The sequence below is a fragment of the Anaerovibrio lipolyticus LB2005 genome (assembly GCF_000621545.1).
Classification (GTDB): domain Bacteria; phylum Bacillota; class Negativicutes; order Selenomonadales; family Selenomonadaceae; genus Anaerovibrio; species Anaerovibrio lipolyticus_A.
The window spans coordinates 1-57,671 of the sequence record NZ_JHYA01000004.1; the positions used below are offsets into that span (position 1 = coordinate 1).

51 protein-coding genes and 1 rRNA gene (1 of these 52 running past the window's edge) are annotated in these 57,671 nt (G+C 43.0%); 15 read left to right on the forward strand and 37 right to left on the reverse strand.

The window, feature by feature from the left end:
- The 11 genes from T355_RS0104385 to T355_RS0104435 form a co-directional block, all read right to left on the reverse strand.
- Positions 1-144: ribosomal RNA gene (locus T355_RS0104385) — 16S ribosomal RNA — on the reverse strand; the annotation flags it as partial.
- 427 nt (positions 145-571) lie between these two features.
- A complete protein-coding gene (gene alr / locus T355_RS0104390) occupies positions 572-1,681 on the reverse strand; it encodes an alanine racemase (RefSeq protein WP_027396688.1) in 1,110 nt (369 codons plus the stop codon).
- A gap of 63 nt (positions 1,682-1,744) precedes the next feature.
- The gene (serS, locus tag T355_RS0104395; RefSeq protein ID WP_027396689.1) at positions 1,745-3,028 is read right to left on the reverse strand and encodes a serine--tRNA ligase; all 1,284 of its coding nucleotides are present in this window, start codon (positions 3,026-3,028) and stop codon (positions 1,745-1,747) included.
- A 104-nt stretch (positions 3,029-3,132) separates the two neighbouring features.
- The gene (locus tag T355_RS0104400) at positions 3,133-3,750 is read right to left on the reverse strand and encodes a hypothetical protein (protein WP_027396690.1); all 618 of its coding nucleotides are present in this window, start codon (positions 3,748-3,750) and stop codon (positions 3,133-3,135) included.
- Between the two features lie 73 nt (positions 3,751-3,823).
- The gene (locus tag T355_RS0104405) at positions 3,824-4,129 is read right to left on the reverse strand and encodes an Ada metal-binding domain-containing protein (protein ID WP_027396691.1); all 306 of its coding nucleotides are present in this window, start codon (positions 4,127-4,129) and stop codon (positions 3,824-3,826) included.
- Between the two features lie 147 nt (positions 4,130-4,276).
- Positions 4,277-5,005 (reverse strand): MIP/aquaporin family protein, encoded by a 729-nt coding sequence (locus tag T355_RS0104410; RefSeq protein ID WP_027396692.1) that lies wholly within the window; start codon positions 5,003-5,005, stop codon positions 4,277-4,279.
- A gap of 137 nt (positions 5,006-5,142) precedes the next feature.
- Positions 5,143-6,642: a glycerol kinase GlpK gene (gene glpK, locus T355_RS0104415; protein ID WP_027396693.1), complete on the reverse strand. Its 1,500-nt coding sequence runs from the start codon at positions 6,640-6,642 to the stop codon at positions 5,143-5,145.
- 170 nt (positions 6,643-6,812) lie between these two features.
- Positions 6,813-8,033: an anaerobic glycerol-3-phosphate dehydrogenase subunit C gene (locus T355_RS0104420; protein ID WP_037329852.1), complete on the reverse strand. Its 1,221-nt coding sequence runs from the start codon at positions 8,031-8,033 to the stop codon at positions 6,813-6,815.
- 19 nt (positions 8,034-8,052) lie between these two features.
- Positions 8,053-9,294, reverse strand: a complete 1,242-nt coding sequence (gene glpB / locus T355_RS0104425; RefSeq protein WP_027396695.1) for an anaerobic glycerol-3-phosphate dehydrogenase subunit GlpB — start codon at positions 9,292-9,294, stop codon at positions 8,053-8,055.
- The gene (gene glpA, locus T355_RS0104430) at positions 9,294-10,916 is read right to left on the reverse strand and encodes an anaerobic glycerol-3-phosphate dehydrogenase subunit GlpA (protein WP_027396696.1); all 1,623 of its coding nucleotides are present in this window, start codon (positions 10,914-10,916) and stop codon (positions 9,294-9,296) included. The genes glpB and glpA overlap by 1 nt, the downstream gene beginning before the upstream one ends.
- A 283-nt stretch (positions 10,917-11,199) precedes the next feature.
- A complete protein-coding gene (locus T355_RS0104435) occupies positions 11,200-11,646 on the reverse strand; it encodes an RrF2 family transcriptional regulator (protein ID WP_027396697.1) in 447 nt (148 codons plus the stop codon).
- Between the two features lie 327 nt (positions 11,647-11,973).
- On the opposite strand from T355_RS0104435, the gene T355_RS0104440 reads away from it, so the two are divergent.
- From T355_RS0104440 to T355_RS0104450, 3 genes are all read left to right on the forward strand, one after another.
- On the forward strand, positions 11,974-13,032 hold the full coding sequence (locus T355_RS0104440; protein ID WP_027396698.1) for a methionine ABC transporter ATP-binding protein: 1,059 nt from the start codon (positions 11,974-11,976) through the stop codon (positions 13,030-13,032).
- Positions 13,001-13,654 carry a methionine ABC transporter permease gene (locus T355_RS0104445; RefSeq protein WP_027396699.1) on the forward strand — a complete coding sequence of 218 codons (654 nt, stop codon included), beginning with the start codon at positions 13,001-13,003 and terminating at the stop codon, positions 13,652-13,654. Before T355_RS0104440 ends, T355_RS0104445 begins: the two co-directional genes overlap by 32 nt.
- Positions 13,655-13,723: 69 nt before the next feature.
- The gene (locus tag T355_RS0104450) at positions 13,724-14,539 is read left to right on the forward strand and encodes a MetQ/NlpA family ABC transporter substrate-binding protein (RefSeq protein ID WP_027396700.1); all 816 of its coding nucleotides are present in this window, start codon (positions 13,724-13,726) and stop codon (positions 14,537-14,539) included.
- Positions 14,540-14,681: 142 nt separating this feature from the next.
- On the opposite strand, the gene T355_RS0104455 is transcribed toward T355_RS0104450, so the two are convergent.
- The 6 genes from T355_RS0104455 to T355_RS0104490 form a co-directional block, all read right to left on the reverse strand.
- Positions 14,682-15,044, reverse strand: coding sequence for an MmcQ/YjbR family DNA-binding protein (locus T355_RS0104455; protein WP_027396701.1), 363 nt, complete (start codon positions 15,042-15,044; stop codon positions 14,682-14,684).
- A gap of 4 nt (positions 15,045-15,048) precedes the next feature.
- Complete coding sequence (locus tag T355_RS0104460) at positions 15,049-18,096, reverse strand: efflux RND transporter permease subunit (RefSeq protein WP_027396702.1); 3,048 nt, start codon at positions 18,094-18,096, stop codon at positions 15,049-15,051.
- Position 18,097: 1 nt separating this feature from the next.
- Complete coding sequence (locus tag T355_RS0104465; RefSeq protein ID WP_027396703.1) at positions 18,098-19,177, reverse strand: efflux RND transporter periplasmic adaptor subunit; 1,080 nt, start codon at positions 19,175-19,177, stop codon at positions 18,098-18,100.
- Positions 19,174-19,638, reverse strand: a complete 465-nt coding sequence (locus T355_RS0104470) for a MarR family transcriptional regulator (protein ID WP_027396704.1) — start codon at positions 19,636-19,638, stop codon at positions 19,174-19,176. The genes T355_RS0104465 and T355_RS0104470 overlap by 4 nt, the downstream gene beginning before the upstream one ends.
- 908 nt (positions 19,639-20,546) lie before the next feature.
- Entirely contained in the window at positions 20,547-21,848 is a 1,302-nt protein-coding gene (locus T355_RS0104485; RefSeq protein ID WP_027396705.1) for a M18 family aminopeptidase, read from the reverse strand.
- Between the two features lie 39 nt (positions 21,849-21,887).
- On the reverse strand, positions 21,888-23,084 hold the full coding sequence (locus T355_RS0104490; protein WP_027396706.1) for a multidrug effflux MFS transporter: 1,197 nt from the start codon (positions 23,082-23,084) through the stop codon (positions 21,888-21,890).
- Positions 23,085-23,448: 364 nt separating this feature from the next.
- On the opposite strand from T355_RS0104490, the gene T355_RS0104495 reads away from it, so the two are divergent.
- Positions 23,449-24,222 carry a DeoR/GlpR family DNA-binding transcription regulator gene (locus tag T355_RS0104495; RefSeq protein ID WP_027396707.1) on the forward strand — a complete coding sequence of 258 codons (774 nt, stop codon included), beginning with the start codon at positions 23,449-23,451 and terminating at the stop codon, positions 24,220-24,222.
- Between the two features lie 206 nt (positions 24,223-24,428).
- Here the strand turns inward: T355_RS0104495 and T355_RS0104500 are convergent, their stop codons facing one another.
- The 9 genes from T355_RS0104500 to T355_RS0104540 all read right to left on the reverse strand — a co-directional run bounded on the left by T355_RS0104500 (position 24,429) and on the right by T355_RS0104540 (position 34,321).
- The gene (locus T355_RS0104500) at positions 24,429-26,768 is read right to left on the reverse strand and encodes an FAD-dependent oxidoreductase (protein ID WP_027396708.1); all 2,340 of its coding nucleotides are present in this window, start codon (positions 26,766-26,768) and stop codon (positions 24,429-24,431) included.
- A gap of 17 nt (positions 26,769-26,785) precedes the next feature.
- Positions 26,786-28,417 carry a glutamate synthase-related protein gene (locus tag T355_RS0104505; RefSeq protein WP_027396709.1) on the reverse strand — a complete coding sequence of 544 codons (1,632 nt, stop codon included), beginning with the start codon at positions 28,415-28,417 and terminating at the stop codon, positions 26,786-26,788.
- Positions 28,405-29,511, reverse strand: a complete 1,107-nt coding sequence (locus T355_RS0104510; RefSeq protein ID WP_027396710.1) for a glutamate synthase — start codon at positions 29,509-29,511, stop codon at positions 28,405-28,407. The genes T355_RS0104505 and T355_RS0104510 overlap by 13 nt, the downstream gene beginning before the upstream one ends.
- A 549-nt stretch (positions 29,512-30,060) precedes the next feature.
- Positions 30,061-30,465, reverse strand: coding sequence for a thioesterase family protein (locus T355_RS0104515; RefSeq protein ID WP_027396711.1), 405 nt, complete (start codon positions 30,463-30,465; stop codon positions 30,061-30,063).
- An 87-nt stretch (positions 30,466-30,552) separates the two neighbouring features.
- Entirely contained in the window at positions 30,553-30,939 is a 387-nt protein-coding gene (locus T355_RS0104520) for a bactofilin family protein (protein ID WP_027396712.1), read from the reverse strand.
- 24 nt (positions 30,940-30,963) lie between these two features.
- On the reverse strand, positions 30,964-31,899 hold the full coding sequence (locus T355_RS0104525; RefSeq protein ID WP_027396713.1) for a M23 family metallopeptidase: 936 nt from the start codon (positions 31,897-31,899) through the stop codon (positions 30,964-30,966).
- Between the two features lie 110 nt (positions 31,900-32,009).
- Positions 32,010-32,516 carry a DUF4446 family protein gene (locus T355_RS0104530; RefSeq protein WP_027396714.1) on the reverse strand — a complete coding sequence of 169 codons (507 nt, stop codon included), beginning with the start codon at positions 32,514-32,516 and terminating at the stop codon, positions 32,010-32,012.
- 22 nt (positions 32,517-32,538) lie between these two features.
- Positions 32,539-33,570 (reverse strand): ParB/RepB/Spo0J family partition protein, encoded by a 1,032-nt coding sequence (locus tag T355_RS0104535; protein WP_037329853.1) that lies wholly within the window; start codon positions 33,568-33,570, stop codon positions 32,539-32,541.
- Positions 33,563-34,321, reverse strand: coding sequence for a ParA family protein (locus T355_RS0104540; RefSeq protein ID WP_027396716.1), 759 nt, complete (start codon positions 34,319-34,321; stop codon positions 33,563-33,565). Before T355_RS0104540 ends, T355_RS0104535 begins: the two co-directional genes overlap by 8 nt.
- Positions 34,322-34,496: 175 nt before the next feature.
- On the opposite strand from T355_RS0104540, the gene T355_RS0104545 reads away from it, so the two are divergent.
- Both T355_RS0104545 and T355_RS0104550 read left to right on the forward strand, forming a co-directional pair.
- The gene (locus T355_RS0104545; protein ID WP_027396717.1) at positions 34,497-35,165 is read left to right on the forward strand and encodes a methionine synthase; all 669 of its coding nucleotides are present in this window, start codon (positions 34,497-34,499) and stop codon (positions 35,163-35,165) included.
- A gap of 144 nt (positions 35,166-35,309) precedes the next feature.
- Positions 35,310-37,685, forward strand: coding sequence for a homocysteine S-methyltransferase family protein (locus T355_RS0104550; protein ID WP_027396718.1), 2,376 nt, complete (start codon positions 35,310-35,312; stop codon positions 37,683-37,685).
- Between the two features lie 480 nt (positions 37,686-38,165).
- Here the strand turns inward: T355_RS0104550 and T355_RS0104555 are convergent, their stop codons facing one another.
- On the reverse strand, positions 38,166-39,338 hold the full coding sequence (locus T355_RS0104555; protein WP_027396719.1) for a phosphoribosylaminoimidazolecarboxamide formyltransferase: 1,173 nt from the start codon (positions 39,336-39,338) through the stop codon (positions 38,166-38,168).
- A 318-nt stretch (positions 39,339-39,656) separates the two neighbouring features.
- On the opposite strand from T355_RS0104555, the gene pfkA reads away from it, so the two are divergent.
- Positions 39,657-40,619, forward strand: a complete 963-nt coding sequence (gene pfkA, locus T355_RS0104560) for a 6-phosphofructokinase (RefSeq protein ID WP_027396720.1) — start codon at positions 39,657-39,659, stop codon at positions 40,617-40,619.
- Positions 40,620-40,844: 225 nt separating this feature from the next.
- Here the strand turns inward: pfkA and T355_RS14670 are convergent, their stop codons facing one another.
- From T355_RS14670 to rpmH, 9 genes are all read right to left on the reverse strand, one after another.
- Positions 40,845-41,453: a hypothetical protein gene (locus T355_RS14670; protein WP_051555373.1), complete on the reverse strand. Its 609-nt coding sequence runs from the start codon at positions 41,451-41,453 to the stop codon at positions 40,845-40,847.
- A 75-nt stretch (positions 41,454-41,528) separates the two neighbouring features.
- Positions 41,529-42,245 carry a 16S rRNA (guanine(527)-N(7))-methyltransferase RsmG gene (rsmG, locus tag T355_RS0104570; RefSeq protein WP_027396721.1) on the reverse strand — a complete coding sequence of 239 codons (717 nt, stop codon included), beginning with the start codon at positions 42,243-42,245 and terminating at the stop codon, positions 41,529-41,531.
- Entirely contained in the window at positions 42,235-44,124 is a 1,890-nt protein-coding gene (gene mnmG / locus T355_RS0104575; protein WP_027396722.1) for a tRNA uridine-5-carboxymethylaminomethyl(34) synthesis enzyme MnmG, read from the reverse strand. Before mnmG ends, rsmG begins: the two co-directional genes overlap by 11 nt.
- A gap of 112 nt (positions 44,125-44,236) precedes the next feature.
- A complete protein-coding gene (gene mnmE / locus T355_RS0104580) occupies positions 44,237-45,655 on the reverse strand; it encodes a tRNA uridine-5-carboxymethylaminomethyl(34) synthesis GTPase MnmE (RefSeq protein ID WP_027396723.1) in 1,419 nt (472 codons plus the stop codon).
- A gap of 89 nt (positions 45,656-45,744) precedes the next feature.
- Complete coding sequence (jag, locus tag T355_RS0104585) at positions 45,745-46,416, reverse strand: RNA-binding cell elongation regulator Jag/EloR (RefSeq protein ID WP_027396724.1); 672 nt, start codon at positions 46,414-46,416, stop codon at positions 45,745-45,747.
- A gap of 4 nt (positions 46,417-46,420) precedes the next feature.
- A complete protein-coding gene (locus tag T355_RS0104590; RefSeq protein WP_027396725.1) occupies positions 46,421-47,089 on the reverse strand; it encodes a YidC/Oxa1 family membrane protein insertase in 669 nt (222 codons plus the stop codon).
- A 56-nt stretch (positions 47,090-47,145) separates the two neighbouring features.
- On the reverse strand, positions 47,146-47,343 hold the full coding sequence (gene yidD / locus T355_RS14945) for a membrane protein insertion efficiency factor YidD (protein ID WP_419670094.1): 198 nt from the start codon (positions 47,341-47,343) through the stop codon (positions 47,146-47,148).
- 21 nt (positions 47,344-47,364) lie between these two features.
- The gene (rnpA, locus tag T355_RS0104595) at positions 47,365-47,712 is read right to left on the reverse strand and encodes a ribonuclease P protein component (RefSeq protein ID WP_027396726.1); all 348 of its coding nucleotides are present in this window, start codon (positions 47,710-47,712) and stop codon (positions 47,365-47,367) included.
- 112 nt (positions 47,713-47,824) lie between these two features.
- A complete protein-coding gene (gene rpmH / locus T355_RS0104600; RefSeq protein WP_027396727.1) occupies positions 47,825-47,959 on the reverse strand; it encodes a 50S ribosomal protein L34 in 135 nt (44 codons plus the stop codon).
- Between the two features lie 411 nt (positions 47,960-48,370).
- On the opposite strand from rpmH, the gene dnaA reads away from it, so the two are divergent.
- The 7 genes from dnaA to htpX all read left to right on the forward strand — a co-directional run bounded on the left by dnaA (position 48,371) and on the right by htpX (position 56,349).
- On the forward strand, positions 48,371-49,762 hold the full coding sequence (dnaA, locus tag T355_RS0104605) for a chromosomal replication initiator protein DnaA (RefSeq protein ID WP_027396728.1): 1,392 nt from the start codon (positions 48,371-48,373) through the stop codon (positions 49,760-49,762).
- Positions 49,763-50,012: 250 nt separating this feature from the next.
- Positions 50,013-51,128, forward strand: a complete 1,116-nt coding sequence (gene dnaN, locus T355_RS0104610) for a DNA polymerase III subunit beta (RefSeq protein ID WP_027396729.1) — start codon at positions 50,013-50,015, stop codon at positions 51,126-51,128.
- Positions 51,129-51,152: 24 nt separating this feature from the next.
- Positions 51,153-51,374 carry an RNA-binding S4 domain-containing protein gene (locus T355_RS0104615; protein WP_027396730.1) on the forward strand — a complete coding sequence of 74 codons (222 nt, stop codon included), beginning with the start codon at positions 51,153-51,155 and terminating at the stop codon, positions 51,372-51,374.
- A gap of 6 nt (positions 51,375-51,380) precedes the next feature.
- A complete protein-coding gene (recF, locus tag T355_RS0104620; protein ID WP_027396731.1) occupies positions 51,381-52,502 on the forward strand; it encodes a DNA replication/repair protein RecF in 1,122 nt (373 codons plus the stop codon).
- Between the two features lie 4 nt (positions 52,503-52,506).
- The gene (locus T355_RS0104625) at positions 52,507-53,421 is read left to right on the forward strand and encodes a DUF721 domain-containing protein (protein WP_027396732.1); all 915 of its coding nucleotides are present in this window, start codon (positions 52,507-52,509) and stop codon (positions 53,419-53,421) included.
- A gap of 19 nt (positions 53,422-53,440) precedes the next feature.
- Positions 53,441-55,414, forward strand: a complete 1,974-nt coding sequence (gyrB, locus tag T355_RS0104630; protein ID WP_027396733.1) for a DNA topoisomerase (ATP-hydrolyzing) subunit B — start codon at positions 53,441-53,443, stop codon at positions 55,412-55,414.
- 71 nt (positions 55,415-55,485) lie between these two features.
- Positions 55,486-56,349: a zinc metalloprotease HtpX gene (gene htpX / locus T355_RS0104635; RefSeq protein WP_027396734.1), complete on the forward strand. Its 864-nt coding sequence runs from the start codon at positions 55,486-55,488 to the stop codon at positions 56,347-56,349.
- A 66-nt stretch (positions 56,350-56,415) separates the two neighbouring features.
- Here the strand turns inward: htpX and T355_RS0104640 are convergent, their stop codons facing one another.
- Positions 56,416-56,985: a guanylate kinase gene (locus T355_RS0104640; protein ID WP_027396735.1), complete on the reverse strand. Its 570-nt coding sequence runs from the start codon at positions 56,983-56,985 to the stop codon at positions 56,416-56,418.
- Positions 56,986-57,287: 302 nt separating this feature from the next.
- On the opposite strand from T355_RS0104640, the gene T355_RS0104645 reads away from it, so the two are divergent.
- Positions 57,288-57,671, forward strand: partial view of an exopolyphosphatase gene (locus T355_RS0104645; RefSeq protein ID WP_027396736.1) — the 5' end (the start) only. Its footprint extends 522 nt past the window's final position; 384 of the gene's 906 nt are visible here — the first part of the coding sequence; it begins with the start codon at positions 57,288-57,290; its stop codon lies off the right edge, out of view.

Here is a 57,671-nt window from a genome sequence, read left to right on the forward strand (position 1 = left end):
CATCTGAAGGGCAGGTTGCCTACGCGTTACTCACCCGTTTGCCACTAGGCTAGGAAGAGCAAGCTCCTCTTCGCCCCGTTCGACTTGCATGTGTTAAGCACGCCGCCAGCGTTCGTCCTGAGCCAGGATCAAACTCTCCAAAAAATTATTTTGAAGAACCTGAATGGCTCTTAAAGTTTCTAGAATTACCTTTTAATAAAGGAATTTCATAGTTTTGCACAAACTATTATGTATGTTTACTGTTTATATAAACAGTACCATCATCTGGCTTGAATCATGTGTGCATGATTCTTGTTGCATTGTTTAGTTTTCAAAGAACACTCTGCTTCCTCAGAAGCATTTGCTTCGTGAGTCAGCTTCTATATAATATCTCAAAGAAGCTATTATGTCAAGCATCTTTTTGAATTATTTTTGTTGTCAAATTTCATACTAAAATGAATTGCAGTGACAACGTTGATAATATTACTACCATTTCAAGATATTGTCAATATAAAATATTAATTTTTCGTTTTATTTAATAAAATTAGGACACCGATTTAAAACCGATGTCCTTGATTTTTACAATATCATTCTATCCCTTATATACTCTTGGCACTCTAGGACTAAGCATACATGGAAGCTCGTAATTAATGGTTCCCAGCCAACTAGCTACTTCGTCCATGGTAAGGTCATCAGAGCCATACAATACAACTGTATCCCCTTCCTTTATACCCTTTATTTCCGTTAAATCTACCATACACTGGTCCATGCAAATTCGCCCTGCTATCGGAGCCCTCTTGCCCTTATACTCCACTTCTGCCTTACCACTGAGCATTCTGGTATATCCATCGGCATACCCAACTGGCAATGTTCCAATTAAGCTTTTGCGTTCAGCTGTCCAGGTACAGCCATAGCTTACAGAATCACCCGCTTCCAGTTCCTTCAAAAAAGCCACCTTGGCACACAGTTTCATCAATGGCTTTAATTCAATACTTCTATTTACTTCCTCAGAGGGCCATAGACCATATAAAATAATTCCGGCACGAACCATATCAAAATGGGTTTCCGGCATCTCTAAAATGGCTGCAGAATTAGCAATATGCTTTAATTCGATATTAATTCCTGCTGCTTCTACCTGATCAATAGCCCTTTTAAAGCTATCAAGCTGCTTATAGGAATAGGTTTTGTCTTCATTGTCTGCCAAAGCAAAATGGGAGAACATTCCCTCCAGCTTTATACCTGGCAACGCTGCTATTTTTTTTGCCATTTCCCCTGCATCCTCTGGCTTAATTCCAATACGGTGCATCCCAGTATCAATTTTTAAATGTATCTTGGCTGTTTTGTTTCGTAATACGGCTTGTTCCGATATTGCTTTAGCCTGTTCATATTCAAAAACGGCCTGGGTTATATCGTAATCTACCAACATACCAGATGTATCCATAGGAGATGCCCCCAGAATAATGATTGGCGTAGTAAATCCTGCTTTACGCAAAGCAATAGCTTCGCTTAGAACTGCCACTGCCAAATAGGAGGCTCCCATCTCCACACATTTTCTCGCTATTGCCAACGCCCCATGACCATAAGCATCAGCCTTCACTACAGCACACCATTTAGTATTACCATTAATACAAGTTTTTATATTCTTTATATTGGACTCCAGAGCATTTAAATCTATTTCAGCCCATACTGCTCTCATTGGCATGTATTATCCCCCTCAAAAAAATATAGCCCACCAACAAGGGTAGGCTATATAGTGATGAAAAAATTACAGTTCTTCCTTTTTGATAACCTCTACGCCACCCATATAAGGAATCAATGCCTTTGGAATACGGATAGAACCATCCTCATTCTGATAATTCTCCAAAATAGCTGCAAAGGTACGTCCCACTGCAAGGCCGGAGCCATTCAGAGTATGGACAAACTCTGGCTTACTCTTGGCATCGCGACGGAACTTAATATTGGCACGACGGGCCTGGAAATCAAGACAATTGGAGCATGAAGATATTTCACGATAACAATTCTGAGCAGGCATCCAAACCTCCAAGTCGTAGGTCTTGGCAGAGGTAAAGCCCATATCACCAGTGCAAAGGAGAACAACATGATATGGAAGCTCAAGAATGCGCAATACATCCTCAGCATCATCAGTCATCTTCTCCAACTCATCCCAAGAGTCCTCTGGCTTACAGAACTTAATAAGCTCAACCTTGTTGAACTGATGCTGTCTGATAAGACCACGGGTATCACGTCCGGCACTGCCAGCCTCGGCTCTATAGCAAGCGGTATATGCACAATACTTCTCAGTAAGGGTGGAACCATCAAGGATTTCCTCGCGATGATAGTTGGTAGTTGGAACCTCTGCAGTTGGAACCATGTAATAGTCCAGCCCCTCCAGCTTAAACATATCCTCGGCAAACTTAGGAAGCTGACCAGTACCAATCATGCTATCTGTGTTTACAATGCATGGAGCCAGCATCTCCTTATAACCATGTTTGGTGGCATGCAGGTCCATCATAAAGTTTATAAGAGCGCGCTCCAAGCGGGCACCCAATCCCTTATAGAAGGTAAAACGAGCACCTGTAACCTTCGCGGCACGTTCAGCATCAATAATATCCAGATCAGCACCCAAATCCCAGTGAGCCTTTGGTTCAAAATCAAACTTAGTAGGCTCCATGAATTTTCTTACTTCAGGGTTATCGGTATCGTCAACACCATAAGGAACATCATCCTTTGGCATATTAGGAATATGCAGCATAATATCCTTAAGGCTTTCCTCCACAGTTTTCAACTGGGCATCCAGCTTGGAGATTTCTTCACCAACAGACTGCATTTCTGCTACTATGGAATCTGTATTTTCTCCTGCCTTCTTCATGGCACCAATCTGCTTGGATACAGTGTTACGCTTTGCCTTAAGGGTTTCTACCTCAGCCAGGATCTCACGACGGGTCTTCTCCAGGTCAGTGAATCCATCCAAAGACAAACTATTATTTCTCTTTTTCAGCATCTCCTTAACAGCTTCCAGATTCTCTCTGACAAATTTGATATCTAACACCTTAATGACCTCCATTATATCCAAAATATGTATAGGGAGCGAACTCCCATGATTTATCTCATCTTATTAATTCTACTATAAATTAAATGCTTTGTAAAAGAAGTTTAAATTCTTATTTCAAAATGTTTATGTGTATCATCATCCTTGTCATTGGCAGATGATTTAGCTGCATTTGCACTATGGGATTCTCTCTGGCTAAACTCAGCTTTATCTTTTTCTTTATTAGCTTCCTTAATATTTGTTGGCGTCACAGGTTCATGTTCTTTCTTCTTCAAATAGTTAAGCACGGTAAAACCAATAAATGCCGTCACAAATACCAACACAAAGGGCCATATACTTATCCCACCAAAGCTGGAATTATTGTTTATATGCAAGGCATCGTTGCCGGGATCCTTAGTTTCTGTTTGGAGGATCTTATCTGAGGGCATATCGCCTGTAAGTACAGCTTGAGGCTCCGGAAGCTGATCCCTTTCCTTTGTATTCACTTCCTTTTGCACCTTACCGTCTCCAGAAGTATTGGTATTATGTTGTTGATTTTGGTTCTGATTTTTATTGGTCTTGTCCTCGGGAGAGGAAATATTGATATGAATCCCAAAATCCTTGCCAGGTGCTTCCGCTCCTGTATTTGAATCATTATTATGCCCTACATCGCCACTGTCCTGTCCCTTAGGAGAAACTGGTGGTGTAGGTGGTGTTGGTGCAGTAGGTACTTTGATGGCCATAACCGATCCTTTCAACTGAAACCGTCAAAAATAAGAAAAGGCCTTTGACTATACCATCAAGGGCCTTCCATAATTATTTCACCTGTTCAGGATGACAACGCTTGCAAGGAGTATAGCCTTCAGCCTTTGCCTGCTTGTTGTTTTCCTCAGCTGTCTTTCCTTCATCAAAGATTATTGGCTGTAAAATTGTCTTTACCTTTGGGCAGCCTGGACGATGGTATACGCCGGTATAAGACTCTGCCACTCTTTCAATCTCAACCGTAGAAATGTTATTAAAATCATTTTCCAGGGAATCTGAATAAAGCTTATATCCCCCAATCAATAAAAGTACAATAATAACAAGTGCAATGCCTAATTTTGTGTATGCCTTTTTATCCATTTGGATTCCTCCTAATATATGCTTCCTTGATTATACCACTATCAACCCATTAAGTATATATCTATTAGGATTCATATTAAAGAAATACCCCTGCCCAAGGGAGGCAGGGGTAAAACTTTTTAGATAATTTTTCCTGTTATCGGATTATCAGATGATACCGAGAGCGCTGGATACTACATAGGCAGCAACACCACCGCAGAGTGGAGCAACTACTGGAACCCAAGCATAACCCCAGTTACTGTCACCCTTGTCAGGGATTGGAAGAATTGCATGAGCAATTCTTGGACCAAGGTCACGAGCAGCGTTCATTGCATAACCAGTGCAGCCGCCAAGGGAAAGACCAAGAGCCCAGATCAAGCAACCTACGAGATAAGGGCCAAAGCCAGGAGCAAGGCCGATGGAGCCCTGAACACCCTTGGAGAAGATGCACCAAATACCGAACATCAGGAAGAAGGTAGCGATAAACTCGCCGAGGAAACCAGTCATCTGGTTACCGCAAGCATTTGCAGTAGAGAATACACCAAGCTTGCTGCCTTCAGTCTCTGCCCAATGTGGGAGATATGCCAGGTAAACAATGATTGCACCGAGGATACCACCGAGAATCTGAACGATGGAAGTAGCAGCGAACTGATCCCAAGTGTAAACACCAGCCAAAGTCTTAGCGATAGTAACGGAAGGGTTGATATCTGCCTGAGGAGCACCGAGAGCAACGGAAGTGTAAACACCCATTACTACTGCGAAACACCATCCAGTAGTTGTGCAGATCCAGCCGCCACCGCGACCATAGCACTTGGCCAAAGTCATGTTTGCATTAACACCGCAACCAAATACCATCAGTACCATAGTACCGACGAACTCGCCTAACAAATTATCCATTTTTACATCCCTCTTTCATTAAAATAAATATGAATGAATACTATAATCCATATCTGACACCGGCACCCCTTACGAGCCGGTGCCAGATAATGAATCCACACTTAATCAGCAATTAAGCTGATACTTTGGAGTAAATATTACTCCTCATCCAGCCAATGCATGGAGTGCTTAACAGCCTTCTGCCAGCCCTTGTAGAGCTTGTCTGCCTCAGCCTTGTCCATTACAGGCTCGAAGCGAACATCAAGCTTCCAAGCGGACTTCAGGTCTTCCTTGTTTGCCCATACGCCTTCAGCAAGACCAGCAAGATAAGCTGCACCAAGTGCAGTAGTCTCGATGATCTGAGGACGATCAACAGGAACACCAAGGATATCAGCCTGGAACTGCATCATCAGATTGTTGGCAACAGCACCGCCATCAACCTTCAGGGAAGCCAACTTAATGTTGGAATCAGCTTCCATAGCACCCAGTACATCCTTAGTCTGATAAGCCAGGGACTCAAGAGTTGCACGAACGATATGAGCCTTGGTAGTACCACGGGTAATACCGATAATCATACCACGAGCATTCTGATCCCAGTATGGAGCACCAAGACCTACAAATGCAGGAACGAGGTATACACCAGCAGTGTCACGAACCTTCTTGGCAACCCACTCAGAATCTGGAGCGGAATCAACCATGCGAACACCATCACGGAGCCACTGAATAGCAGAACCTGCTACGAAGATGGAGCCCTCAAGAGCATACTCAACCTTGCCATCAAGACCCCAAGCGATGGTAGTAACCAGACCGTTCTTGGAATCATAGATATCAGTACCAGTGTTCATAAGCATGAAGCAGCCAGTACCATAGGTGTTCTTAGCCATACCTGGCTCGAAGCAGTTCTGGCCGAACAGTGCGGACTGCTGGTCACCTGCTGCACCGGATACAGGAACGGAAGCACCAAGGATGGATGGCTCAGTGAAGCCATAACGGCAAGAGGAAGGCTTAACCTCTGGCAGCATCTTAGCTGGAACCTTGAGGTAAGACAGGAGCTGCTCATCCCACTTCAGCTCTTTGATGTTGTACATCAAAGTACGGGAAGCGTTGGAATAGTCAGTAACATGTACTTTGCCACCAGTCAACTTCCAAATTAACCAAGTGTCAATAGTACCGAAGAGTAAGTCGCCTGCTTCTGCGCGAGCACGAGTGCCCTCAACATGCTCGAGAATCCAAGTAATCTTGGTACCAGAGAAGTAAGCATCAATGGTCAAGCCAGTCTTGTTCTTGAATTCCTCAGTCAGGCCCTTCTTCTTCAGATCCTCAGCGATGCTGGCAGTCTGACGGGACTGCCAAACAATTGCATTGTATACAGGACGGCCAGTGTTCTTGTCCCATACAACAGTGGTCTCACGCTGATTAGTGATACCAATGGCAGAAATGTCGTTAGCGGAAAGGCCACTCTCTTCCAGAGCTTCCTTCATAACGGTAGTCATTGTGCTCCAGATTTCATCAGCATCATGCTCAACCCAACCTGGCTGTGGGAAAATCTGAGTGAATTCCTTCTGGGAAACGCCTACAATCTTGGAGTTTTCATCAAAGATGATAGCTCTGTTACTAGTAGTACCTGCGTCTAACGCCATTACATACTTCTTTGCCATTTTAAAAATCCCCCTTAAAAATATAAAACTATTGCTAGATCAATGAGGCCTCTCTCAAACCTCATGATCCATATATGAAATGATTCAGGCGGCAAGGGGATTCAAAAGAATCCCCGATTATTATCTCCCTAAATAATAACTGCCCAAATCTTTTCACCAAATTTAGTGACTTACTGCTCGTAAGCCTTTGCCAGTACCTGAATTGGGTGAGTTGTCTTGGCATTTGTGCCATGCTTGATCTGCTCACGGCAAGTACCGCAATCGCAGACAACCTTATGAGCACCACTTGCATTAATCTTGTCAAACAGCTCAGAACCAATCTTCATGGAAGTCTCATAGTTTTCCTTATGGAAACCATAAGAACCGGACATACCGCAGCAGCCTGCATCAGCACTGTCGATATTTACTCCAATCTCCTTTAAGAGATCAACAGCTGGCATGCCCATACCCTGCGCACGCAGATGACATGGTGCATGATAGATGAACTTCTTGTCAGAAGAAACATGAACCTTCTTCAGCTCACCCTTCTCAGCAAGAATAGTAAGGAACTCGAATGCATCGTAAACGTTCTTTGCAGCCTGAGCCATTTCCTCCTGAGCAAAGAGCTCAGTGTACTCAGCCTTCAGCATCAAGGAGCAGGAAGTGCAGCATGCAATTACTGGAATATTCTTTGCAGCATACTCATTGATAATTGCAACATTATTGTCTGCATGGCTTCTTGCTTCATCCAGATAACCGCCTACAACCAATGGGGAACCACAGCACTTGAAGCGGTCATCCATCAATACCTTGTAGCCGTTAGCATTCATAACCTTAACGAAAGCAACGCCAACCTCTGGATCATTTACATCGATAAAGCAGCCAGGGAAGAACAGAACTTCCTTGGTAAGACCCTCAGGCTGCTTGATTTCTTTGTACAGCTCGCGGAAATACTTGGTAGCAAATCTTGGAGACTTACGCTGAGGTGCAATACCCATGGCACCCATCATGCCCATAGCTTCACCAATGGACATACCGATGTTTGCACAGGTTCTACCAAATGGAATGCTCTTAAGCATATCAGCCATCTGGAAGTTATGGCTCAGCATCTGGTCAGCCTGAGTATGCTTCTCAGGATGAGCCTTGTAATACTTAGCACGCTCCAGCATGTTAAGAGTTGCAACAGATACGCCGTTAGGGCAAGTAATGTCGCAGTTCTTACAGTTGGAACATAACTTTAAAGAATCCTCATAATCGCTCTCATCAGAGAAGTGCATACGGTTATGAGCAGGACCTACGAGTTTTGGTCCTCTATAGTCTGGATTAGCCTTGGTAACTGGGCACACTGCAATACAAGATGTGCAGGCAATACAATTATCGGCTGAATCTCTTGCTCTTTCTTCTAACTCCATAATATAATACCCCTTTCAATCAAGCCTTGGCTGCCTTATAAGCAGAAGCTAAAGCCACACCATTGCCGGAATGCTCAAAGCAGAAATCATAGCCACTGAGGTTACGGCCTGCAACATAAACGTTCTCGAGAACTACATTGCCGGACTCATTAACACCGCGGAGAGTTGCATCTACTCTTACGCCAGTCTTTGCGAAGGTCTGCTTCTTGTCGGAGAAGAGCTGCTTGTTAACCCAACGCTCCTCGACGCAGTCGCACTCAACAGGAAGACCGAATACAACTTCCTTAGCCTCACCAAAATCACGCATGGTGATACCACCGCTGTAGAAACCACCGGTAGCAACAATGAACTTGTCAGCATTGTAAGTCTGGAGACGAACCTCGCCACCAGCCTTAACAGCTACAGCCTTGCTGCCTTCGATAACAGCTTCTTCAGCCTTGGCATTCTCAATAACAGTGATACCCTTCTTCTTTAATGCACTCAGGAGTACATCACGGAGACGGAGACCATTTACAGAAGGTGGCATTGCAGTAGTCTCAACTACTGGGCAGCCTAACTCTGCAACAATTTTCTTATAAACTACATTGCCCTTCAGACCGAGAATCTGAGGAACAAGAATTACCTTGCCAGCGCCAGCGTTGCCCTTAACCTGGGAAACGAAATCAGCATAACCAGCTTCAGTATCCATCCAAGAAGCAACGTCCTTGGTGGTTAAGTCACGAGCACCCTGATAATGAGGATCTACAGTAACAACAGTGTACTTCTTGTCATTACCAAGCTCCTTTGCAAGGTTCTCTGCAACCATGTCTACATAATAATCCTTCAAGCCCTTAATGCCTACGAGAACGATCTCGGAAGCCTCAAAGCACTTGGAGCCCTGCATGGACTCTGGAACCAGGCAGGATGGCTTTAAAGTACCCACACCAGTAACAAGCCACTGCTGCTCATTGAGGGAACCTACATAAGGAAAGCCCTCAGCTGCAACCACATCCTGGAAGAACTTTACGGACTCTTCCAAAGCCTGGGTGCCAATCTTTTTATATGGATGCTCATCAGCAACTGCGCTAACAGCCTGAGCAGGGTTAGCTACAGCCTTGCCGGAGTCATCATAACCTAATACGTCGATAACGCCACTGTTAAGAGGGAAAGTACCCGCACCATAGGACAGCAGTGTTACCTTTTTGCCCTGGTCTGCGCTAACAAGAGCGGACATCAGGCCAGCAAAACCATTACCGATAACAACTACATCTGACTTGCTCATTAACGTCTACCCCCATTTACATTGAACAATACTTCATACATGCCTCTGGTCATTTCAGCCTCGCGGAGAGTCTTACCCGCCATAACAGGAGTAATACCCTTCCATCTAGCCTGCAGGAAGTTCTTCATATCGCTGAGGGAATCACCGCAACCCTCAAGCTTGTTCTTGAACAGCTTGTTTGCAATTGCAGCACTGCGGATTGCGCAGTAGTTACCCTGGCAAGTACCCATTCCAAGACGGGTTCTTCTTCTAACATCTGCTACACTATGGCTGGTAGGCTCCTGAGCAATACGCATAACCTCTGCCATAGTTACGTTCTCACACTCGCAGAGAACTTCGCGAGTCTCTGGGTTCTCCTTCAAGGTCTTAACAACCTCTGGGAACTTCTCAGTACCCAGACGGGTAGCAGCCAGATTTACGCCGTAGGATGGGAAGTACTGACGTGCAGCCTTCTTGTCAGCCTCGGAAACAGCCGGAACGAGATCCTCTTCTGCAGTACGGCACTTAGCAGTATTGCCAAGTTTTGGAGCCAAAACATCGCAGAACTTCTCAGCCATGAGACGGTAGGTAGTAAACTTACCACCGCAAATGGTCATCATACCCTTCAGACCATCTTCCTTCTCGTGGTCGAGAGTTACGAAGCCACGGGATGCATTACGGCCACCATCAGCTCCCTTAGGAACATACAGAGGACGGGAACCAGCGAATACACGGAGGATACGGTAGTCGCGCAGATGCTCGAATACGCCCTCACCAGTCTTCATGAGCTCCTCAACCTCATCCCAGGAAGTAGAAGTATCCTCAGGATCTGGGATAGTAATAGAAGAAGTACCAAGAATGGTAATGGAACCATGTGGTACGAAAATATCACCATTGGATGGCTTACGCAGACGGTTTACAACGCGGTTGGAAATTCTCTGGTTGAATGCAATCAGAGTACCCTTGGAAGGACTTACGGAGCAGTCCAAACCAGCCATCTGTGCCACCTTGCCAGCCCAAGGACCAGCAGCGTTTACCAGAATCTCGCACTCAATATCATATTCTTCTTTGGTAACATTGTCGCGAACGGTAATGCTCTTTACAGCACCGCTCTCAACATTAATCTTTATAAGTTCAGTATAAGTCTTGTAACGGCCACCATAACGTGCAGCAGACTGTACATTCTGCCAGGACATACGGAAACCATCGATGGCACCATCTGGAACCTCAAAAGCGCGAACCAGCTTGCGAGAAAGATTTGGCTCTAAGCTCCAAGCCTCTTCCTTGCTCAGCTCACGGGTCTTGATACCACTTTCAGCACAACCCTTTACCCAAGGATCTACGAAATCTGGATCATCACCCTCCACCTGTACGAACATACCGGAAATAGCCTCTACGCAAGACTTACCGATACGACGCAGAATGGTGTTTTCCTCGATACACTCTTTTGCTGCTTCCTGGTCTCTTACTGCATAGCGGGCACCACTGTGCAGAAGGCCATGATAGCGGGAGCTGGCACCATTAACCATATCAAGCTTCTCAATCAGCAGGGCATCAATGCCACGCATAGAGAGGTCACGCAGGATACCAACGCCTGTAGCTCCGCCGCCTACAACGACAACCGTAGCTTTGTCCTTTACCATAACAATCCCCCATTTTCATTAATACACATATAAGATTCGGGCACCCCCGAACCATTGAATTTTTGTACAATTGCACATCGATTCAAGTGTAATAGTCACAAAATTTCAATTACCTCGTACAGTTTATACCATAGTCCTTGATTTTGTCAATAAAAAAAGGACATTATAAGATAGCAATAAATAATAGTTGCAACGAAAATAAAGTATTTGTCAGACCAAATTCCCCTTAAAAATAGTAATGATTAGCCTTGAATTTGATAAATCTTGCTTATGCTAAATAGTTTTAAATAAAATACATAAGGTTATCCGGTTCTTTTTGTTTTTCTACATTATTTAGAATATCTTCCAAAGTAATTTCTTCCAAGCAGGATTTTACCGCATCATCAAGCTGTGAGAAAACTATTTCCTGCATGGCCTTGTCCAATAAAGGTTGCTTTTCTTCTACTGTAGAATCTGTTTTTTCAACCATGGCGATTTCAATAGCAGTCAACACATCATAAGCAGTTATACTATTTGGCTCCCGATTTAGAAAATATCCGCCCTGGGAACCCTTAATTGATATAACAAGTCCCGCTCGCTTCAACAAGGAAAAAACCTGCTCAAGATAAATTTTTGAAATGCCCATGGTCTCCGAAATGTGCAGCACGGTAATTGCCATTCCGTTTTTATAATTAGACGCCAAATATGACATGGCAGCAAGACCGTAACGACCCTTTGCAGAAATACGCATATAATCATCATCCTTCCTATTAATAATATACCAAATATATAATTTACTTCTCCGCAAAACTCATATTAATTATATATGTTTTCCATATTTTTTCAAATACCTATTGCTTTAGTAGGTATAATAAAGTATAATTCATAACTATAAAATATATTTGTATATTACCCACGCACTACATTAATCACGTACCTGGCTTAATATTATCCGTACTTTGCATTTACAATGAAAACAGGTATAATATTTTAGTGTATTATTAGATTTACAACTATACACATGGATTGAATATAGTATATATTTTTATCCATATAATAATGACAGGATGTGAGTAAGTTGATTGATTTATCTCATATTGAGAAAATCTATGACAGTGCCGCCGGTCCGGTTCATGCCCTAAAAGATATAAGCCTTCATATTAATAAAGGCGAGATTTATGGCATTATCGGCTTAAGTGGCGCCGGCAAGTCTACCCTGGTTCGCTGCATTAATCTTTTGGAGCGTCCTACCAAGGGAACAGTTACAATAGAAGGAAAAGATATCACTGCCATGAACAACAGTGAGCTTAGGGAAGCCCGCAAAGGAATTGGTATGATATTTCAGCATTTTAATTTGCTGTCAACTTCCACAGTATTTGATAATGTAGCATTTCCGTTACAGCTATCAAATACCCCAAAGGATAAAATAAATAGCCGTGTAACTGAACTGTTGGATATGGTGGGCCTTGCTGACAAGGCTGATCAGTATCCATCCCAGCTTTCTGGTGGTCAAAAGCAACGCGTTGGTATTGCCAGGGCACTGGCCAGCAATCCCCAGATTCTCCTCTGTGATGAAGCTACCTCTGCCCTTGACCCGCAAACCACAAAATCTATCCTACAATTAATTAAGGATATAAATAGGAAATTAAAGCTTACCGTGGTGGTAATCACACATGAAATGCAGGTTATCAAAGAGATCTGTGACAAGGTTGCAGTAATTGACAAGGGTGTGATTGCCGAGCAGGGGGATGTGCTGGATGTATTTATCACCCCTCAAAAGCCAATTACTAAGGAGTTCATCAGCGTATTGCTCAGCAACGAGCTGCCTGTTGACTTTAGACATATTGAGATTAAAGATGAGCCATTTGAAGACAGTATTCTTCTTATGAGACTTACCTTTATTGGCGAAACAGCCAATGATCCTATTATTTCATCATTGGTGAAGAAATATGATGTAAGTGCAGACCTGTTCTTTGGAAGCCTTGACGACATTAAGGGGGCTCCTTTTGGCAGACTTATCATAGGTCTGGATGGCAGTCAGAATGACATTCACGCTGCCATGGATTATCTTCGTGAACAAAAAGTAAAGATGGAGGTGATTGGTTATGTCAGCAGACATGCTTCCTCTCATCACTAAGGCTTTGGGCGAAACGGTTTACATGGTGGTTGTTTCCATGATTATTTCTTCCATTCTGGGCATTCCTTTAGGGGTTCTACTTCATACCACCTCCAAGGGACAAATTTTGGAATGTCTTCCTATTAATAGAGTTGTAGGCGCTATTGTAAACGCCATCCGCTCCATTCCCTTCATTATATTAATGGTAGCAATTATTCCGCTGACCCGCCTTATTGTGGGCAGTGCTATTGGTACAACAGCCGCCATGGTACCTTTGGTTCTGGCCTCTGTACCATTTATCGGCCGTCAGGTGGAAACCTCCCTTAGGGAAATACCATACGGTATAGTGGAAGCCGCCCAGTCCATGGGTGCTACTCCGCTGCAGATTATCCGCAAGGTTTTCCTGCCCGAGGCCATGCCAAATATCGTGGCACAGCTTACCACAGTTATCATCAGTCTCATAGGTGAATCTGCCATGGCCGGTGCCATAGGTGGCGGTGGTCTGGGTGATTTGGCAATCCGCTACGGTTATCAGCGTTTCCGTCCTGATATTATGATTGCCACCGTAATCGTCCTTATTATTATGGTTCAGATAGTGCAGTTTGCCGGCAACAAGCTGGCCAAGCATCTGGATAAGCGCTAAAACGGATGTGGCTCTCTTTATACTTTATAATGAGAGAAATATAAACACTGACTTTAAGGAGGTCTTTTAATGAAAAAGGTATTACTTATTTTATCAGCACTTGTATTTGCCATTGTGGCCCTGGCAGGCTGCGGGGCTGACAACAAGCAGGCATCCAACGACAGCAAAACACTGAAGGTTGGTGCAACTTCCGTTCCTCATGCTGAAATTCTTGAGCAGATTAAGGATGATCTGGCCAAGGACGGCATTAAGCTGGAAATTGTTGAGTACAGCGATTATGTACAGCCAAACCTGAATCTGAACGACAAGGAGCTGGACGCAAATTATTTCCAGCACATTCCTTATCTTGAGGATTTTGTAAAGCAGCACCCTGAGGTTAAGCTGGTAAGTGCCGGCGGTATCCACATTGAGCCAATGGGCGTATACTCCAAGAAGGTAAAGAGCCTTAAGGAGCTCAAGGATGGTGCCTCCATTTCTATTCCTAACGATCCTACCAATGGTGGCCGTGCTTTAGCCCTCCTTGCCAAGGCTGGTGTTATCACCCTTAAGGATGGCGTAGGTGTAACCGCTACTATTCAGGATATTACTTCCAACCCTAAGAACATTAAGTTCCAGGAGCTGGAGCCAGCACAGGTGCCTCGTACCTTGGATGATGTTGATGCAGCTGTTATCAACAGCAACTTTGCAATGCAGGTTCAGCTGAACCCAGTTAAGGACAACATCTTCATCGAGGATTCCACCTCTCCTTATGTAAACATCGTTGCAGTTCGTACCGGTGACGAAAACCGCCCTGAGATTCAGGCTCTCATGAAGGCCCTGAAGTCCGAGAAGGTTAAGAAGTTCATCGCTGAAAAGTACAACGGTGCTGTAGTAGCCGCATTCTAATTGAAAATGTAAACAAGGCCGCCAGCTCAAGGGATAACTCCCAAGGGCCAGCGGCCTTTATTTATGCTTTAGGTTTAAATGAAGTATTACTTAATGGTCAGTGGTTTAATATTTATTTTATCAACATTTAACACTATTTTAATCATAAATCTTTTTTCATGGCTGTGGCCTTAAAACTCATATCTATTAATACTTCCAGCATTTTCTTATTGGCTTTCCGTAAATCAAGACTAATCCAATGCTGCTTGCTCATATGATAAGCAGGATAAATACCATCCTCTCTGAGTAAATCCTCCCGCATGGATACAGGGGCCTTCATATTAATCACTGTAATAATATGGTCGTCATCTATACCCAAATAACTGGCGGAAATATCCATAAACAGACAAAACCATTTTTTGCTGACCCGATGGCGGAAAACAAAAGCATCCGAGTCATCCCATGGATAGTCTTCCTCTACGCCATATGTGCTTCGTATATATTCTATAGCCTGTTTCTTGGTCATAATATCACTGCTTTTCCTTTTCCACGTGGTACATAGCTGCATACATGGTAGGTAACACCAAAAGTGTCAGCACTGTTGCCACAAACAGGCCACTGGCAATAGCTACTGCCATTGGTCCCCAGAAGGTACTGAACATCAATGGTATCATACCGAGAATTGCAGCTGCCGCTGTAAGCATTATCGGTCTGAAGCGCATTACCGCCGAATCCACTACTGCATCCCAAGGAGTTTCACCATCCTCCAAATGCTTTTGTATCTGGTCAATCAAAATAACCGAGTTACGTATTATCATACCGCTGAGGGCCAGAACACCCAGAATGGCAACAAAGCCCATGGCCTTGTTAAACAGCAGCATTCCAGCCGCTACACCAATAAGTCCCAACGGCGCAGTAAGTACGGTTAGAATCATCAGCTTAGCGTTTTTAAGCTGGAACATAAGCAAAGTCATAATTGCAAATATCATAGCTGGAACAGGCTTCGTAATATTCCCCATGGATTTTTGGCTGTCTTTTAAAGCACCGGCAGCCTCAATCCTATAACCTGGAGGCAGATTATCTGAAATGTCCTTAACAGCTTCCAACGCCTTTTTAGTTGCGTCATTAGCAGTGCCGGAAAGAATATTGCCCTGAACAATTACGCATGGGACTAATCTCTCGCGACCAATAACACCATTTTCAGTTCTAAGGGAAATATCCGCCAGCTGCTCCAATGGCACATAGCCACGACCAGTATAAACAGGCAATTCTTTCACCTTGGATATATCAGTGCGATCTATCTCTGACATCTCCAGAACTATATCCACCGTACGGTCCCCCTTATAGAACTGGGCTACCGTGGCACCGGTGAGCTCAGTATATACCATCTTGGAAACAGCTTGGGCTGTCAACCCCATGGACTTCAACTTATCTTGATCATATTCAAGATGAAGGACCTTGCTTTTTTCGTGCCAATTAAGGTGAATTTCTGTGTTATTTTCATCCTGGGCTACACGATCAGCCACCTGTTCACCAATTTCCCGAACCTTCTCCTTATCACTGCCGTAAACCTTCAGCATAATAGGATAATCTGAAGGCGGACCAGTCTGAATGAACTTTATATCATGACGAGCCTCAGGGAAGTTATTTTCAAGCTCCTCCCTGATTTTCCTGGTCAGTTCTGCTCGATGTTCAGCGTCCTTGGATACCACAATAAACTGGGAATAATTGTCGATTGGAGGCTCTGGAGTGAAAGGAAGCACAAATCGTGGAGCTCCTTCTCCCACATAGTAGCTGTAGTTTTCAATTTCATCAGCGTGTTGATCCAGAAAATCAGCAAAGCGTTTGGACACTTCCTCGGATTTTTTTAGGGAGGCACCATCATTTAGACGCATGGAAATAATTATTTCCGGCCTGGTGGATGGAGGGAAAAATTCATTACGAACCAACTGCATTCCCACAATTGAAATGGCAAATATTCCCACAGTGGCCGTAAGAACCAGCTTTTTGTGAGTCAGGAACCATGTTAAAACATTGCGGAATAATGTATAGAATTTGCTCTGATACTGAACCGTCTCCCCCTCATCATTGCGCTTAACATCTACCTTAATAAGATGATAGCCATATAAAGGTGCTACCATGACAGACACAATCCAGGAAATAAGCAATGCCATAGAAATAACTGGGAACAAGGCACTACAGAATTCTGATGCCAACCCTGCAGAAAATCCGACGGGAATAAAGCCGGCACATGTAATAAGGGTACCTGTAAGCATTGGCTTGGCCGTAGCCTTAAAAGCATAGCAGGCCGCCTCGAAACGGTCCAGCCCGGCTTCCAGCTTTACGCTCATCATCTCTACGGCTATTATGGCATCATCAACCAATAAACCTAAGGCGATAATCAAGGCGCCAAGGGATACCTTTTGAAGGTCAATGCCCAACATGTACATACCGCAAAAAACTGCGGCTAGCACCAAAGGAATACAAAGAGCCACTACCATGCCAGTTCTGACGCCCAAACTTAGGAAGCTGACGGCCAGCACTATAATAATGGCCTCCCGTAGCGTGCTGATAAATTCATCAATGGATTCCTCAACCACCTTTGGTTGGTCTGAAACCTGATGAACTTCCAGTCCCACTGGAAGCATTTCATTTACAGATTTCATAAGGCTGCCTAAATCTTCACCCAAGGTAATAATATTCTGCCCTGGCTCCATGGATACGGCAACACCTACTGCTGGCTCACCATTATAAAACATCTTTGGGTCAGATGGCTCTGCATAACGTATTTCCACCTTGGCAATATCACCCAGACGAAGCACCTTACCCCCCGCATTAATAGGGGCATTTTTTATATCATCAATATTTTCAAAGGTTCCGGAATATCTTAAATAAACATTGTCCGTACTGGTCTCTATCATGCCGGAGGGGGTCATCTGATTTTGCCCCTTTAATGCATCAGACAGAGCTGTTGGACTTATGCCCAGCTCAGCCAGCTTGGCACTTTCTATTTCCACATAGACCTTTTCAGTCTGAACGCCAACCAATTCAACCTTCTGAACGCTTTTTACATTTGCCAGAATCATGCGGCGAATTTCTTCCGCCTGCTGTCGCATTTCCTCATATGAAAACCCATCGCCGGTTACAGCATACAGGGAACCATATACATCATCAAAGCGGTCATTGAAATAAGGGCCATAAACACCCTCGGGCAAATCCTTTTCCACATCGTGACAGAAATTTCTTACATCACGCCATGAATCACGAACATCACCATTATAATCATCCTTTAAAAGCACATGAATAACAGTGGTACCATCCCGGGTGGTGCTCTTAACATAATCTATACCCGGCAAATCATTTATTTTTGATTCCAGCTTATCAGTGACCTGCTGCTCCATCTGCTCTGCAGTGGCCCCAGGCCAGGCGGCAGTAACTACCATATCCCTGATAGTAAAATTAGGGTCCTCCATGCGTCCTAATTTTATATAGGAAAAGATGCCCCCTACCACAAGTACAATAATGAAGTACCATACCAGTGCCCGGTTTTTCAGGGATACTTCTGTTAGATTAATCATATTATTGGTCCTCCATCAGTCTTACCTTCTGGCCCTGGCGCAGCTTGTGTACACCTGCTGTGACCACAATATCTCCAACATTAAGGCCCATTACCCGCACGGAATTATTACCAATTTCTTCAAATTTTATGTCCTTGAGACTTACAGTGTCCGTATTCTTATCAACCACCCAAACCTGGGAGGTGTCGTTAATCTGATAAATAGCAGACAGTGGCAATACCAGTCCATCCCTATTATCTCTGTCTCTCTCCTGACACTTTACACTGGCAGTCATGCCCAGCTGCATTCCCTTTGGCGGATTTTGAATGGAAATTCTGACCTTATAGGTACGGGAAACAGAATCAGCCATTGGGGAAATTTCCCTAACTGTTCCATTTACATTAACGCCTTTTAATGCCCAAAAGGAAACCTGGACGGTCCTGCCCAGCTCCACATCACCAAGGTGGTTCTCCGGAATATTTATTTCCACCTCAAGCTCATTGGTCTGCACCAAAGTCAATACAGTCTGACCAGCGCCAACCACCTGGCCCGCCTCAGCTGTGACGGATGAAATTACTCCTGAAGCAGAGGCCACCAGTGCTGTATAGCCTAAAGCATTATGGCCGGTTGTAGCACCAGCTACTGCCTGATTGTACTGAGCAAGAGCAGAATCATAAGCAGTCTGATACTGGTCAAGAACCATGGCTGGAATTGCTTCCTGGGCGTAAAGCTGCTGATAACGGCTCAAATTTGACTGGGCCAAATCAAGCTGTGCTTTGGCAGCTGCCACCTGGGCATCCCCCTGGTTAGACTGCTGCACCACATCACGAGGATCAATGGACATAAGAACATCCCCGGAATTTACATGGTCACCCACCTGAACATTACGATTGAGAATTCGTCCCCCAACCTGAAAGGACATATTTGTTTCATAACGGCCTCTTACAGTACCAGTATAGGTACCCTCCACATTTATATCATGCTCCCCCACCTGCTGGGTCTTAACCAGCTGAGGCTTCTGTTCTTCATTATCCTTACCACAGCCGGACAACAATGAGGCCATCAATAATATAGATAGTAAAATAGCTATGAGCTTTTTCACTTTATGTCACTCCCCTTTTTTCCAAACACCGTCTCGAAATTTGCCATGCCCAAGCGTGTAGCCATAATACCTATTCCTTTAATCATAAACTCGCTTTCGTCTTTAGAAAAGCCACCAGCCACATAGTCCATGATTTTCTTTACTATGTCCTTGATTACAGGCTCCAATTTCTTTCCGTCCTCAGTTAGAAACAGCCTTTTCAAGCGACGGTCCACCTCATCACGTTTGCGGTAAAGCATACCCTTTTTCTCGAGGATTTTAATCACCCGGGTTATAGCCGCCTTATCCACATGAAGTAATGAAGTCATATCATCCTGACTACAGCCCTCCTTATCGTATAACATTAACATCAAGGAAAATTCCGAATAGGTCAGCCCTAAATCCATAGTGGCTTCCACCACCAAAGACTGAACCCGTCTTCTTATTATTCCAAAATTGATAGATGCGTTATAATAGTCCATGTATTTGCCTCCGAAATTATATTAATCAAGATGAAAGCATACGGGCTTTCATCAGCCCTTACACGAAATCTAAAGTTCATCTTCATCCTTTAGATTCGATTCACTAAGATTTCATAGTAAAAAGAAGTTGATTATTTCAACATTTACATTCTTAATTCTAACAAACTCATAATTCATATTCAATAAGAATGGGATTAAATCCTACTATTCTCCCGTATAATTAAAAAATAACTACCTAAGTTGAGTGACCATATATTTTTAGACACGAAAAAAGCTGTAAAAACGATAGGCGTTCGTTTTTACAGCCTTTTTCTTCCATTCATTTATATAATGAAAGTGGGTAAATAAAAGAGAGGGGTTTATATGCGACACAGGGGAATGTCGCTTATAAGGGGTATATCAAAGTTCAAGCAGGAGAAAAAGGATTATATCTGGGGATCAGATGTTGTCCTTGGCTTTCCCTTTGACATGTCTTATTATATGATTATCTTATGAGTATGTCAAGGAACTTTTTGGATTTTTTTTGATTTTTTTTAAAAATTCTTGGAACATCTTCCAAAATGTACATATATAAAGCACTCAAACTATCCCATAACATCCCCACCATTACCTTTGAACCCCAGCATAATACTCCTTATAAATCCTTTACCTATAGGTAATTACACAATTAATGGTTATATTTTGTACACCTATCTATCTAAGCTGCTGGTGATCCAATATAGCAATTTTACCCAATAAAAAAAGTGGCACTTTTTTGAGTATCTTTTCCAAAAGTACCACTTTATCAACAAGCAAAATACTATTTTTACACAATCCTACGCCATTTTTCCCCTAGTTATCCACACTTATGAACAGTTATTCACATAAAAAATGTGGATAACTGTGAATAATGCTTGGCTTCTGAAATCTTAATACCGGAATAATTCCCTAATAACCCGGCACAATGATATTTGATCAGCTGCCCCCATAGTCTCTCTGGCAGAGTGCATAGCCAAAATAGGTACTCCTATATCCACAGTACGTACAGGAACCAGAGCAGATGCTATGGATCCCAAAGTGGCACCTCCGGGCATATCAGAACGATTAACATAGTGCTGACAAGGTATATCGTTCCCCTGACGGCACAGGCCCTTTACCATGGCTACAGCCTCTGCATCACAGGCGTAGCTTTGAGAGGAGGCCTGCTTAATAACAAAGCCCTCGTTCAACAAAGGACGATTGGTAGGATCAGTCTTATCAGGATAATTTGGATGGAGACCATGGGCAACGTCCACAGACAGCATAAAGCCACCATTGATCCCCTGCCACATCTGCTCCCGGCTATAACCCATACAGGTATATATACGCTCCAAAAGCTGCATAAGGTTGGCCGAGGCTGCTCCCTGCTTGGTACGACTGCCGATTTCCTCATTATCAAAGAGGGCTATTATATTTAGTCCTGCCCCCAGTGTTTCAGTTATACCCTTTAGACAAGCTACCACAGAGGTAATATTGTCAAGGCGTGGTGAGGAAACCAGTTCTCCTGCCACTCCCAACTGACAGCCGGCTTCGTAAGGATAAATGTTTAGCTCGTATGAAAGAATATCCTCCTTGGACACAGCCAACTCACTTACCAGCAGATCCTCCAAAAAGGCCTTGGCTGTATCCTTCCCATTTTCTTTACCAAATACTGCCGCCAATGGCAGCATATCCTTTTGTTTATTAAGAGCCACACCCTCATTGATTTTCTTGTTCATGTGGATGGCCAGTGACGGAATGGTGATCAATGGACGGGCAAAATCTATAAGCTCAGTCACGGGATTCATGGCATCCTTTCCCGCCAATACCACCTTCCCCGCAATAGACAGCGGCCTATCCAGCCAGGAATATAATATAGCCCCACCATATCCCTCAGTATTCAACAGACCGTAGCCATCCTTAATAACACCGGCCTCCGGCTTAATGCGAAAGCCGGGAAAATCCGTATGGGCTGCTGCCAGCTTCAGACTGTTCTTGGCTGTAAGATCACCATTTCCCAAGGTAAAGGCAAAAATAGACGAGCCATAAACCTTGGTGAAATACCTTCCATATCTTTGAAGCTCCCAGCCCTCAGTCCAGTCCAGCTCCTGAAAGCCTGCATTCAAAAGCTGCTCTGAGGCAGCACTGGCTGTATGCCAGGGAGAGGGAGATTTCTTAATAAATTCCAACAAATCTATTATATCGCCGTACATATTCCTACCTCCAATATAGTCTCCTATTCAAATTTCAGATTAAGCCCCTTGTTCATTACTGTGTACAGGAATAATATACCACTGACAGGTTATTATAGCCAGCACAAAGCCTATAAGCATCATTACTGCCATGGGAACACCGCTGTCAGTGCCAAAAATACCCACAATCGGCATCATTACTGCTCCTAATATCATGGAGGAGCATCCCAGCATAGCAGAGGCACTGCCCGCATTTCTGCCCTGGGATGAAAGGGCCAGGGAAAAGCTGGCGGCACCCACAACAGATAAAGGTGCTACAGCAAACAAAAGCAATGCTACAATCACTGCAAAGGGAGCATTTAAGAAAAAAGCCCCTATCAGAAGTGCCGACATTACTGCCTGAATACATAGAGAATATTTCAGCATAATCTCATCCCGTACCCTGCCAGCTAACTTGCTGGGTATACCCCCCGTAAACAAAAGGGAAGCACCAATGCCTCCAAAAATATAGCTATACACCTGAGGAGAAACCTCATATATGCCCTGTAATACAAAGGATGAACAGCCTATATATGTAAAAAAAGCAGCAAATTCAAACATTTGTACAAAGCAATGGCCCATAAAATACTTATTTCTCATAAGTATAGGAAAGGTCAAGAGAGTTCTGGTGATATTTTTCAGTCTACGCTCCACAGGCAGACTTTCCTTGAAGATTACCGTTGCCCCGGCCATAACAAGGCCGATAATTGCCAATACCATAAAAACATGGCGCCAGCTGCCAAAGGCCAGTATCTGACCGCCCAAAACCGGAGCCAAAATAGGAGCCAGACCATTTACCATCATTAATATGGAAAAGAATTTTGTCAGCTCAGCACCCTTACACATATCACGGGCAATTGCTCTGGATATTACAATTCCACAGGCACCGGCAAAGCCCTGGATAAAGCGGGCCGCCAGAAAAACCCATATATTGGTTGCCACAGCACAAACTACAGACACTGCCATAAATACCAGCATTCCCAATAAAAGTGGCAGCTTGCGCCCCTTCATATCGCTAATAGGTCCTGCAAATATCTGACCAATGGACATACCCAGCATGGTCATAGTCAAGGTCATCTGTGCAATTGAAGTGCTGATGGCATAATCCTCCTGCATCACCGGCAGGGCTGGCAAATACATATCTGTAGCCAATGGTGCCATGGCAGACATTATTCCCAAAAATATAACCAGCCAAAAAGAGCTCTTTGATTTACTCATTAAACTACCTCCTGAATTTAAAGAAAAAGAAGCCAATCCCTGATCAGCTTCCCCTAAAATATACATATAAAACCATTGTCTGTGGCTTAATTATATACCAAATAGTACTCCTTTGTAAGCAATTTTTTCTTCCGCGGGTATGCTGCTCCATTATCTTCTTTGGATTTTTACATGAATATGGGCAAATATTCTAATAATTGTGATAATGATATACTTTTGGTATTTTTTATTATTCTATCTTGTATTAACTGGTACATTACGATATAATTAACACAAACATACTCATAATATTATCATCTTTTTATGATTACTTTATGTGTGAGTATTTGATGAGTTTATTTTTCGTTAGAATACAGGTGAATGAATGAAAATCAATCGTCTCCGTAAAATTCAGGAACTGCTTGAAGAGAAAAAAAGCATTTCCATTAATGATCTGTGTACCACCTTTGATGTATCCAAAAATACCATACGCCGTGATATTGCCGAGCTGGAAAAGCGGGGCACCATCAGCAAGGTATATGGTGGCATTGTGCTTCAGGAGCAGGAGGCTCCACAGGCCAAAGCTCCAACCATGGTACCAGAAGATAACAGTGACAAGATTCACAAGCAAAAAATTGCCCGTATGGCAGCCAGTCTGGTACAGGATGACGATGTTATCTACATAGATTCCGGTACCACTACCATGCACATGATGCCTTATCTGGAGGATAAGCACAACATTACCATCGTTACTGCCAGCATTCACGTTATAAACATTGCGGCGGCATCTGCAAAATTCAACATTATTGCCACCGGTGGCACCATCTACGCCCCTACCAAGGCCTTTGTGGGACCAAGCGTGCTGAACTGTCTGAAGCAGTACAACATTTCCAAGATTTTCATTTCCAGTACAGGGATTTCCATAGAAAACGGACTTACCACTGCTTCTCCACTGGAATGTGATATCAAGCGTTATCTGGTGGACAAAACCGGTAAGAAAATTCTCATGGTGGACAGCACAAAAATTGATTCCGCATCCCTTATTTCCTTCTGCAATCTGGACGAAATTGACTGCATTGTAGTGGATAAGGAGTTGCCAGCCCGTTATAAGGAATTCTTCGCAGAACATAATATAGAAGTTATCGTATGTGATGACTAAAGGATAACAAAAATGCGACCTGCAGATATTGAATCTGTAGGTCGCATTTTTATTGTCATATTATAATAATATGGCGAAAACCATCTTTGGACCGCTCGCGCTTAGTATTTTGCCTAGCGGTACTAAGTTCACCCTGCGCTTTCAGCTTGGATTCACTAAGTACCAAGGCAAAAAATGTCCTTCAGATGGTCCCCGCCATATAAATATTACTTGTTATATGTGCGATACATCTTGATTGGCTCAGGATTGTCATTTATACTCCATACACCACATGGGCATACACCAGCACAAATACCGCACCCAATACATTTATTTGGATCTGATACATAGGTCCAGGAGCCATCCTCATTTTCTATGCGGCTGATGGCCTTTTCCGGACATGATTCCAGACACATCTTACAGTCACGGCAAGTACCGCAGCTTACGCAACGGGTATGATCATCTGCCGGGTCCCCCAGCTGACAATGATGGCACTTTTCAAAATAAGCCTTGGAAAGACGCTCTGCCGGAATCTTTTCCTTTTCAGGAAATGGAACATATTCCTTTCCCATTACATACAGATCAGCATAGTAAGCGGCCTTGATACCATCACCAATGGCATCGGTTAAACGACCAGGCTTAATAACATCACCGGCAGCAAAGACCCCCGGCAAAATTGATTTATCCTTATTGGTAATCAGCCAGCTGTCCCGGAACTTCTTAATAGAATCATCCTCTGGCAGGAAATCCAAAATTGGTGCCTCACCTATGGATACAATTACCTCATCTGCTGGGATAAAGCGTCCGTCATTGGCATAAACTCCATCCTTGGTAATCTTCTCCGTGAAGAACGGCCATACCAGCTTGCCGCCCCGGCCTTCCACATACTGAATTTCATCAGCAAAGGCCGCCGGCTTCTGCACATCTACAGCCACCACGGATTCAGCCCCCATATCAAAGGCCGCACGGCAGGTGTCCATACCGGAGTTACCGCAACCGATTACCACAACACGCTTGCCAACCTTTGGATTTTCACTACGATTTACCTTCTTAAGGAAATCCAAACCCATAGTAAGCAGCTCCTTGCCCTCCCAGTTAAAGTAACGGGATTCATGTCCGCCATTGGCAATTATTACTGCATCATAGGTATCCTGAAAATGCTTAAAGCTATCCTTGTCCACCTTGCAATTTGGAACGAATTTTACACCTATTTCTTCTATGCGTTTTAATTCTGCCTCCAAAAGATCATGGGAAAGCCTGCCTCTAGGAATAACCTGCTCCAGCTTACCACCCATTTTCTCTGCATCATCAAAGACGAATACCTCATGTCCCTTACGGGCCAGCTGCCAGGCTGCGGAAAGACCGGCTACACCACCGCCTATGATGCCCACCTTCTTGCCAGTGGACACAGCTGGCTTCTTCACCTTGGTAAAAGCAGAAAGATAACCCAATGGACCAATCTGAATTGCCTCATCAATGGTGCCACGGGTACAGCCATCCATACAAGGGTTAGGACAAACACTGCCACATACAGAGCCTGGGAATGGAGTGTACTGAAGCTCCAGCTCAATGGCCTCCTGCAATCTGCTCTGACGAATCAAATTATAGCGAAGCTGGGTAGGAATGCCAGTAGGACAGCTGAACTCACAAGGAGCCGCATACTTGGCATTATCCCAGCTTGGAACTCGTAAACGATAAAGGCCATTGGAAATGGTGTTATGAACCGCAAAATCATCCATGGCAACGTCAGAGAAAATACCTCCCTTTACCCATTCCTGGGTGCGGAACTCCTTTATAGTCATTTTCTTTGATGGAGTGGCACTCTTTTCCTCAAAGGTAAGAGGACGGAGCTTTTTCCACTGACTCCACTGGGAAAGCTCACCCTTTAACTCCTGACGCTCTATTTTGCCAAGGAATTCATCCATGCCGGAGTTGAGGAAATCAATATCCTCCTGCTCCAGCTCCAGACATTTAATGTCCTTTGGATAGGTGGATACAGGACCACGGACGTAAACCACGCCACCTACCATGCCTACGCAGGCCCGCTCCCCGAGAACAGACTCAAATTGTTCTGAATCGTAGCCACAGACGATGGCCCGGCCCCCTCCCATAAACTCAAAGGAGAAGGAACCTGTATTTTTCAAAATCCAAAGCTCCGGCTCTTCGTAAAGTGGGTCATGCTTCATCAGAGAACCACTGCGGGTACCAGCACGACCACCGATGAAAATCTTACCACCAGCGGAGCAATGGCCCGCAGTATCACCAGCGTCACCCTTTACGGTGATAACGCCACCAGCATTAAGCCAGCCCACATCAGCGGAGGTGGAGCCTTCCACCACGATCTCCGTATTTGGCAGGCACATGGAGCCCACACGCTGACCCGCATTTGTAACGTGGAAGGTGAGTTTTTTTCCTTCACTGTTCCATAACGGACCACCTATATCATGCTGACCAGAAGCCGCAATTTCAAACTCAGTTTCTCCAGACCGTACAGCTGCTTCAATTTGAAGGAGCAGGTCTTGGGTGGACATACGCTCATGTCCCTTCATTGTATCAATTTTAAACATATCTTACCGCTCCTTCCTTAGCATACATACTGAATTCCCAGCTTGTCCGCAATGGCCTTGTCAGTAGAAACGAGGGCATCACTGCGGCCCACAGGCAATGAGCTGTTGCCAATAGGAGCCATCAGCTTTCTCAGCTCGGCATCAAAGGCCAAAACATAATCCACAATTTTCTGGGCACCCTTATCCACATCAAGACGCTTAACCAGACGAGGATCCTGAGTACAGATACCCATTGGACACTTGCCAGTATTACAGGAATTACAGCGACCGTGTTCATTGCCCACACAGCCTAAAAGCTGAATGAGTACCTTACCCACAAATACGCCGTTGGCACCAAGGCAGATCATCTTAAAGGCATCGGCTGCCGCATTGCCCGTAAGACCAATACCACCGCCGCCATAAAGAGGGATCTGACCCTGAAGGCCCTGCTTAACGGCCGCATTGTAGCAGTCACGAATCTTGGAAACCACAGGATGACCAGTATGATCAAGGGAAACCTCATTGGCAGCACCAGTACCGCCCTGAATACCATCCAGGAAGAAGCCACCGCAAATCTTATAGGGATCACGGAGCAAATTGTTATATACGGATACGGAAGTGGCAGAAGCCGCACACTTAATGGCAACAGGTACTCTGAAGCCAAAAGCGGCATTAAGTGATAAGTGCATCTTCTGCACAGATTCTTCTATTGAATATAGGCCCTGATGATTTGGTGGTGAGGAAAGGGTTGCCTTTGGAACACCACGAATGGCCTGTACATGCTCTGCAACCTTGGCTGCCGGCAAAAGACCGCCATCACCTGGCTTTGCACCCTGTCCAATTTTAATAAGTACACCGGCAGGATCCGTTACCATGTGGGGAATTGCCTTTATAATACGGTTCCAGCCAAAATGACCGGAGGCAATCTGCAAGATAAAATATTTTAGATAATCTGATTCCATTAATTTAACCGGCATACCGCCCTCACCAGAGCTCATACGAACTGGCAGACCGCACTTCTCGTTGAGATAGGCACAGGCCAGGGCCACAGCCTCCCAGGCACGGGTGGACAGAGCACCGATGGACATATCAGAAAAGATAAGAGGATAAATCCAGTTTACAGGTGGAGCCTTATGGTCCATAACCATCTTGCCATTTTCCAGTCTGAAGGGCAGCTCCTTTGGTGAAAGAACCCGTCCCAATGGGGAACGGATATCAAAGGTATGGCGGGCAGAATCCAGGGAAGGGTCTGTCATCTGAGAAATACGGCCAACCACAATGCTGTCCAATGTACGCTGAGCATTAAGATTTGTACGGCCACCACGCTTAATTGGACCGCTGTCCTTGGAAAGGAGCACCTGGCGAGTGTCCACATTGCGTACAGGACGAATGGCGTTGTTAGGGCACACCTTTTCGCACATGCCACAACCACGACAATAGTCAGTAAGACTTGCCTTCTGGGTAATAATAGGACGGGCAATATGACGATGCTCCGGATTTGGCTGGCTATCCGTGGATACCACGATGGACTGGGCCTGGGTCTTTACCTCAATAGCCTTGAAGGAACAGGTGGCCACGCAGCTGCCGCACATGGTACAGCGGTCAGCATGATATTCGATTTTCCAAGAAAGGTCATTTACAGACACATCCTGTGTTTTTACTGCTTCCATCTCTGTACCTCCAGTTCATTATCGATAACAATTACTTCACGCTCATTAGGATAGATATCCTTTTCCCTGTCACGGTCCGGCATTATTTCATTAAGACCGCAGACCTCAGAGGAAATGGCTATCATATTTTCATCCTGGCCAAGAACGACCGGACGGAGCTTCTTGGAATCACAGCAGGTAATCATTCGATTATCTGGCAGGGTGGCAATAATTGTATTTGGGCCATTGATTTCAAGATGGGCCAAAGACTGACGAATTGCCTTAAGCACCTCTTTATCCTCACGCTCCTCGATTTCCTCAAATGGCAGTGGAGTAATAACGTGCTTGAAATAATTAATAGGCCACTTCAGCTCGTGAAGGACATAATGAAGGGTATACAGGAAGCACTGGGAATCGGATTCAAAACCGATGTAGCCACGATGGAGGGACTTCTGAAACTCCTTATTTTTTGTATAGAAGGTATTCTCGCCATTGGCACAGAGGGTATAGCCCTGCAAAAAGAAAGGGTGGGCCGCATAGCGAACAATATCATAATTAGTATTCTGACGGCACTGAACCACGATATTTTTCGCCATGAGTCCGCCATGATCATCCCAAAGATGGAAATAGGTGGCAATATCGCGGGGATCTCCTATTTCCTTTAAAGTAAGCACATCCGGCCAGAAGGAATAAACAAAGCCTTCCCCTGCCTCCTCCAGCATCTTGCGAAGGGCCAGACGGGTATCAAGCAAAAGGTTCTGCTTCTCTTCCTCGGACAGCTCATTGTAATGCTCCGGAAAATCGTAATTTCTGAAAACATAATATGGCATAGCCTGTATATCAAGTCCTGGACGCTTATCTGGAATAGGAATCCACTCAGCCAGCTGCACAAAGTTATGGGCATCCATGTATTCCTCTACCATCTGGTTGCCCTTCTGGGTACAGGCCATGGAAAGGAGTGGTTTGTCTTTATAGTTGGCAAAAGTACCATATAAATCCTGCATTACCATGGCGAAGCCTGAATTATCATGCCCCTCCTGCTGAGGAAGCATCAAATGTAAGGCTTTAGATGGATGAACAGGCACCTTACTTTTTATTGAACCAATTCTACACATCGTAACACTCCTCCAATACACCTTAATCAGATTTTTAGTTAAAAATGACAACTAAGTTAATTTTTAAAATACTCAGCAAAGACATTTGTTTTTCTGCAATACATCCCGTTTGAGTAACAAATATAATTATATGTATCATTATTCTAACTGTCAATATAATTATTCATATATTATTACAATAATATCCTTATTTTTATTGTATTTATATGTTTTTCGAATAACTCTATAGTGTATATTTATACATATTTTATTCTCTGTTATACAGGAATATAAAAAAAATATTGTATACAATACCAGTGAACCCTTGTCCTGTCTAGTTCGACCTAATTATTACAATATATCATATTATGTATGTTTTGTATTGTTTTTCGGTATACAAGCTAAATATTCTGTCATTTTACACCATATACATCTATTGGTATACTATAGCCCATGTGTAGGACAAAAGCCTTCTTATTTTATAACGCCATTGTTCAAACTAAAACAGACGCAAAAGCAAACGTAAATTTTTGCGTCTGTTTTTGCGTCTGAAAGTAACTGTTAAATATTTTATTGCGCCTTCCCCAGGGCTTTGGCCATGAATTTCTCCTTCATTACTGCAAAGCGTTCATGGGTGCCGGAGCCGATTTCTTCCCTGTCATCAAAGGCCTTCACCTCAAAGGTTATCTTTCTGCCATCCACAGCAGTTACCCGGGCCTCGGCCCTTACATTCAGGCCAGTAGGAGTTGCGGCCTTATGTTTAATATTCAGTGATATGCCCACAGTGGTCCAGCCCTCTGTTAATAATGGCTCCAGTGCCTCTGTGGCGGCCTTTTCCATAAGACATGTCATGGCCGGGGTGGCATAAACCTCCAGACTGCCACTCCCCATTGTTTTGGCTGTGTTTTTATCTGTAACCCTTTCAGTTACGATATTCGTCAGCCCCACCTTTATTTCTTCCTTCATGAACTCCATTACAAAACACCTCTCTCGCTTGTAATACTTAAAATAAAAGAAAAGCTGTGACGAAATGAAATCATTTCATCACAGCTTTATTACTAATTAATCTGCAAATACTGGCTCTGCAGCTTTGAAGGTCATCTCGCTGTGGCCCTTGAATACGCCACCATCCTCAATCTTCAGGCTGCCAACCTTAACATCACCAATAAGGGAGCCAGTAGAATAGATGGACAAGCCATTTTCAATAGTTGCATTGCCCTCAACCTGACCGGAAACCATCAGCTCTGGAGCTACAATATCGCCCTTAACACGGCCGTTTTCACCAATAAGAACGTTGCCAGAAACTGTTATAGAACCTTCAACGGTACCATCAACACGAAGATTGCTGCTACCATTAATCTCTCCTTTAATAATGGTGTTCGCACCAATAATGGTCTCTATATCATTTCTGTTAGTACCTTCCAACTGCTTCTTCATGCTACCAAACATTGATCTTCTCCTTATAAAACGATCTTACCTAATATATCCTGACGGATTAACAACCTGACCATTAACCCTAACCTCATAATGAACATGAGGGCCAGTGCTAAAGCCAGTGCTTCCCATATATGCAATAACCTGACCACGCTTAACATGATCACCAGCGCTAACTACAACCTGCTGGGCATGTCCATATCTGGTCATGAAGCCGTTGCCATGATCAATATCTACCATGTTGCCATAACCGCCGGAATTCCAGCCAGCCACAGTAACGATACCATCAGCAGTAGCCACGATAGGAGTGCCATAATCATCAGCAATATCAATGCCTGGGTGAAAATCACTGCCACCCCATCTCATACCAAATGGAGAGCTTACATCACCAGTGGATGGCCAAATAGAAGGAGTAGATGCATTTACACTCTCCTGCTGCTGAATCTGACGATGCTGTTCATTTAAGATATCTCTTAATCTGGTAAGGCTCGCCCTGCGCTGAGCAACCCGCTTTTCCACATTATCAAGAGCATTGCTTACATCCTTCAGATCCAACTGCTTATATGGACCACCCTGACCATTATGGGTGCCATCACCAGCATTGCTGTTGGCATCACCAGTATCATCACCTGGAACACCGGAAAGCTGACGAAGCTCTTTTTCTATCTGACCGAGCTGTTCTACTTCATCCTGAAGGTTTGTTGCCTTCTTTGACAATTCCAGGAGCTGTTCCTGTTGAAGGCTGTTTGCTTCCTTAAGTTTCTCAATCTGTGAGGCTTCATTTCTCAGGGAATAACTACTGTACACGGAGTAGCTGAAGGCACCAGCCAACAATATAACCACTGCTGCAACAGAGAACAGTGCGTACTTAATCCATTGCATTGGCAAATGCACACTTCGTACATCAGATCCCTGATGAGGGATAATCTTGATAGTATACTCGCGATTATCCACAGTATTTCCTTTCTTGTCCAAATAAAATCCTCCAAACAATTCATCACAATAAAATAGACTCTATAGCTGAAACATTATATCATAGAGTCCATTAATTTTCAAATAGTAGAAATTATTTATCTTTTTATTAATTATCGCTGAGCCATGGCTTGTCTCAGGGCATCTTCCTCTTCGCTGGTCATCTGATAAGTGGATTTTCCTGCAGTAATAGGCTTTACATAACTGCGGGAATCCTCACGACCAAAAATACTGGACATTACAACGCCGTTATTATCTGAGTCAAGCATAGCAACAGCATAGCTAAGATCACTGCCCATATCCTCAAAGGCGCGGAAGCGGACAACAGCCACCTTTGTAATGGCCTGCTGAAGAAGAGCTTTTATATCCTCAATATTACGCTTGATTTCCTGATTTTCCTCGGATACAGCCTTAGCGTCATCCACACAGCCAATTATAAGGCGTTCAAGATTGGCACCATCCACACCAGTCATCATTTTCTTGTAACGCTTCTTCATATAATTGATATTATATATTACATTTATCATCATCAGATACATGACAATCATCAACACGCCCAGTGCAGCCACCATATAGCTGAGATTATTAACGACGAACTTCATTATTTCGGTATTATCCATTTACTGTAAACTCCATTTCATATTAAACGTTAAACTTTCCTGTAGTGGAAAATTCTCTTAGCTTTTTCAGCTTTTCAGCATTATCATTTGCCCTTACCTTTTCTGTAAGCAAATCAATGATTCTCTCCAAATCATCCTGGGAAGTAAAATCAATTTCCAGCTTTTTCTTCTTGCCTGTACCCTTTATACGAACCGACGTGCCGAGAACCATTTTTAACTTATCCTCTGCATCCAAAATAAACAGCTGAGCAGGATCTGTATCCACACCCTTGGTATCCACCGGCTTTTCATCAAAGTAATCAGGATGCTTTAACAGCTGTTTTACCAATGCTTCAACCTTACGTACAGACAAATCATTGTCTATTATAAAGTTTGCAGCCTTTTCTTGCAAGTCGATATCCTCAATGGCCAAAAGTGGCTTTGCCTGTCCCATGGAAATTTTGCCTTCCACCAGCATAGCCTGAATCTTCTCAGACAGCTTCAAAAGGCGAAGGAAATTGGCAATATGTGAACGGCTGCGGCCCACCTTCTTGGAAAGCATATCCTGGGTTAGACCATAATCAGATAAAAGATGATGGTAAGCATGGGCCTCTTCAACAGGATTCAGGTTTTCACGCTGAATATTCTCAATGAGGGCAATTTCTGTCATCTGGGCATCGTTGAATTCCTTTATAATAGCAGGAATTGTTTGCTTTCCAGCAAGCTTTGAAGCCCGAAGTCTTCTTTCACCGGCTATAAGCTCATATCCCTTGGCAGTCTTTCTGACAATTACTGGCTGAAGAACTCCATATTCCTTTATAGAATCCTGAAGGGCATTTAAGGCTTCCTCATCAAATTCAGTACGTGGCTGATTTGGATTTACCTTAATTTTACTTACTTCTATCTCCTGTGGTGAAGCTGTTACCGCTGATACCTCAGATTTGCCGTCATTACTCTTTACAGCATGGAGCTGTTCCTTTTTGTTTTCCTGTGGCTTTGCAGGCTTATTTACTGTTGCGCCACCAAGACCTAAAGCACCAAGGCCACGGCCGAGGCCACCTTTTTTCTTAACCATTATCTATAACCTCCTGTGCAAGGTCCATATATGCCTGTGCTCCCTTGGAAGAAGGGTCATAGGCAAAAATTGGGCAACCATAGGAAGGTGCCTCACTAAGCCTTACGTTTCGTGGAATAGTAGTATTATATACTCTGTCACCAATATGATTGCGAACCTCTGCCTCAACCTGCTGTGAAAGGTTGGTACGGGAATCATACATGGTGAGGACAACGCCCTCAATGTAAAGATTTACATTAATTTTGGACTTAATCATTTCAATAGTATTGAGAAGCTGGGAAAGTCCCTCCAAAGCATAGAACTCGCACTGCAGTGGAATAAGAACAGAATCTGCCGCAGCTAAGGAATTAAGAGTCAAAAAGCCAAGGGATGGTGGACAATCAATAATTATATAATCATAGTTATCCTTCACCTTGCTAATTGCCTTTTGTAGTCTATACTCTCTGTCCTCCAGAGAAGCCAGCTCAATTTCTGCACCAGCCAGACCAATCTGGGATGGAGCAATATCTATCTTGTATTCAGTCGGTAATATAATATCGGAAATTTCCCATTCATCGATTATAATATCGTATATACTGAGCTCCAGCTCCTGCTTGTTGATGCCAAAGCCACTTGTTGCGTTTCCCTGAGGATCACAGTCCACCAGCAATACCTTTTTTCCCTTTTCTGCCAAAGCAGCACTTAGGCTGACGGAGGTTGTGGTCTTGCCTACGCCGCCTTTCTGATTTGCAACAGCAATTACCTTGCCCATTTAGTCACCGACCTTACTATACATAGTTGAATTTTTCGTACTTATACATTGTACCATTAATAGGAATTTTTTTCGATATGAAAAGTAATTGTTTTTTATTTTTCTTCATGGCAAAATAGAGTGAGATTATTTACAAAATGTTTCACGTGAAACAATTTGAATACGAGGTAATACTATGGCAATCTTCAACTCGCCTTTTTTTGAAATAGACAAATCAGAAACAAAAAGATATGCCGGTCTCAGACAATCAGAATTCGATGAGAAAATAATTGAAGAAGCCTGTGAACTGGCGCGGTTAATTATTCACCCCACTGGTAACTGGGAAATATACGATTATGATGATACGTCCCAAACCATCGCTTCCACTCCCCCATTTCATATTCAGGGGGAATCCATCAAGAAGCATCTCATGGGATGTGATAAGGTGGTGCTGTTATCCGCAACTGTGGGGCAGGAAATTGAGGACAAAATAACTTCTTTATTTAAGGAAGGAAAGTATGCCCTGTCACTAATTCTTGATGCAGCAGCTACATCAGCAGTGGAACAAAATGCTGATTTAATGGAGAAGGCTATCTTTGAGAAAGTATCCCGTCAGGGATATAAAATGAAATGGCGTTTTAGTCCCGGCTATGGAGACTGGCCAATAGAGCAGCAGCCTGAAATGATACGTACATCAAAGGCTGATATAATAGGAGTCCACCTCACTGAATCCATGATGCTGGAGCCAAGAAAATCCATAACTGCAATTATAGGGCTATATATAATAGAAGGAAACTGTACAAATGAAGCAGAAAAACACAATTGTGCAGCCTGTGATAAAACCAACTGTTTAGCTAGGAAATAGCTTGCGTGTGAAGCTGGAAACCTATATACTGTCTAGTATATACCTATTATGTAGCTAATATTGATAATTGTTATGTCATGAATGGAACACCCACATGACAGGAACCTAACTAATACATTTACACATAATATAAGGAATGATTTTATGATTCACATATTTGACGGTGCCATGGGCACAATTTTACAGCAAAAGGGACTTCTGGCTCCAGGCTATTGCCCCGAGCTTCTGAATGTAGATAGGCCGGAGGAAATTACTGCTGTTCATCAACAGTATATTGATGCCGGATCCACTATAATAGAAACAAATACCTTTGGTGCCTCACCATTAAAGCTGGCTCATTATGATCTCAGTGAACGGGCCAGAGAAATTAATATAGCTGCTGTTAAAGCTGCCAGAGCAGCAGCAGGCGATAAGGTAAAAATTGCCGGCAGTATGGGACCAACAGGAAAATTCATAAAGCCATTAGGTGATTTGGATTTCGAGGATGCCTATGAAAACTATAAGGTACAGGCCGCTGCCTTAGCAGAAGGTGGCGCCGATTATATTCTTATAGAAACCTCCATTGACCTGCAGGAAATGCGTGCAGCTTTACTGGCTGCCAAGGAAGTTACCAAACTTCCAGTTATTTGTCAGCTTTCCTATAGCGAAGATGGCAGAACTGTTACTGGTACTGACCCACAAACAGCGGCCATTACCTTAGATGCAATGGGGGCAGATATTATTGGTATAAATTGCTCTCTTGGTCCTGAGCAGCTTGTGCCCATTGTAAAGATCCTTTCAGAAAATACAGAAAAGCCTATTAGTGTACAACCAAATGCGGGACTTCCACAGCTGGTTAACGGAAAAACCACCTTCCCTATGGGACCTGAGGATTTTGGTAATTGGGCCCCTAAGCTGGTGCAGGCTGGTGCGACCTATATTGGTGGCTGCTGTGGTACATCCCCGGCTCATATAGCAGCCATAAAGGATGCCCTAAAGGATTTCCCGGAACCAACCTTTAAGCCTCTGCGCCGTCGCCTTATGTTATCCAGCCGCAGTAAAACTGTAGCTGTTGATAAGGAGCTGCCAACAGTATTAATTGGGGAGCGAATCAATCCCACTGGACGTAAAAAGCTGGCAGCTGAAATCAAGGATGGGTCCTTCCTTTCCGTAAAGAAGGAAGCAATGGACCAGGTGAAGGCTGGTGCCAAACTTCTTGATGTAAATATGGGAGTTGGCGGTATAGACCAGGCCAAAGCCATGAAGAAGGCCATAACGGAAATATCCCAGCTCACTGATGCACCATTGGTAATCGACACCAGTGACCCAGAGGTTTTAGAGGCTGGCTTACGGGCTTATCCCGGCAGAGCATTAATCAACTCTGTCAGCGCTGAAAAAGAAAGACTTCGCACCTTTATCCCATTGGCAATAAAATATGGTGCAGCTATACTCTGTCTGCCATTAACTGATGATGGTATTCCCAAAACTGCCGAGGAACGCCTCAAGGTTATGGATATTATTATTAGTGAAGCCAAAAAGGCAGGCTTAAAGGACGGAGATTTTCTTTTGGATGGTCTGGTAATGACTGTGGCTGCTGACCAATATGCCTGTGCCCATGTGCTTAATACCCTTAGACTGTACAGAGAAAAATACGGTTATCCTGCCACCATGGGATTAAGTAATATTTCCTTTGGTCTGCCTAACAGGCCCCTAATAAACAGCACCTTCTTTGCCATGTGTCTGGCTGCTGGCCTGGATGCGCCAATTATGAACCCTTATGATGAGCAGATGCAAAATGCTCTTATGGCCAGCATGGCGCTCTTAGGCAAGGACCCTAATGGCAAGGACTTCAGCACCAATGAAAAAAATCTCTCTGTTCCTAAAAAGGCTGCTGTAGCAAAGCAGGAGGATTTAGCTCCCCTGGAGGCTATAAAGCAGGCAGTTATTGAAGGAAATGCAGACGCCATGCCAGAGCTTCTTGAAAGAGCATTTGCCGACAATATCGATCCAAATAAGCTTACAGAAAAAGCCCTCACTGCTGCCATGAATGAAATAGGCGTTGACTTTGGGGCCGGACGAGTATTCCTGCCACAGGTTTTGCTTTCTGCAGAGGCAATGCGCAGTGCATTTAATATCATAAAGGAAAAATACCCTGCCAAGGAAGGTGAAGGCAAAGGTACAGTAGTCCTGGCCACTGTAAAGGGTGATGTCCATGATCTCGGTAAGAATATTGTTGGTGCTTTGTTGGAAAACAGTGGCTTCAACCTTATTGACTTAGGCAAGGATGTACCTGCAGAGGAAATTGTGGCTAGTGCCATAAAAAATGACGCTGATATAGTTGGTCTTTGCGCATTAATGACCACCACCATGACGGAAATTGATGAAGTAATTCGCCAGTTAAAGGAAAGTGGAAATACTTCAAAGGTTATTGTTGGTGGTGCTGCACTGACCCAGGATTATGCAGACGAAGCCGGGGCCGACTTCTATGCCCAGGACGCAGTCATCGCGTTAAACATCGCAAATGATATAATTTCTAAGTAAATTTTTAGCGGTGAAACTTTTTCGGCTTCATCCCTCCGTCCAAATCATCATGTACTAAGTGTTTAGTCTTCTTCGAAGGCGACACAGTCGCACATACATCGATGTGTATATGTATTTAGTACCCATGATGAGCCTACGGCATAAGGACTCCGATCTTGCAGGCGAAAAAATTCCCCCGCAAAATCATAAAGTAACGGGTGGCATTGGATAAGGACATGAAGCATGCTGAGCTCAAAATGACACATCAACTCGTAATCTATTTAAGCCAATATGAAGTGGCGGACGGCCGCGAAGCCCGTCCATACTAATTTAAGTATATAAATAAAATTGATGTGGCACTGCGAAGCAAATGAATGGCCTATCCCATGACAGGACCCGAATAAAATTATATGAAAATGTTTCACGTGAAACAATTTCATATACACAAATACCCTGCTCATATTGAGCAGGGTATTTTAATATAGTATATTGAATTAATAATTAATGATGGAACAGGCGAATATGAGTAAATGCCATGGTCATTCCATATTTATCTGCAGTTTCAATTACATTATCATCACGGATAGAACCACCGGCCTGGGCGATGAACTCTACACCACTCTTATGTGCACGCTCCACATTATCACCAAATGGGAAGAATGCATCAGAACCAAGGGCTACACCACTGATGGTCTTTAAATATGCTTTCTTTTCCTCTCTGGTAAGAGGCTCTGGCTTTTCAGTGAATACCCGCTTCCAGTCATCGGTTTCCAGCAGGTCTTCCCACTCCTCACCGATATATACATCAATAGCATTATCACGGTCTGGACGACGAACCTCATCCTTAAATGGCAGCGCCAAAACCTTTGGATGCTGACGAAGATGCCACACATCAGCCTTGTTACCAGCCAAACGGGTACAGTGCACACGGGACTGCTGACCGGCACCAATGCCAATGGCCTGTCCGTCCTTGGCATAACAAACAGAATTTGACTGGGTATACTTTAGAGTAATTAATGCAATAAGAAGATCACGCTTTGCTGCTTCAGTGAAGGATTTTGACTTGGTAGGAATTTCCTTCAGGCATTCCTCGGTAATTTTCACATCATTGCGCTTTTGCTCAAAGGTAATGCCGAATACTTCCTTCTGCTCCAGCTCAGCTGGCTTAAAGTTTGTATCCATCTGAAGTACCAGATATGTGCCCTTGCGCTTGGTTTTTAAAATCTCCAGGGCTTCAGCAGAATAGGATGGTGCAATGATGCCGTCAGAAACCTCTCTTGCCAGAAATGAAGCAGTCTGGGCATCGCATTCATCAGAAAGGGCCACGAAATCACCATAGGAAGACATACGATCAGCACCTCTTGCTCTTATATAAGCAGTGGCAATAGGTGAAAGCTCAATACCTTCTACGAAGTAAACCTTTTGAAGAATTTCCGGTAATGGAGTGGCAACGGCAGCTCCAGCAGGACTAACATGCTTAAAGGATGCGGCTGCTGGAAGACCGGTGGCCTGTTTCAGCTCCTGAACCAACTGCCAGCTGTTCATGGCATCCAGCAAATTAATATAGCCTGGCTTGCCGTTTAATACTGTAAAAGGAATGTCCCCATTCTTTACAAATACCCGGGCAGGTTTCTGATTAGGATTACAACCGTACTTCAATTCTAATTCTTGCATCTTTTTACTCCTTTATTTAATTTATCAACTGCGCTATAATAATTCCAAGGACGTTTCAACTACGTCATTATAACGCCATTGTTCAAATTTTTCTTCTTCAGAAGAAAAATCTTCCAATTAGCGTTTCAACGAGCTGGTAGATATGCTCGCCAGCTGTTGTAGTTTTTTTCCCTCCACCTAAAGAGGAAGGGAACATATTAAAGCTCGTTATTACAGCCACGAATTTACTGTAACATCAGTATGTTTTTTTGTCAATTCATTAGTGTGGGATTAACTAGTGATAAGTGATACTTAAAATATTTACAGGGGGTATAGAATATGTTAAAAAGCATTGGCGTTTTAACCAGCGGTGGCGACAGTCCTGGAATGAATGCAGCACTCCGTGCAGTTGTCCGTACTGCTCTCTTTGAAGGGGTAAAGGTTTGGGGTATTTACAATGGCTACCGTGGTCTTTTGGATGAAGAAATGGAAGAAATGACCTCCCGCAGCGTAAGTGATATTATTCAGCGTGGTGGAACAATTCTTGGTACAGCCCGCTGCAAGCGCTTTATGACTGAAGAGGGCCGTATGCAGGCCTATGAAAACATGAAAAAACGCGGTATTGAAGGTCTTGTCATTATCGGTGGTGACGGCAGTCTCCGTGGTGCTACCCAGCTCAGCCTGGAAACCGGAGTTCCTATTGTGGGACTTCCTGGAACTATTGATAACGATGTATGGGGCACCGATTATACCATTGGTTGCGATACAGCGGCCAATACCATTATTGATGCCATTAACAAGCTCCGTGATACTGCTTCCTCACATAACCGCATTGCGGTAGTTGAGGTAATGGGACGCCACTGTGGCTGGCTGGCCATGCTGGCCGGTATTGCCGGTGGTGCAGAGTTTATTCTTGTCCCTGAGGAAGAGTATAATCTTGATGACATCTGTAACGGTATAATAAAATCCTACGAACAGGGCAGAAGGTATTCCCTTATCGTCGTTGCTGAGGGTGTGGGCAGCTCCCTTGATATTGGCAAATACATTGAAGAAAAGACAAATATGGATGTGCGTGTATCCGTACTTGGTCACATTCAGCGTGGTGGTTCCCCTTCTGTGCGTGACCGCGTAAAGGCAAGTCAGCTTGGAGAAAAGGCAGCCCTGGCATTAATCGCTGGTCAGTCCGACGTGGTATTTGGCTTTAATCAGGGTAAGGTTGTAGCAATTGATCTTCACGATGCTATTACCAATAAAAAGCACATGAATGATGAGTTTATGCGTTTGGCAAAACAACTCAATTAATCATGTAATTACTGACGTATAAATTGGTTTTTAGTGACAATTATTCACAAGTTAATAACAGCTTACTATTAAATTAAAAATCCTGTAGACCCTTGTAATATCAAGGTTCTACAGGATTTTTTGTTTCCCTGTGGTAGACTTTTTAATAAGTTATCCACAATTTTATTCACATATTCACAAATATGTTCGATTTTTTTGTGGACAATTCAATATTTCTGTGAATAATTAAATCTTGCCCATCTTTATAACTTCCTTCAATACCCTTACACTGAAGAGACCGTCAATAATTTCATCAATAGTCTTCCATGTGTTATCCTCATTGGACTTACCATATTTATCAACAACTGCATGATATACGGTATCCTCCACGCTTTCAGGAATCAAAGGCTCCCAATGCTTGTGATCGTATTTCCTCTGCTTTATATTGTTCTGAGGTCTGCCCCCTTCAACCTCTATCTCACACAGAAATTGAATTTTCTTGTTCTGGGGATCCACCAGATAATGCTCCAGGAAATATCTGGAATCATCCGCCTCAGGACTATACATTTCATAGGTTGCGTATTCATAAGGCACCATCTTAACCCAGGCTTCAATAACGTATTTATCCATGGTATATGGTCTTCGTACCCATCCGGAATCCTTTTTGTCTAAATAATAAACATAGGACTCATCCTCGGCAAACCTTATAAATCTGCTTGGTGCCTTTTCAGCAGTATCCTCAGAAGAGCTGTCTGAGCTACCAGGTGGCTGTTGAACGCCATCGGCACTTACAATACTAAAGCTGCATAATATGGATAAAACAGTAAAAAGCAGTATGATACTTTTCTTCACCATAATCACATCCTGTCTGTGTAATCTATATAACATATCATATAACACTTCTATAAAAAATCCAATAATCCTTTAGAATCAAAGAGGATTTTTATCAGGAGTTCCCGCCTTTCGTGGATAAACCTTTGGAGTGTTTTTTTCCTTTTTTATATAAATCACAGCCCGCTTATCTTCAAGGTATGGCAGCTTAACCTCCACACATTCTGCCTTGCCACCACCCAATATGGACAGGGCCTTTTTGGCAGCTTCAGCCTCCTCTGCAAATTTCATTCCCTTTAGGGCAGCAAAGGTACCGTTTTTCTTTACAAAGGGCAGACAATATTCTGCCAATACAGGAAGTCTGGCCACAGCACGGGACACCACCAAATCAAAGCTCTCTCTCAGCTTTTTATTTCTGGCACCCTCCTCAGCTCTGGCATGAATGCACTCCACATTTTGAAGTCCCAATTCGTCCACCACAGTCTGGAGAAAATTAATTCTTTTATTTAGAGAATCCAGAAGGGTGAGCTTTATACCAGGCTTAAAAATTTTCAAAGGAATACCGGGAAATCCTGCTCCGGTACCCACATCTATTACGCTGATATCCCCCATAAACCTTCCATCGTCCCAGCAGGTCAGAGAATCTATCATGTGCTTTATGGCCACTTCCTTTGGCTCAGTAATGGCAGTAAGATTTATTTTTTCATTCCATTCAATAAGAAGCTGAAAATATTTATCAAACTGATCTATCTGAACTTCATTTAAGGAAATACCATATTTATCTGCTGCATCCTTCAAGTTCTCCTTAAAGCTCATTTTTTGTCTCCTCTATCCTTTTTTGCTGTTCCAGATATATCATCAGCACGGAAATATCAGCCGGGGATACACCGGAAATTCTGGCGGCCTGACCAATGGAAATAGGCCTTATATCAGCCAGCTTTTCTCTGGCCTCATCTCTAAGATTAGCCACAAGAGCATAATCGATGGATTCCGGAATCAGCTTCTCTTCCAGCTTCTTCATCTTCTCCACCTGTTCCAGCTGCTTCTTTATATAGCCCTCATAGGTGATGGAAATTTCCACCTGCTGCTTTGCTTCCTCATTAATCTCTGGCAAGCCGAATATTTCCTTCAATTTATCATAATTAATATCAGGACGCTTCAGCAAATCGTAAAGACTGATGGTATTGCGGATTTCCTCAATGCCATTATCTGCCAGAAGCTTCAAGGTCTCCTGATTTGGATTCAGCTTTCTTTCCTTTAATAAATCAACAGTTTCATTAATAACCGCCATCTTTTTGGTAAATCTCTCCCAGCGATCATCCTTTACAAGGCCAACCTTTCGACCCAATGGAGTCAGCCGCTGGTCCGCATTGTCCTGACGTAAAATCAGACGGTACTCTGCTCTGGAAGTCATAATTCTATATGGCTCACTGGTACCCTTGGTAACCAAATCATCAATAAGCACACCAATATAGGCATCAGAACGCTTTAAAATCAATGGCTCCTTGTTCTGCACCTTCAAAGCTGCATTTATGCCCGCAATAATACCCTGGGCTGCAGCCTCCTCATAGCCAGAGGTACCGTTAGCCTGTCCTGCGGAAAATAGCCCTGATATTTTCTTAAGCTCCAGGGTTGGCTTCAGCTGCAATGGATCAAGGCAGTCATACTCAATAGCATAGCCCGCACGCATGACCTTGGCATGCTCCAGACCAGGAATGGTGTGGAGAAAATCTATCTGTACATCCATTGGCAAAGAGGTTGACATTCCCTGTACATAAACCTCATTGGTATGCAGTCCCTCCGGCTCAAGAAACAGCTGATGTCTTTCCTTATCTGGAAATCTTATGAGCTTTGTTTCAATTGAAGGACAATATCTTGGGCCGATGCCCTTAATAATACCATTAGCCATTGGCGCCCTATCTATATTATCCATAATAATTTTATGGGTTTGGGCATTAGTATAAGTAAGCCAGCATGGAGTCTGCTCCCTTGTGGTAATATCACTCATAAAGGAGAAATTACGGGCCTCATCATTACCCGGCTGAATCTCCATCTTATCATAATCAAGAGTTCTGGCATCTACTCTGGCAGGAGTACCAGTCTTAAAACGCATCAGCTTAATGCCTGCATCCAATAGAGACTGGGACAGCTTTTCCGCTGAGCGCTGACCGCTAGGCCCACCGGAATATGTATGAAGACCGATAATAATCTGGCCCTTTAAATATGTTCCCGTTGCCAAAATAGCCGCATCACAAAGATACTGCTCCATATTTTCGGTGATAATACCCTTTATCTCATTATCCTCAATAATGAGCTTATCAATCATCAGCTGCTTAACATCAAGGTTTTCAGTATTTTCGCATACTTCCTTCATGCGGAACTGATAATGCTTTTTATCAGCCTGGGCACGTATGGCATGAACAGCAGGACCCTTTCCGGTATTCAGCATCCTAAACTGAATACATGTCTCATCTGCATTAATACCCATCTGGCCACCAAGAGCATCCAGCTCCCTTACCAAATGTCCCTTGGCAGGTCCCCCAACAGAAGGATTGCATGGCATAAGGGCAATATTATCCATACTGAGAGTAGCCAACAATGTGCTACAGCCCATACGGGCAGAAGCCAAAGCAGCCTCCACTCCCGCATGACCGGCACCAATTACAATTACATCATATTTTCCAGCTATAAACAGCTTGTCAGTTGCGTTTTCCATTTATAAAATACCTCATCCGGCTGCCAATGGCAGCTACCGTCGGAGCTCTGCTCCTAGTACCTTTAGGTGCTTCCCCAGAGGGGAAGGCTATTTATTTTCCAATACAGAAATTACTGAATATCTGATCTACAATATCGTCCTCAATGGTTTCTCCGGTTATTTCTCCCAGCTTTTCCCAGGCACTGCGAAGATCAATGACGATAAAGTCCTCACTCATACCCATATCAATTGTATTTATTGTTTCATCCAAAAGATTAGCTGTCTGACGGAGAATTTCCCCCTGACGGGCATCACAAAGAGCCTGACTCTCCACAATATTAGTATGTCCGCCATAAACTATATCCTTAAGAAGGTTCTCAAGGGTATCCTTTCCTTCACCGCTCTTGGCGGACATAGGAACAATGCCACGAATCCTTGCATTGTGGCAATTCTTTATTTTTTCACTAATAATATCGTTATTTGTATCAGCTGACAAGTCCATTTTATTCATTATAACAATGACATTTCCCGGACAATTATCCATGAGCTGAATTATCTCCTCATCCTCTGAATTCAGCTCCTCATTGCTATCAAAAACTGCCAGCACAAGCTCTGCGTCATTGGCGTATGAATAAGCCTTTTCCACACCAATTTTTTCTACGATATCATCGGTATTGCGAATCCCTGCAGTATCAATCAGACGTAAAGGAATACCACCAATATTTACATATTCCTCAATGCTGTCACGGGTAGTACCGGGAACATCAGTAACAATGGCCCGCTCCTGTCCCAAAAGAAGATTCATAATGCTTGATTTTCCCGCATTAGGTTTACCAATAATAGCGGTTTTAAGTCCATCCCTAAGAATAATCCCCGTATTGGCTGATTCCAGAATTTTTCTAATTTTATCCTGCAGCAGCTTAACCTTTTCACGGGTATCCTCAAAGTCCATTCCCTCAATATCATCCTCTGGAAAATCAATGGAGGCCTCAAGATGGGCAATGATGCTCAAAATATCATTACGAAAGGCCTTTATTTTATCGGAAAAGCCACCTGAAAGATGACTCATGGCCATTTGTAGTGAAGCCTTAGTCTTGGCATTTATTACATCCATTACGGCCTGGGCCTGACTTAAGTCAAGTCTGCCATTTAAAAAGGCCCGCTTGGTAAATTCTCCCGGCTCAGCAGCTCTTGCCCCCATGCGATATGTAAGGGATAATATTTCCCGCATAACAATGCTGCCACCGTGACACTGAATTTCCACCACGTCCTCGCAGGTATATGAATTTGGAGCATTCATCACAATACAAATAGCCTCATCAATGATCTTGCCCTGTTCATCCTGGACCTTACCATAAATAGCCGTTCTGTAGCCATATTCCTCAATGGACTTTGCAGCAAAGGGTCTGAAAATCTTATTGGCAATGGAAATGGCTTTTTCGCCGCTGATTCTAATAATACCAATACCGCCTTCTCCGGGAGCTGTGGCAATGGCACTGATGGTTTCATCCATCAATTTTTTCTCCTGCATAAATCCTCCAAATTCATATTTAACAAAATATAGAAAAGGCTGTCCCCAAAGGTGAGACAGCCTCTATAAATCATATTTCCTGGAGAGAATTAATCTTCTCTGTCCTTGCGCTCATGATAATCGCGACGGCCACCACGCTTCAGTTCAATTACAACCTTACGATAAGGCTCATCACCAGAGCTATAGGTAGATACGCGATAATTATCCTGCAATGCCATGTGAATAATCTTTCTTTCATGACGATTCATTGGCTCCAGAACAATGCGTTCTCCAGTTCTTCTTACCTTGTCAGCCAATCTCATAGCCAGACGGCGCAGGGTATCCTCACGACGGCTTCTGTAGTTCTCAATATCGATAATAACGCGAACCTTATTATCAGTGAGACCGCGGTTAGCAGCCAGATTTGAAAGGTACTGCAAAGAATCAAGAGTCTGACCATGCTTACCAATCAAAATGCCCAAATTATCGCCAATAAGATTGAAAATAGTACCATCCTCAGACTCGCTCTTTTCAATCTCTATATCCAGCTTCATAGCCTTAAAGATATCACTAAGGAATTTTTCTGCCTTTTCAATAGGTGAGAGTTCACGAACTACGGCCTTAACCCTTGCTGGCTTGCCACCAAGCAACCCCAGGAACCCCTTAGTTGGCTCCACAACCTCTACAAATTCAACTAAAGCAGGGTCAACACCAAGCTCACTCAAGGCAGCCTGCTTTGCTTCATCAACTGTTTTACCAGTCTTCTCAACTTCTAAAGACATTAAATCAAGCAGCCTCCTTCTGGTCTTCTTTTCTGAACATATACCACTGCTGAGCCATCTGACATATATTCATTACTACCCAATACAGTACCAGACCTGCTGGGAAATTAATGGAGATGTAACCAATAAATATTGGCATGATGTACATCATCATCTTCATCTGCTGATTTTCCTGACCATTCATTGCCATGGACTGACGCTGAGCCAGATAAGTAGTCAACGCAGAGAGAAGAGGCAATATATAGGTTGGGTCGGAATCAGACAGGCTGGACAACCATAAGAAGGTTGGATCACCGGAATACTCCAATCCGTACAGAGAATAATAAACACCCATGAGAATTGGCATCTGTACCAGAAGTGGCAGACAGCCTGCCAAAGGATTTACCCCAGACTCCTGATAAAGCTCACCCATCTTCTGCTGCATGAGCTGTGGGTTATTCTTATAATCCTTCTGGATTTTCTTTAATTTTGGCTGAATCTCCTGCATTGCCTTCATGGACTTAATCTGCTTTGCATTTAAAGGATAAAGACAAAGCTTTACGCAGATAGTCATGAGAATGATGGCAACACCATAGTTTGGAAAGCCGGCCGCAACAGTAATGTTGTAAAAACCGTCCATAATAAGGCGGAAAAGATTTACAACAGGCTCAAATGCCGATGCTAAAAAATCCAATTTAACACATCCTAATTTCTACAGTATAAAAACTGTCAAAAAAATAAAATCCTATTTTACGGAACCGGATCATATCCACCTTTATGAAATGGATGACAACGAAGAATTCTCTTTATTGCCAGATATCCACCCTTCACGGGTCCGTATTTTTCAATAGCAATCATCGCATATTCCGAACAGGTGGGAACATAGCGACAGGAAGGCGGCTTAAGTGGTGAAATATAAGAGCAATAAAACTCGATCATGAATAACATGAATTTCTTCACCAATTATTCTCATCTCCCAAAAATTTCGGCCTTTCTGCCCAAGTTGAGAAAAGCCTTTTCGATAACATTGTATTTAACTTCCACAGCTGGTTTCCTGCCAACCAAGAGGATACAAATATCCCTCTTTATATCCTGCTGGTGCAACCGGTAACACTCACGCATAAGACGCTTGACTCTATTACGCGCTACTGCATTGCCCAGTTTTTTTCCGGCAGCAAAGCCAACCTTGTCCTCCAGCCCGCTTGCTGTGAAGACATACAATACTAAGTACCTGTTTGCATAGGATTTCCCAAAACGGTGGACCTTTTGAAAATCGTTCCTACGACGCAGGATCCGACTTTTAGGTAACTTGTACATGGCAAAATCCTCATTTCAGCAAATAGAACATAGAACCAGATACATAACTCATAAAAATAACGAGTATAACTGGTTCTATAGAGAAAAATAGGCCACCGAAGTGACCATATTATTAAGCTGAAATCTTCTTTCTGCCTCTAGCACGTCTTCTAGCTAAAACCTGACGGCCACCCTTAGTCTTCATACGCTCACGGAAACCATGAGTCTTCTTCTTCCAATGATTGTTAGGCTGATAAGTCTGCTTCAATGTTGGCACCTCCTTATATTATTACGAGCAAAATACTCGGTCAAACCGCAATTACACATAGTCCTTGGATTTTAACTAACAAGATTATAGACCACGCATTATTGTAGTGTCAAGAAAAAATACTAGGCAGGCTGGGTATAAGTCAATATTTTTGTGGATAAATCCTTCTTTTGAATTACATATACACCATTTTTTGTTGATAACTCCAAGATATTCTGCTATTATTATGAAGGTATTTCACATATACTTATCAACAGAGTCCGAGCTATACTTTTCGGATATATTATATAGAAGAAAATCATAAAAATATAATACACAAAATACCCAAACACTTGATTTATCCACATACTTATTAACAAATGTGGATAAATTTATTTATCTGTTGATTATTTTTCGAGGAGAATTTTAGAGATGAATCAAGACCAGCTTAATGAAATTTGGGACAGAATAATCACTGAGCTTCAGAATACATTGGCACCACAGGTAATTGAAAACTGGTTATCAATGCTGAGCCCTATGGATTATGACAATAATGTGATTGTTTTAAGTGCTCCAAATGATATTGTAAAAAAATTCATTGACGAGCGTTACATGACTATTATTGTGGACGCCTGCAAAAACACCCTTAACAAATCTGATGTTTCTTTTGAAATAAAGGTTGTTGAAAAGGCAGCTCCTGAACCTGAAGAACCAGTGGAAAATCTTTTCAATGACAATGATGGCAAGGCTTCCTTTGTGGCAGCCTATGATACCCCTGGTCAGATTGCACCTGGCGATGCTTCATCACTGAATCCACGTTATATTTTCGATACCTTTGTAGCCGGCAGCTTCAACCGTATAGCCTATGCCGCTGCCCAGGCTGTTGCCAAGAATCCTGGTAAAAACTACAATCCGCTGTTCATGTACGGCGGTGTGGGACTTGGCAAAACCCATCTCATGCATGCCATTGGCCATGAGGTATTAAAAAACAATCCTGAAAAGAGAGTTCTCTATATCACTTCTGAGAAGTTCACCAACGAGCTTATTAACTCCATTCGTGATAACACCACTGAGGCTTTCAGACAGAAATACAGAAATATTGACCTATTGATGGTTGACGATATTCAGTTCCTTTCCAAAAAGGAGAGAACCCAGGAGGAATTTTTCCATACCTTTAATGCTCTCCATCAGGCCAACAAGCAGATTGTACTGTCCTCAGATAGACCTCCACATGAAATCAAAACTCTGGAGGAGCGTCTTAGTTCCCGCTTTGCCGGCGGTATGCTGACAGATATTCAGCCTCCTGATTTGGAAACAAGAATTGCCATTCTGAAAAAGAAAACTGAAGCAGAGCATATTGATGTGCCAAACGAAGCCCTGGTTTACATAGCCAGCCGCATTGATAACAACATCCGTGAGCTGGAGGGCGCTCTCACAAGAGTGGTTGCCTACTCCGAGCTTATTGGTGAAAAGATCACAACTGATTTGGTGGCAGATACATTAAAGGATGTATACCCTGAAAATCACAATAAGGAAATCACCATGGATGTTATTCAGGAGGTTGTGGCCAACCACTTTAATCTTAAGGTGGAAGACCTTAACAGCAGTAAGCGCACCAAGGCACTGGCTTATCCAAGACAGATTGCCATGTATCTCTGTCGCGAGCTGACCAATTCTTCACTGCCACAAATTGGTGAATTCTTTGGTGGCAGAGACCATACTACGGTTCTTCATGCCCACACCAAGATTAGCGAGGAAAAGGGCGAAAACATAAAACTTGATAATACTCTACAGGAACTTACCAAGCGCATTGAAAGACTTTAAGCAATTATTCCACATTTTCTGTGAATAACTATGTATATTCCCTGTAGAAGAAATGTAGATAAAATTAAGGGAAGGATTATTCTGTGATTACTGTGGATATCCTTCCCTGTTTTATCAACTTTTTATAAACATGTGGACTTTCTTTTTTTTCAAAGACTCCATCCACTTATCCACTTTTCCACAGGCCCTACTATTACGACTACTATTTTTTATATATATAATCATCATAAATACATAAGGGGTGCATAACATGAAATTTATATGCCAAAAAAACGATTTACTCCAGGCAATTCAAACTGTATCAAAGGCAGTTTCCTCAAAGCCTCAAAATCCAATCCTTTCAGGAATCTATATAAAAGCAGAAAATAATACCTTGGAGCTTCAGGCCACAGATTATGAAATCGGCATTATCTGTAAAATAGAGGCTGAGGTATCAGAACCGGGCAATATTGTATTATCTGGCAGATATATTCAGGATGTTATAAGAAAGCTCCCTGGTGTTACTGTGGAATTTGAATATGATCGTCAGGAGAAAATCTCCCATATTCGCTCCAATCGTTCCCATTTCACATTGCTCAGCATGTCTGCTGACGATTTTCCTATTATTAAGAAATTAGAGGCAAATAAGAGCTTTACTATAATGGATAATGTGCTTCAGGAGCTTATTGGCAGAACCACCTTTGCCTGCTCCAATGAAGAAGCAAGACCTGTATTTACAGGCTGTTTACTGGAACTTAACGATGCTTCTGTAGTCATGGTTTCCACTGATACAAAGAGATTGGCTATTCAGTCAAAGGTTCTGGAGGACTTTGAGGGCCAGAGCAAGATGATTATTCCTTCAAAGATTTTGAATGAAATTCATAAGCTGCTGTCCTCTGATATGCCACGTCCTGTAAATATCAATTACAATTCCAACCAGATTAGCTTTGAATTTGATAATACATATATTTCTTCACGTCTTATTGATGGACAGTTCCCTGATTATCATAGGGTAATGCCAAGTGATTTTGGTACCAGAATAAAGCTGAATACCGAGGAGTTCCGTTCCGTTGTGGACAGAACTGCTCTTATTTCCCGTACCAATGATTACAACGTAGCCACCATGGAATTTGCCAATGGTATGGTTCGTATTACCTCTGATAACCCGGAAATCGGTAATGCCGATGAGTCCCTTACTGCTGAAATTGATGGTGATGATATTGTTATTTCCTTCAATGCTGACTTTGTTTCAGATGTATTGAAGATTATCAACACCAAGGAATTCTATATGTCACTTAATAATTCACTGAGCCCTGCAGCTATTCGTATGCTGGATGATGAATCCTTTACTTATATCATCACACCAGTTCGTACTCCGGGCCAGTAATCAAAGAGGTAAGCTATGTCTAATATTGAAAAAATAGAAGTAAATACTGAAACTATACAGCTGGACCAGTTTTTAAAATGGGCCGGTGTTTTGGAATCCGGTGGCCAGGTGAAGCTCATGATCGAGGATGAGATGATTCTGGTAAATGGGATAGTGGAAACAGCCCGCCGCAAAAAGCTCCATGACGGTGATGTGGTAGAAATCAAGGAAATGGGCTCATGGCAGGTTGTTTTCAAGGGAGAATAACAGGTCATGAAGCTGAAGCACCTGAAGCTTGTGGGATACAGGAATTACGAGGACCTGTCCCTGGATTTATCTGATGGAACGAATATATTTATCGGCAGAAATGCTCAAGGAAAGACCAATATCCTTGAGTCTGTTTGCTATGCCTCCATGGGAAGCTCCTTTAGGACCAGTACGGATAATGATCTTATTATGTGGAATCATCCTGGAAGCTCTGTGTCCATTGATTTTCAGCGTATGGGTGTGGACAATAAGCTGGAATTTATTTTTCAGCGGGAAAAACGACGTCAGATTATTCATAACGGCAGTAAAATAAAGGCCAAGGAGCTTATTGGTATAATTAATGTGGTGCTGTTTTCTCCTGAGGATCTTACCCTTATAAAGGGGGCTCCTTCTGAGCGCAGAAGATTTCTTGATATGGAAATATCTCAGGCCAGTCCTGCCTATTATGGTGAGTTAATAAAATATAACAGATTATTGCAGCAGCGGAATACCCTTCTAAAGAGCATCAGGGAGGGAAAGGCCCAGGCTTCAATGCTGGAAATGTGGGACAGTCAGCTGGTGGACAGTGGCATAAAAATCATTGGCAAGCGTCTGGAAACGGTAAAAAAACTAAATATGCTGGCAAATCTTATGCAGAGGCGAATTTCCACCAACGAGGAAAATCTGTCTCTTTCTTACTGTATCAAGGGATACACAGGACTTGTGGATAAGATAGATGAAAACATGATTTTATGGTATAATGAGACGTTGCGTGAAGTAACACGTGAGGATATATATCGTGGTTCCACCAGTATAGGTCCTCACCGTGATGATATTCAGATTTATGTAAATGGCATAGATTTGAAGGCCTTCGGTTCCCAAGGTCAGCAGCGTACAGGAGTATTGTCCATGAAGCTGTCAGAGCTGGAATTTATCCGTTCTGAAAAGGGCGAATATCCAATTTTGCTTTTGGATGACGTTATGAGTGAGCTGGATATGAACCGGCGGCAGCAGCTTTTGGAATTCATCAAAAAGGAACATATACAGACAATTATTACCGCCACTGACAAGGCTTATTTCCCGGAGGATGCTAATTGCGTATTTTATAAGGTGTCCGGGGGAACCGTTGAGGTAAGTGACAGGATGTGATACCATGTCAGCTCCCAGAAAAGGCAAGCTGGAGAAAATGAATATTATACTTCCCCAGATTGTGAAGTCTATGGGAATTGGCAAGGAATTTTCTTCCCACATGGTGATGTTTTACTGGCCGAAAATTGTGGGAAAGCATATTTCTGATAATGTATCACCTGTGAAGCTGGAATTTAAGAAGCTGTTTCTTTATACTTCTCATCCTATTTGGGCTACCCAGCTTTCATACATGAAGGATGAAATAAAAAATAAAATAAACAGCTTTATGGGTGAATATCTGGTGGAAGATCTGGTATTTACCAACATAAAGCCAGAAAAAATTGATTTTGATGATAACGGCAATGAAGTTGATATGGGCCGGGAAATTCAGAGGATGGATATTTCTGATGAAAATGTCAGTGAAATATCCCGTGACCTTGAGGGAGTAAAGGATGATGACCTTAGAAAAATTCTTCTGAAGGTCCAGATTAACGATGAAAAATTTAAAAAATACCGCAAAAATACCAATTGGCATCCCTGCAGCAAATGCAATACCCTGTGTCCGCCAGAGGATCAGCTTTGTGACAGCTGTAAGCGGAATGCCAATATAGATAGGCTGAAAAGCATAAGAAGATACCTTATGGATGTACCCTGGGCAAGATTTTGCGATATTGTAAAAACTATTCCCTGCACTGCAGAGGAAGTAAATGAGCAGCGTATTATACTGATGCAGATACTGGCATCAAAGATAAGCTCAACAAATACTGATTGCATGGAGGCCACCATACTTACCATGCTTTATAAATCTGTTTCTCCGGATAAGCTGACTCCGGAGCTGAGACAGAAAACTATAGAAAAATTCAAATATGATTTTATGGACAGCTTTGCCATGAAAACGGGCAAAAAATACCATAAGAACATAAAGCATAAGAATGTTTGATTTGGAGGAGAATTAATTCATGGCCACTGAAAATGAAGCTTTGATTAATGATGAAGAAGTACAGATACACGTGGAGGAAATAGGTACCGAGGTATCTGCTGTTGACGGTGATTATGGCGCTGATCAGATTCAGGTTCTTGAGGGTCTGGAGGCAGTAAGAAAACGTCCTGGTATGTATATTGGCAGCACCTCTGAGCGCGGTCTTCACCATCTGGTATATGAGGTAGTTGATAACTCCATTGATGAGGCCCTTGCTGGTTACTGTACTGATATTGACGTAACTATTCATAACGACAACAGTATCACTGTTGTTGATAATGGCCGTGGTATTCCAGTTGACCTCCATGAAACCGGTAAGCCAGCTGTAGAGGTTGTTCTTACTGTGCTTCATGCCGGCGGTAAATTCGGTGGTGATGGCTACAAGGTATCCGGTGGTCTTCATGGCGTAGGTGTATCTGTAGTTAATGCCCTTAGTGAATATATGGATGTTCAGGTAAAGCGTGATGGCAAGATTCATGAAATTGCCTTTAAACGTGGTGTTACCACTTCTCCAATGACTATTACCGGGGATACGGAAGAAACTGGTACCAGAGTTCATTTCATGCCAGATAAGGAAATTTTCAGTGTCACTGAATATAATTTTGATACCCTTAAGCACAGACTTAGGGAGCTGGCTTTTCTGAACCGTGGCATTACAATTAATCTCAGCGATGAGCGCAGCGGTAATCGTGAATCCTTCCATTTTGAGGGTGGTATCCGTTCCTTTGTGGAGCATCTGAACCGCAAAAAAACCAAGATTAACGAGACTCCTATTTACTTTAATGGTACAAAGGATGATATCGTTGTGGAAATTGCTATGCAGTACAACGATACTTATCAGGAGAATATTTATAGCTTTGTAAATAACATCAACACTGAAGAGGGCGGTACTCACTTGGCTGGCTTTAAGATTGCTTTGACCCGTGCTGCCAATGATTTTGCCAAGAAGAATAATATTATCAAGGGAAATCAGCAAAATCTTTCCGGTGAGGATGTACGTGAGGGTCTTACCTGTGTTATCAGCTTAAAGATCCGTGAGCCTCAGTTTGAGGGTCAGACCAAGACAAAGCTGGGTAACTCCGAGGTAAGAGGTATTGTGGACTCCATCGTATCAGAGGGGCTTAACGAATACTTTGAGGAAAATCCTGCTATTACCAAGCGTGTACTTGATAAGGCTGTTATGGCTTCCCGTGCCCGTGAGGCTGCCAGAAAGGCCCGTGAGCTCACCAGAAGAAAGAATGCCCTGGAGGTAAATTCCCTTCCTGGCAAGTTGGCTGACTGCTCCATTAAGGATCCTGAAAAGGCTGAAATCTATATCGTAGAGGGTGACTCTGCAGGTGGCAGTGCCAAGCAGGGACGTGACCGTCGTTTCCAGGCTATTTTGCCTCTTCGCGGTAAGATTCTCAATGTTGAGAAGGCCCGTCTTGACAAGATTTACAGCAATGCAGAAATTCGTACCATGATTACAGCCTTTGGTAGTGGTATCGGTGATGAATTCGATATTTCCAAGCGTCGCTACGGCAAAATTATCATTATGACAGATGCGGATGTTGATGGTGCCCATATCCGTACTCTCCTTCTCACCTTCTTCTATCGCTATATGAAGCCTTTGATTGAACGTGGCCATGTATATATTGCTCAGCCACCTCTTTATCAGATTCGCAAGGGCAAGAAGCACTGGTATACCTTCAGTGATGAGGAGCTGGAGGCAAAGCTGAATGAGGTGGGCCGTGATGGCGTAAATGTTCAGCGTTATAAGGGTCTTGGTGAGATGAATCCTGAGCAGCTTTGGGAAACCACCATGGATCCTGAGACCAGAACCATGCTCCGCGTTGATATGGAGGATGCTCAGGAGGCAGATGAGCTCTTTAATATCCTTATGGGTGACAAGGTTGAGCCTCGTCGTCAGTTTATTGAGGAACACGCCAAATATGTAAGAAATCTGGATATTTGATTTTTTGACATTTTTTAATTTATTTTTCAGAATTGTGATATATACTCTCTATAAAGAGGTGAATATTGACTATGAATACATTAAAAACAACAGTATTAATGGCCCTGCTTATGGGTATTATGATAGCCATCGGCAGTGCCTTTGGAGGACGTCATGGAGCTATGCTTATGCTGCTGATTTCCCTGGGTATGAACTTCTTTACTTATTGGTTCAGTGATACCATGGTATTGAAAATGTATGGTGCCAGGGAGATATCCCAGGAGGAGGCTCCACAGCTGTTTAATATGGTTGCCGGTTTGGCTGCCAATGCACAGCTTCCAATGCCTAAGGTTTGCATTGTAAATAGTGCTATTCCTAATGCCTTTGCCACTGGCCGTAATCCTTCACATGCAGCTGTGGCTGTAACTACGGGAATTATGAATGCCCTGTCTCCGCAGGAGTTAAGTGGTGTTCTTGCCCATGAGCTTTCTCATATTAAGCATCGTGATACTCTGATTTCCACTGTGGCGGCAGCTATTGCCGGTGTTATTTCCATGATTGCCAATATTGCCCAATGGTCCATGATTTTTGGCAGCAGCTCTGATGATGACGATAATGGTAATATTGTTGGTCTTTTGGCCACCATTATACTGGCTCCGTTGGCTGCAGCACTGATTCAGATGGCTATTTCCCGCTCCCGTGAGTATGAGGCGGATAAGTCAGGGGGAGAAATTTGCGGCAATCCAAATTATTTGGCTGATGCCCTGCAGAAGATTGAATATTATTCAATGCATGCAAGACCAATGGAACAGGCTACTCCAGCCACTTCCCACATGTTTATAATTAATCCTTTGGCTGGCTCAAATATGAAGCTGTCCACACTTTTCAGCACTCATCCTGCTACCAGCGAGAGAATTCAGCTTCTCCGTCAGCAGGCAGCTGCCATGGGAAAATAAACTAAAAAAGCAATAAAAAAGACTGCTCTTTGATGTGAGCAGTCTTTTATTTTTTTTAATGCCATATTATGAATTGATTTTGGTGACCTGGGTTTTACCTATGAGTCCCATGATTGCCATAAGCTGATCAAGGGATTTTTCTTGGTCCTTAATATTTTTGATAACAAAATCAGTGTTTTTCCAGTTATCAAACTCACCATTATTTTCTGCATATTCAAGATGATACTTCATGTCCACATTGTTGTGTCCCATCTTGAGCATACGATCAATAAGAGTAACATAGTCAACCATGATAAATACTGTTTCCAGATTATTGGTCAACAGCTTGCTGACCTGCTTTACACCATTAATGGTAAGCATGGTAACAGAAATCTTTTCAGTTTTTAGAGCATTAAGCACATCATTTTTTAAAAGGCCGTAATAATCACCCTTGTAAGTGACCTTCACTATCCAATCCTGTTTGAGAAAGTCACTCTGGCTCAGAAACTTGGTTGTAGTACGATTTTTGTCGAATTCCATAGGTGCCCTGGTGGTATAAACAGGAATGTAGTGAACTCCCATCTCAACCAATCTGGATATGAGTGTTGATTTACCACTGGCATGAGGGCCTATTAATGCATAAATTTTCGAGGTCATATACATCACCATCAATTCATTCTGTAAAAAACGATACTTCTTATGGTACTATATATTCATTTTATCACAAAAAAAAACAAATAAGTAGAGGCAAATCAAATTAATTTCAAAAAAATATTAACGAAAACACAAAACGGGCAGCTACCGAACGCTACCCGTTTCATGCCATCTACCTATTTCCACCAAAACACTGTCCCCACAGTGTTCACCCAAAATGATAATAACATAATTTCATACGAAATTCAATTATTCTATGATATTATTAAATAAAAGTTTTGAATTTTTTATAAGGGGCGAAAAAAATGATTCAGGGGATTATAGATATTGGTTCAAATACTGTTCGCATGGCAATTTATGAAATTGAGAATGGTGCCATGGAACTTATTTTAAAGAAAAAGCATATGGTGGGATTGGCAGCCTATCTTAATGACAATATTATGAGTCAGGAGGGTGTGGACAAGGTCTGTCAGGTTCTGGATGAATATAAGGAATTTCTGGATGTATTCAGCATAAACAATGTTATGGCCTTTACCACTGCTGCTCTAAGAAATTGCAAAAACAGCCAGCAGGTGGTGTCGGAAATAATCCAACGCACTGGTATTAATATCGTGGTTATATCCGGAGACAAGGAAGCTGAATATGATTTTGTAGGTGCCACCAGAAATATTGATATGAGTGAGGGGCTT

Excerpts from the sequence above, each read along its gene's own strand:
- T355_RS0104485 (WP_027396705.1), bottom strand. The coding sequence starts at position 21,848 with ATGTACGGCGATATAATAGATTTGTTGGAATTTATTAAGAAATCTCCC.
- T355_RS0104470 (WP_027396704.1), bottom strand. The coding sequence starts at position 19,638 with ATGGACTATTATAACGCATCTATCAATTTTGGAATAATAAGAAGACGG.
- dnaA (WP_027396728.1), top strand. The coding sequence starts at position 48,371 with ATGAATCAAGACCAGCTTAATGAAATTTGGGACAGAATAATCACTGAG.
- T355_RS0104460 (WP_027396702.1), bottom strand. The coding sequence starts at position 18,096 with ATGATTAATCTAACAGAAGTATCCCTGAAAAACCGGGCACTGGTATGG.
- yidD (WP_419670094.1), bottom strand. The coding sequence starts at position 47,343 with ATGTTATTCATGATCGAGTTTTATTGCTCTTATATTTCACCACTTAAG.
- T355_RS0104625 (WP_027396732.1), top strand. The coding sequence starts at position 52,507 with ATGTCAGCTCCCAGAAAAGGCAAGCTGGAGAAAATGAATATTATACTT.
- htpX (WP_027396734.1), top strand. The coding sequence starts at position 55,486 with ATGAATACATTAAAAACAACAGTATTAATGGCCCTGCTTATGGGTATT.
- rnpA (WP_027396726.1), bottom strand. The coding sequence starts at position 47,712 with ATGTACAAGTTACCTAAAAGTCGGATCCTGCGTCGTAGGAACGATTTT.
- T355_RS0104490 (WP_027396706.1), bottom strand. The coding sequence starts at position 23,084 with ATGAGTAAATCAAAGAGCTCTTTTTGGCTGGTTATATTTTTGGGAATA.
- dnaN (WP_027396729.1), top strand. The coding sequence starts at position 50,013 with ATGAAATTTATATGCCAAAAAAACGATTTACTCCAGGCAATTCAAACT.
- T355_RS0104500 (WP_027396708.1), bottom strand. The coding sequence starts at position 26,768 with ATGTTTAAAATTGATACAATGAAGGGACATGAGCGTATGTCCACCCAA.
- rsmG (WP_027396721.1), bottom strand. The coding sequence starts at position 42,245 with ATGAGCTTTAAGGAGAACTTGAAGGATGCAGCAGATAAATATGGTATT.
- T355_RS0104455 (WP_027396701.1), bottom strand. The coding sequence starts at position 15,044 with ATGACCAAGAAACAGGCTATAGAATATATACGAAGCACATATGGCGTA.
- T355_RS0104505 (WP_027396709.1), bottom strand. The coding sequence starts at position 28,417 with ATGGAAGCAGTAAAAACACAGGATGTGTCTGTAAATGACCTTTCTTGG.
- glpB (WP_027396695.1), bottom strand. The coding sequence starts at position 9,294 with ATGAGCAAGTCAGATGTAGTTGTTATCGGTAATGGTTTTGCTGGCCTG.
- alr (WP_027396688.1), bottom strand. The coding sequence starts at position 1,681 with ATGCCAATGAGAGCAGTATGGGCTGAAATAGATTTAAATGCTCTGGAG.
- T355_RS0104445 (WP_027396699.1), top strand. The coding sequence starts at position 13,001 with ATGTCAGCAGACATGCTTCCTCTCATCACTAAGGCTTTGGGCGAAACG.
- T355_RS0104555 (WP_027396719.1), bottom strand. The coding sequence starts at position 39,338 with ATGCAAGAATTAGAATTGAAGTACGGTTGTAATCCTAATCAGAAACCT.
- T355_RS0104510 (WP_027396710.1), bottom strand. The coding sequence starts at position 29,511 with ATGTGTAGAATTGGTTCAATAAAAAGTAAGGTGCCTGTTCATCCATCT.
- T355_RS14670 (WP_051555373.1), bottom strand. The coding sequence starts at position 41,453 with ATGGTGAAGAAAAGTATCATACTGCTTTTTACTGTTTTATCCATATTA.
- T355_RS0104495 (WP_027396707.1), top strand. The coding sequence starts at position 23,449 with ATGAAAATCAATCGTCTCCGTAAAATTCAGGAACTGCTTGAAGAGAAA.
- gyrB (WP_027396733.1), top strand. The coding sequence starts at position 53,441 with ATGGCCACTGAAAATGAAGCTTTGATTAATGATGAAGAAGTACAGATA.
- T355_RS0104520 (WP_027396712.1), bottom strand. The coding sequence starts at position 30,939 with ATGTTTGGTAGCATGAAGAAGCAGTTGGAAGGTACTAACAGAAATGAT.
- T355_RS0104400 (WP_027396690.1), bottom strand. The coding sequence starts at position 3,750 with ATGGCCATCAAAGTACCTACTGCACCAACACCACCTACACCACCAGTT.
- T355_RS0104410 (WP_027396692.1), bottom strand. The coding sequence starts at position 5,005 with ATGGATAATTTGTTAGGCGAGTTCGTCGGTACTATGGTACTGATGGTA.
- jag (WP_027396724.1), bottom strand. The coding sequence starts at position 46,416 with ATGTCTTTAGAAGTTGAGAAGACTGGTAAAACAGTTGATGAAGCAAAG.
- T355_RS0104405 (WP_027396691.1), bottom strand. The coding sequence starts at position 4,129 with ATGGATAAAAAGGCATACACAAAATTAGGCATTGCACTTGTTATTATT.
- T355_RS0104450 (WP_027396700.1), top strand. The coding sequence starts at position 13,724 with ATGAAAAAGGTATTACTTATTTTATCAGCACTTGTATTTGCCATTGTG.
- T355_RS0104515 (WP_027396711.1), bottom strand. The coding sequence starts at position 30,465 with ATGGAGTTCATGAAGGAAGAAATAAAGGTGGGGCTGACGAATATCGTA.
- T355_RS0104535 (WP_037329853.1), bottom strand. The coding sequence starts at position 33,570 with ATGGTTAAGAAAAAAGGTGGCCTCGGCCGTGGCCTTGGTGCTTTAGGT.
- glpK (WP_027396693.1), bottom strand. The coding sequence starts at position 6,642 with ATGGCAAAGAAGTATGTAATGGCGTTAGACGCAGGTACTACTAGTAAC.
- pfkA (WP_027396720.1), top strand. The coding sequence starts at position 39,657 with ATGTTAAAAAGCATTGGCGTTTTAACCAGCGGTGGCGACAGTCCTGGA.
- T355_RS0104530 (WP_027396714.1), bottom strand. The coding sequence starts at position 32,516 with ATGGATAATACCGAAATAATGAAGTTCGTCGTTAATAATCTCAGCTAT.
- T355_RS0104420 (WP_037329852.1), bottom strand. The coding sequence starts at position 8,033 with ATGGAGTTAGAAGAAAGAGCAAGAGATTCAGCCGATAATTGTATTGCC.
- glpA (WP_027396696.1), bottom strand. The coding sequence starts at position 10,916 with ATGGTAAAGGACAAAGCTACGGTTGTCGTTGTAGGCGGCGGAGCTACA.
- T355_RS0104550 (WP_027396718.1), top strand. The coding sequence starts at position 35,310 with ATGATTCACATATTTGACGGTGCCATGGGCACAATTTTACAGCAAAAG.
- T355_RS0104435 (WP_027396697.1), bottom strand. The coding sequence starts at position 11,646 with ATGCGTATTTCTGCAAAGGGTCGTTACGGTCTTGCTGCCATGTCATAT.
- mnmE (WP_027396723.1), bottom strand. The coding sequence starts at position 45,655 with ATGCAGGAGAAAAAATTGATGGATGAAACCATCAGTGCCATTGCCACA.
- T355_RS0104640 (WP_027396735.1), bottom strand. The coding sequence starts at position 56,985 with ATGACCTCGAAAATTTATGCATTAATAGGCCCTCATGCCAGTGGTAAA.
- T355_RS0104545 (WP_027396717.1), top strand. The coding sequence starts at position 34,497 with ATGGCAATCTTCAACTCGCCTTTTTTTGAAATAGACAAATCAGAAACA.
- T355_RS0104540 (WP_027396716.1), bottom strand. The coding sequence starts at position 34,321 with ATGGGCAAGGTAATTGCTGTTGCAAATCAGAAAGGCGGCGTAGGCAAG.
- recF (WP_027396731.1), top strand. The coding sequence starts at position 51,381 with ATGAAGCTGAAGCACCTGAAGCTTGTGGGATACAGGAATTACGAGGAC.